This window comes from Roseofilum sp. SBFL, from assembly GCF_017746885.1.
Taxonomy (GTDB): Bacteria; Cyanobacteriota; Cyanobacteriia; order Cyanobacteriales; family Desertifilaceae; genus Roseofilum.
The window spans coordinates 1-42167 of the sequence record NZ_JAGHZH010000131.1; the positions used below are offsets into that span (position 1 = coordinate 1).

30 protein-coding genes are annotated in these 42167 nt (G+C 45.0%); 14 read left to right on the top strand and 16 right to left on the bottom strand.

Annotated features, from left to right (window positions below):
- The 3 genes from J7545_RS13950 to J7545_RS13960 form a co-directional block, all read left to right on the top strand.
- A partial coding sequence (locus J7545_RS13950) for a hypothetical protein (RefSeq protein WP_318719716.1) occupies nucleotides 1-204 on the top strand: 204 nt, incomplete at its 5' end.
- Nucleotides 205-229: 25 nt separating this feature from the next.
- Nucleotides 230-475: a hypothetical protein gene (locus J7545_RS13955; RefSeq protein WP_318702029.1), complete on the top strand. Its 246-nt coding sequence runs from the start codon at nucleotides 230-232 to the stop codon at nucleotides 473-475.
- A gap of 4 nt (nucleotides 476-479) precedes the next feature.
- Entirely contained in the window at nucleotides 480-890 is a 411-nt protein-coding gene (locus J7545_RS13960) for a putative toxin-antitoxin system toxin component, PIN family (protein WP_318702030.1), read from the top strand.
- Between the two features lie 359 nt (nucleotides 891-1249).
- Here J7545_RS13960 and J7545_RS13965 read toward each other — a convergent pair whose 3' ends face one another.
- Nucleotides 1250-3175 (bottom strand): bifunctional serine/threonine-protein kinase/formylglycine-generating enzyme family protein, encoded by a 1926-nt coding sequence (locus tag J7545_RS13965; protein WP_318702031.1) that lies wholly within the window; start codon nucleotides 3173-3175, stop codon nucleotides 1250-1252.
- A 59-nt stretch (nucleotides 3176-3234) separates the two neighbouring features.
- Between J7545_RS13965 and J7545_RS13970 the strand changes: the two genes are divergently transcribed.
- A complete protein-coding gene (locus J7545_RS13970) occupies nucleotides 3235-3366 on the top strand; it encodes a hypothetical protein (protein ID WP_318719717.1) in 132 nt (43 codons plus the stop codon).
- Here J7545_RS13970 and J7545_RS13975 read toward each other — a convergent pair.
- The 3 genes from J7545_RS13975 to J7545_RS13985 all read right to left on the bottom strand — a co-directional run bounded on the left by J7545_RS13975 (nucleotide 3346) and on the right by J7545_RS13985 (nucleotide 4494).
- Nucleotides 3346-3741, bottom strand: a complete 396-nt coding sequence (locus J7545_RS13975) for a putative toxin-antitoxin system toxin component, PIN family (protein WP_318702049.1) — start codon at nucleotides 3739-3741, stop codon at nucleotides 3346-3348. The two genes, J7545_RS13970 and J7545_RS13975, sit on opposite strands and share 21 nt — an antisense overlap.
- A gap of 4 nt (nucleotides 3742-3745) precedes the next feature.
- Nucleotides 3746-3982: a type II toxin-antitoxin system VapB15 family antitoxin gene (gene vap15, locus J7545_RS13980; protein WP_318702032.1), complete on the bottom strand. Its 237-nt coding sequence runs from the start codon at nucleotides 3980-3982 to the stop codon at nucleotides 3746-3748.
- Nucleotides 3983-4077: 95 nt separating this feature from the next.
- Nucleotides 4078-4494, bottom strand: a complete 417-nt coding sequence (locus tag J7545_RS13985) for a class I SAM-dependent methyltransferase (protein ID WP_318702033.1) — start codon at nucleotides 4492-4494, stop codon at nucleotides 4078-4080.
- A gap of 178 nt (nucleotides 4495-4672) precedes the next feature.
- Here J7545_RS13985 and J7545_RS13990 point away from each other — a divergent pair, with 178 nt between their 5' ends.
- Nucleotides 4673-5437: a HEAT repeat domain-containing protein gene (locus J7545_RS13990; protein WP_318702034.1), complete on the top strand. Its 765-nt coding sequence runs from the start codon at nucleotides 4673-4675 to the stop codon at nucleotides 5435-5437.
- A gap of 59 nt (nucleotides 5438-5496) precedes the next feature.
- Here the strand turns inward: J7545_RS13990 and J7545_RS13995 are convergent, their stop codons facing one another.
- Nucleotides 5497-6081, bottom strand: coding sequence for a DUF3611 family protein (locus J7545_RS13995; RefSeq protein WP_318702035.1), 585 nt, complete (start codon nucleotides 6079-6081; stop codon nucleotides 5497-5499).
- Between the two features lie 490 nt (nucleotides 6082-6571).
- Here J7545_RS13995 and J7545_RS14000 point away from each other — a divergent pair, with 490 nt between their 5' ends.
- A complete protein-coding gene (locus J7545_RS14000; RefSeq protein ID WP_271939416.1) occupies nucleotides 6572-6967 on the top strand; it encodes a PadR family transcriptional regulator in 396 nt (131 codons plus the stop codon).
- Between the two features lie 187 nt (nucleotides 6968-7154).
- Here the strand turns inward: J7545_RS14000 and accD are convergent, their stop codons facing one another.
- Genes accD through J7545_RS14025 form a run of 5 tightly spaced genes read right to left on the bottom strand, consistent with a single transcriptional unit; the run spans nucleotide 7155 to nucleotide 11659 of the window.
- On the bottom strand, nucleotides 7155-8120 hold the full coding sequence (gene accD / locus J7545_RS14005) for an acetyl-CoA carboxylase, carboxyltransferase subunit beta (RefSeq protein WP_318702037.1): 966 nt from the start codon (nucleotides 8118-8120) through the stop codon (nucleotides 7155-7157).
- Nucleotides 8121-8155: 35 nt separating this feature from the next.
- Entirely contained in the window at nucleotides 8156-8371 is a 216-nt protein-coding gene (locus tag J7545_RS14010) for a hypothetical protein (protein ID WP_271939410.1), read from the bottom strand.
- Nucleotides 8372-8375: 4 nt separating this feature from the next.
- A complete protein-coding gene (locus J7545_RS14015) occupies nucleotides 8376-9158 on the bottom strand; it encodes a prepilin peptidase (RefSeq protein ID WP_413038680.1) in 783 nt (260 codons plus the stop codon).
- Between the two features lie 33 nt (nucleotides 9159-9191).
- A complete protein-coding gene (locus J7545_RS14020) occupies nucleotides 9192-9485 on the bottom strand; it encodes a hypothetical protein (RefSeq protein WP_318702039.1) in 294 nt (97 codons plus the stop codon).
- A 29-nt stretch (nucleotides 9486-9514) separates the two neighbouring features.
- Nucleotides 9515-11659 (bottom strand): IMS domain-containing protein, encoded by a 2145-nt coding sequence (locus tag J7545_RS14025; protein ID WP_318702040.1) that lies wholly within the window; start codon nucleotides 11657-11659, stop codon nucleotides 9515-9517.
- 220 nt (nucleotides 11660-11879) lie between these two features.
- Between J7545_RS14025 and pdhA the strand changes: the two genes are divergently transcribed.
- A complete protein-coding gene (pdhA, locus tag J7545_RS14030) occupies nucleotides 11880-12911 on the top strand; it encodes a pyruvate dehydrogenase (acetyl-transferring) E1 component subunit alpha (protein WP_318702041.1) in 1032 nt (343 codons plus the stop codon).
- A 207-nt stretch (nucleotides 12912-13118) separates the two neighbouring features.
- Here the strand turns inward: pdhA and J7545_RS14035 are convergent, their stop codons facing one another.
- Nucleotides 13119-13505: a hypothetical protein gene (locus tag J7545_RS14035; protein WP_271939398.1), complete on the bottom strand. Its 387-nt coding sequence runs from the start codon at nucleotides 13503-13505 to the stop codon at nucleotides 13119-13121.
- A gap of 181 nt (nucleotides 13506-13686) precedes the next feature.
- A complete protein-coding gene (locus J7545_RS14040; protein ID WP_318702043.1) occupies nucleotides 13687-13962 on the bottom strand; it encodes a hypothetical protein in 276 nt (91 codons plus the stop codon).
- A gap of 151 nt (nucleotides 13963-14113) precedes the next feature.
- Between J7545_RS14040 and J7545_RS14045 the strand changes: the two genes are divergently transcribed.
- The 7 genes from J7545_RS14045 to J7545_RS14075 all read left to right on the top strand — a co-directional run bounded on the left by J7545_RS14045 (nucleotide 14114) and on the right by J7545_RS14075 (nucleotide 25973).
- Complete coding sequence (locus tag J7545_RS14045; protein WP_318702044.1) at nucleotides 14114-14686, top strand: hypothetical protein; 573 nt, start codon at nucleotides 14114-14116, stop codon at nucleotides 14684-14686.
- Nucleotides 14687-14837: 151 nt separating this feature from the next.
- Nucleotides 14838-15305 (top strand): SRPBCC family protein, encoded by a 468-nt coding sequence (locus tag J7545_RS14050; protein ID WP_318719718.1) that lies wholly within the window; start codon nucleotides 14838-14840, stop codon nucleotides 15303-15305.
- Between the two features lie 21 nt (nucleotides 15306-15326).
- Nucleotides 15327-16061, top strand: coding sequence for a Uma2 family endonuclease (locus J7545_RS14055; RefSeq protein ID WP_318719719.1), 735 nt, complete (start codon nucleotides 15327-15329; stop codon nucleotides 16059-16061).
- A gap of 413 nt (nucleotides 16062-16474) precedes the next feature.
- On the top strand, nucleotides 16475-21109 hold the full coding sequence (gene gltB / locus J7545_RS14060; protein ID WP_318702047.1) for a glutamate synthase large subunit: 4635 nt from the start codon (nucleotides 16475-16477) through the stop codon (nucleotides 21107-21109).
- A gap of 99 nt (nucleotides 21110-21208) precedes the next feature.
- Nucleotides 21209-22693, top strand: coding sequence for a glutamate synthase small subunit (gene gltD, locus J7545_RS14065; protein WP_318719720.1), 1485 nt, complete (start codon nucleotides 21209-21211; stop codon nucleotides 22691-22693).
- Between the two features lie 448 nt (nucleotides 22694-23141).
- Nucleotides 23142-24290, top strand: a complete 1149-nt coding sequence (locus J7545_RS14070) for a linear amide C-N hydrolase (RefSeq protein ID WP_318719721.1) — start codon at nucleotides 23142-23144, stop codon at nucleotides 24288-24290.
- Between the two features lie 369 nt (nucleotides 24291-24659).
- A complete protein-coding gene (locus J7545_RS14075; protein WP_318719722.1) occupies nucleotides 24660-25973 on the top strand; it encodes a phthiocerol/phthiodiolone dimycocerosyl transferase family protein in 1314 nt (437 codons plus the stop codon).
- Between the two features lie 347 nt (nucleotides 25974-26320).
- On the opposite strand, the gene J7545_RS14080 is transcribed toward J7545_RS14075, so the two are convergent.
- The 4 genes from J7545_RS14080 to J7545_RS14095 form a co-directional block, all read right to left on the bottom strand.
- The gene (locus J7545_RS14080; RefSeq protein ID WP_318719723.1) at nucleotides 26321-26797 is read right to left on the bottom strand and encodes a lipocalin-like domain-containing protein; all 477 of its coding nucleotides are present in this window, start codon (nucleotides 26795-26797) and stop codon (nucleotides 26321-26323) included.
- Nucleotides 26798-26866: 69 nt separating this feature from the next.
- A complete protein-coding gene (locus J7545_RS14085) occupies nucleotides 26867-34576 on the bottom strand; it encodes a polyketide synthase (protein WP_318719724.1) in 7710 nt (2569 codons plus the stop codon).
- A 49-nt stretch (nucleotides 34577-34625) separates the two neighbouring features.
- Nucleotides 34626-41429, bottom strand: coding sequence for a type I polyketide synthase (locus tag J7545_RS14090; protein ID WP_318719725.1), 6804 nt, complete (start codon nucleotides 41427-41429; stop codon nucleotides 34626-34628).
- Nucleotides 41430-41434: 5 nt separating this feature from the next.
- On the bottom strand, nucleotides 41435-42167 hold a 733-nt coding region (locus tag J7545_RS14095; protein WP_318719726.1), incomplete at its 5' end, for a beta-ketoacyl reductase.

Sequence of the window (42167 nt, forward strand, 5' to 3'; positions counted from 1 at the left end):
AGTTGGAGTTGTGGTAAACAACAACTGTACTATAGAAGCGCCCCACCGGGTTTTGGCACGAGCACTCTAGCTTCCTACCGTTTCGCGATCGCCACCCATTCGCGTTCAACAGTCCTGTCCCGTTTTGGCGAAGGTATTGTTGAAGAAACCGGGTTTCTTAATCGCTGCCGAAGCTGCATAATTGAGAGCCTACGGTATAATTAATCCAAAAACCTGACACCTAACTGCCATGATGCCTCTAGAAGAAATTACGATTAAAGTTCCGGCCAATATTGCCCAACGCTACCGCAGTGCCAACGCTAAAACCAAGAGAGAAATAGAAAGCCAAATCCTCTTTTTTCTCCAACAGGAAACCCTTTCTCCACCAGCCGCAATCTCGAAATTGCGGCACACTATGAGAGAAATTGGTCAAAAAGCAGTCGCTCAAGGATTAACCTCGGAGATTTTAGACAATCTTCTCAGTGAGGAGGACTAATCTTTTGCGTTTTGTTTTTGATGTCAATATCATTATCAGTGCGACATTAATTCCTGAAAGTAATCCCGATTTAGCTATCCGCAAAGCCCAGGATTTAGGCTCAATTTTGATGTCCCCAAGCATTTGGTCTGAATTAGAGCAAGTGCTAAACCGACCTAAATTCGATCGCTATATCTCCTCTGAGGACAGAGTAAGATTCCTACAGGATTTTTATCCTACAGTCACTTTAGTCACTGAGCCAATCGAAGAGATTCAAGAATGCCGCGACCCGAAAGATAATAAATATTTAGAATTGGCAGTTAGCGGTAGCGCGGACACGATCATCACAGGCGATCGCGATTTACTGGTGTTGCATCCCTTCCGAGATAAGCCAATCCTCTCTGTCGCTAACTTTCTCAATGCCTACAAAAGTTGAGGACACATCGGATAAATCGGATAAATCGTAGGGGCAGGTTCACCCATATCTCCAATTCCCACCAACAACTTTTGTGAACCTGCCCCCCAACCCTTTGCGGGGGTGGGCGGGTTTAGAGAATTGATTCTTGGGTATCCTAAATTTGGGTAAAACCCGCCCCTACCAATCATTTTTAATTTTTAATTGTTCATTGACTTCTCCCCCATTTTCTGCTAACCTGTAAGGTATATTAGCAATAAGTATGTCCCTATAGGGTATAAGTCAGAATCCCTATTTTTTCAAAAGATCTTCCCGCCGAAGGCGGGAGAAGAGAAAAAAGAAAAGAAGGGTAGAGGGAAAAAGGAATAAAGAGTAAAGGGCTACGGAGTCATCGCCAAGGGACACACCACGCGAAAACCGGTGTCCCCGAGCCCAGAGTCCGCCGCACCCGAGACGCGATACCGAGAGCGACAACCATCAGAATTGAAGTTCCAAGAACCCCCACGAACCGGCCGGTTGCTCTCTTCACCACTAGATAGCCATATACTCCCATCGGTGGGAGCGCCATTATAATTTTCGTGCCAATGGTCAGCACACCATTCCCACAAGTTACCATGCATATCGTAGAGTCCAAACCCATTAGGCATAAACCTTCCTACCGGCGTGGTTTTTTGACGATACTCACCCTTGGGGGCATCAGCATAAGGATAATTCCCGTCATAATTGGCTAAGTCAGTCGTCAGGGTTTCGCCAAAATGAAACGGGGTACTTGTTCGAGCACGACAGCCATATTCCCATTGTGCCTCCGAGGGCAAACCATAGGATTTTCCCATATATCGGGACAGCCGGGCACAGAATTCTTCGCAAGAATACCATGAAACTCCTTCTACAGGCAAGTTATCTCCCTTAAAATAAGACGGATTAGACTCTAAGTCCCGCTTCACTTTCGCCAACGACGCTACCCTGCGCCATTGCGCCTGAGTAATCAAGAATTTTCCCATATAAAACGGCTGCACCGTCACCGAATGCTGCGGTCTTTCATCATCATATCCTTCTCCTGGTGGCGAACCCATGAGGAACCTTCCCCCCGGAATTGCCACCATATCTAACCGTATCCCTTCCCCCAAATTCTCCTGAAAATAGGGCGCTTGCTGATTTTCCCGGGCAATAATTTCTCCCCGACGGTTCACCGTCATCACTTCAAACCGAAATATCGGCAGTTGCGGTTCCTCTGGTTCGGGTACGGGTTCGGGTTCGGGCGGCGCTTCCACTATCGGTTGCAGTTCGGGACTCGGTTCCACCTCTGGCGATATTTCTGGTTCAAAACCCGTTTCCCCTCCCCACCCATCCATCACCGAACGAGCCAACAAACTCCCCACAACTCCCATCCCCACTAAACTCACGCCTTGAATGACGCGCCGTCGCGTGGGGTTATTCGGAGGAGGTGGCGGAGGTAGCGGAGGTGGTGGAGGTGGTAGCGTACTTCCTCGCAGTTCTTTCACCTCTCGTAAGGCTTCTGTCGCCGAACTGTAGCGGTGGCGAAAGTCATAATAGACCATCTTCTGCAACACCCGCCTCAGTCCCGTGCTGGCGTTGGGGGCAAGGTTTTGCAACATTATTTCTCCGGTATTGGAGTCTGGTTTTAAATCATGGGATGGTTTTCCCGTTAAAGCCTCTATCCCTGTTATTCCCACCGCATAGATATCGCTGGCAAATTTGGGGGTTCCTGCCGCTTGTTCGCTCGGCTGATATCCTGGCGTGCCAATACCCACGGTGAAACTTGTGTGTCCTCCTTGCTGGTTTAACTGGGAGAGGACTTGCTTAACTGGCCCAAAGTCAATTAATACAATCTGGTTATCGCTACTGCGCCGCATCAAGTTAGCCGGTTTAATATCCCGATGAATCACCCCATTTTGATGCACAAATTCCAAGGGAGTCAGAATTCCTTCAAGCAGTCTCAGTACCTGCTCCTCTGACCAACACTTGCCCGGTTGTATCTCCTGGGTCAAATCATAACCTTTAATATATTCCTGAACCAGATAAAATTCTCCGCTTTCCGTAAAATAAGCCAATAATCGCGGGATTTGTTCATGACTTCCCAATTGTTGCAGCGTCTGGGCTTCCGTCTCAAACAAGCGCTTTGCCAGTTTCAAGCTTTTGGGGTCGTTATACTTGGGCTGGAGTCGCTTAACGACACAGAACGGATGTCCGGGAAGGTGCAGGTCTTGCGCCTGGTACGTGATCCCAAACCCTCCTCGACCGAGTTGTTTCGCTATCTGGTAATGACTTGCAAGCGGTTGTGACATGGTTCAATTGACAATTAGCAATTTGAGTAGGTAGCTCCAGATCGAGTATAGCCTAGCCCGTGGGAAGAAACCCGGTTTCTGCCCAAGTTCAGGACACCAACAAAAAAGATACGCGAGAAACCCGGTTTCTAGGACATTATAAGGCGATCGCCACCAGAGCTAGGATTATTTTACAGATTCATCTGTTCTAAAAAATTCTGGTAAGTTATAATTTTTGTACCGACAAATTCTCCTAAAGTTAATAAATCGGCATCTCCTGTAATTAGGAAATCAGCTTGACTATCTTGAGCTAATCCTAACAAAAAATCATCTTTGGCATCCCGACAAACAGAAACCTCTGATACCATTTCTATAGATAGACCAATAATATCTAAAAACTCTAGCAGTTCTTGCACTTTCTCTACTGAAAAGTATTTTTGGAGTTTTGGTCTTTGCGTCACGCGATTAATTTCTTCTTGGATTTGCTCACACCACACCACTTCAATGCTCTGACTGACGATTAATTCTTTAAGATGCGCTAATTCCTTACCAATCAGGAAACTAATCCAAAGATTAGTATCGATAATTACTTTAACGGGCTAATTGTTGAGCATAAATTTCACTTCTAACAGATTCAACCTCTTGAGTAATTGTCTCTAGCGATAGTTCATCCGTTTTGAAAGACTCTAAAAGAGCGATTAATTTACTGTCTAACAATTCTCTAGCCAGTTCTTGACTTAGTTGTAGTTTTTCGGGTTCGGGGAGTTGTTTGACCAAGGTTAAAACTTGCTCAAAGCTGAGAGAGAGTTGATACTGAATTGGAGTCATGGTTATTGTAGTATTTCCAAATCACATCAATGTCCACAAAACCCATCTCTTGGAGCCACTCTAATTGACTCATAAGCCTGGACGGACGGTCTTCATCATAATGAAGCATAAATTTGTTTATAAAACTTGATTTTGTCACTATCATTAACCAGATGATGCAAGGCAAGTGAAGAGACAGCTACATCATAAACAGAATCAAATTCATACTCTTCAAAATTAGCCAGTTGATATCGTATATCTTCACCTTGACCCAGTTTAGTTTGCGCGATTTGCAACATTTTCTCGGCAATATCAACACAAGTAATCTGAGCGTGAGGATAAGCGTCTTTAATTCGTTTGGCGATCGTCCCGGTTCCACATCCAAGATCGATAACCCGAATCACCTGAGATGGACTAAAAGGAATTGCCGTCACGATCGCCTCAAGCATTTGTTCGTAGTAAGGAATGAGACGACGTATAATCCCATCAAATTCTTGAGCTTCGTTTTCAAAGTGTTGCTTGACGTGTTCCATTACTCGTTCTTCAATTTAGGTAAGAAATAGTAGCTAATATAATGTAACATCCTCTATGACGAGCGTCCGAATAGATGTTGAGAAACGATACTATATCAAAGTCACAGATATCGGTACAGGAAAAATCTTCGATATTCCCTGTTGAGTCTGACCCCCAAGATTGAGTACACTGCAAGTTATGCAAATCAATGATAATGACCAATCTGTACTCAACGACAACGTTGACTTGAGTAGTCCCCTGGATAACCTAGGGCCCATCGAAGGTACTCCAGAGAGCGCCCCCCCTCCCGATCCAGAGGAAATGTTGCCTTTGCTAGAATCCCCAGTCACCCAAGAGCGGATGTTGGCAGCGAGGGCATTTTGTGAAATCCAAGACCATCGAGCGATTCCCCATTTAATTCGTCTATTGGGCGATCGCTGTCCTTTGGTGCGCGTCAGTGCCGCCTATGCTTTGGGGCGGAATCCCTCCCCAGAGGCGATCGAACCCATGATTGACCAACTACAACGGGATTGGAATGGCTATGTCCGCAAGGGATTAGTCTGGTCTTTAGGCAATAATCGCGATCGCCGCAGTTTAACCCCTCTCATTGACTCCCTGCGTACTGATATCCCAGCCGTGCGTCTCTGGGCTGCTAGCGCTTTAGCCCAAATGGCCCAAGTCAGTTATGAAGCGATCATTAGCACAATTCCTCCCCTAATTCAAGGCCTGCGCCGAGACCCTATTCCCGCTATTCGCAGTAACTGCGCCTGGTCGTTAGGCCAATTAGCCCGCGAATTGCCCTCCAATGTGGTTTATGCTGGGGCGATCGACGGTCTGATTGAATCTTTTGTAGAAGATGAAGATCTAGGAGTGCGCGAAGATGCGAGATCGGCTCTGCTGAAAGTTGGAGACCCCAGAGCCTTACAACTGATTGAAGAGTTAGAACAAGAAGGATGGTTTTAATTGGGGTTGAGCAAACAGGAAACAGACTATATTCTAACTTCCCTGGCGGTTGTTATCGTTTAGGACTTAGGCCGATTGATGGCATTCAATAGCCAGAGACTGCCCACAATAGAGACAAAATGAGAGACTGTTGTATGAGTATTGCCGAGCAAGACAAATAAATCAATGGGTTCGATAAATCTTCCTAGATCCGCTGCTGTGGGAAGTATGCCCTGGGGTTGAAAGAGGGATTTACTCAGTAAAATACCCGTGATCGCTTCGGCAGCCAAGAGGGATAAGCTCATGCCCACAATATTACAGACCAAGCCAAATTTAATCATCTGGATGGTCGCAGCCTTAGTGGGACGCACGCTGCTATCGGGCGATCGCAATTGTCGTGCTAACCGAGTGTAGCGAAAGGCTTGCACAATGCTGAAATAGAGGACGAGGAGACCACAAATGGCAAAAAATGCCCCTCCTCCACGACCGGGATCTTGAATTCCCGCCCGGGTCTCTTGACCAATCAAGGCAAACAGAAAGATGATAGAGGCGATCGCCCCTAATACCACCTGAGTCCAAAAGCTAATCCAAGCGGTCAGACGCAAGTTCCCCGAAAATTTCTCTACAGCGGGAGGAAGGGCATAGAATTGGTCGTTCTCAGGCATAGTGATTCGCTACAGCTCCATCCCTTAATCTAGCAGGAAACTCGAAGCGGCGATCGCCTCTCGATTCAGAATTATTTGTAGCTTCAAGAATAATTATGTTATCCTGCATGGTTGATAGGGATTGAGCGTATATCTTAGTGCCTCCAGCTCTGGATTCTAAGGGAAGCGCCTGTATCTATTAATGTAAGGAGTCAAGTGACTCACCGTCCTGTCTTCATACAGGGCTTTAGACTTTAGCTCAAAGGATTTCACCTGCCAATCGGGGTAACCATCAACTACTAAACCCAAAACACTGGCATTTGGGGCAACATATTTAGGCTTTTAGGCTCAATCGGGTGTGCATCTCAAAATGACCCAATATTTCTTTTCAAGTTAACCTGAGCCAGTCTTTAACGTTTTGTAAGGGAATTTTCATAACCAGGGCTGCATTTACTCAAGTCCAGTTCATTGGCCTGATTTGAGTTCATTCATGCTTGTGCAGAGAAAAGCTATGACCTTTGATGAAATTTATCGTTTTTTTCAAGACCCACCACCGATTCACCTGAATACAGAATTAACAGTCTGTTATGTCTTGTCCATCTTGCTCAATAAAGACTCCTATGGAACTGAACTAATTCGAGTCCTAAAAAAACAGTATCCCCAATACCGCCTATCGGATACAGTCCTCTACAGCGCCCTCAAATTCTTGGAAGAGGAAGAGATGATCACTGGATATTGGAAGAAACTCGCTCGACGGGGACGGCCTCGCAGAATGTATCAGATCCAATATCGCGGACGCTCCCAAGCTCAAGAATTGGCGCTCTTGTGGCAAGACTATACCCGTAATGGGGCCCTGGAACTTGCTACTCCTGCCTTCAATCTTCGTCAAACTGTCTCCCAATCCTAGGCACTCCATGCCATTTAGAGAAGTTATAGCGCTTCTGATTGGTCTAGTGAAACGAAGCTAATTGAATCAATCGCTGAACAGACCAGATGTAGGGGCAAAAAATTTTTCGCCCCTATATATACTGACTACATATACCGACGTTGTAGATAAATCCTACTGTCTCAACCTTGTTAGAGGCGATCATATATCAATTATCAACGGCCAAGTGATGGGTGTTGAGGGTAGGATCGGGGAGGGGATAGCTGGGAGAATCTCCATTGTGCTGTACCTTATCTATCGGTGGATGAACCTGTTCTACTCCTCCATGAAGGCGCACCAACTGAGCTAAGGTTTTCTTCAGTTGGGTACGGGAAATAATTAAATCGACAAAGCCATGTTGCAGCAAATATTCCGAGGTTTGGAAATCATCTGGGAGCTTCTCCCGTAGGGTTTGCTCAATCACTCGTCGTCCAGCAAAACCAATGGTAGCTTTTGGTTCAGCCAGAATCAGATCGCCCAGCATGGCAAAACTGGCAATTACGCCGCCAGTGGTGGGATGGGTAAGGACAGGAATATATAATAAACCGGCTTCTTGATGGCGCTCTAAGGCTCCTGAAATTTTGGCCATTTGCATTAAACTGAGCATCCCTTCTTGCATTCTTGCGCCTCCAGAGGCACAAATGACGATCGCAGGGATTCGCTCTGAAGTCGCTTTTTCGAGCAGTCGGGTAATCTTTTCCCCTACGACTGATCCCATGCTGCCTCCCATAAAGCCAAAGTCCATGACAGCTAGAGCGACTCGCAAGCCATCCAACTGACCTAAACCACTTTGTACGGCATCATTGAGATCGGTTTTAGCTTGATATTCTTTGAGGCGATCGCTATACCGCTTACGGTCTTTAAACTTTAAGGGATCATCGGGTTGCAAATGGGCATCCAAAGGAGTCCAGGTATTACGATCGATCAATTGAACAATGCGTTCATTACTATCAACCCGAAAATGGTGTTCGCATTCTAAACACACCATTTGATTTCCCTGTAAATCTTTTGTATAGGTTAAAACTCCACACATGGGGCATTTAGTCCATAACCCATCAGCAATTTCCCGTTCTTGACGTTCTGGGCTGATGGGAGAGTTTTTTTGTCTGTTGGCAAACCAATCAAATAAGGACATGAAAAATAAAGAGATTATCTAAAGTAAAAGGGACATTATTCGTCCGATATCTCCTCGATTTCGCTTAGAAGTAACAAAGCACTCCAACGATGTTCAAGGGCAACTTGTACGGCAGTGGGAGATCCCATACCGAAATAGGAGACTACTCCACAATCAACTAGGCGAGTGGGAATTTCCTGGGCACTGAGTAACTGTTCCATCAGTTCTGCCTCCCAGCGAGTTGAGGTCGTGCGAATCGTAATCCAAGACACTCGATTATCCTATCAGGTTAGGCGAGAAAAAGAACTGTATATAAGCTGATATCATCCGATCGCCCCAGAAAATCGTCAGGGCCCCGCCGAGGGCAAGAAAAGGCCCAAAGGGCATTTTTTGACGGCGTTTGAGTTGGCCAGAGGCGATCGCCACCACCCCGACAACAGCACCGATCGAACAGGCAAGAAATCCTGATAATAACAGAAGTTTCCACCCCAACCAAGCCCCGATCGCCGCCGCAAGTTTAGCATCTCCCGCTCCCATGGCCGCTTGACCGAGCAGAAAAGACCCTAAAATAATAATGATTTCAAATAACCACAAACCTAAGATCGCGCCAAATATGCCATCAAGAAACGGAGCTGCCTCTCCTGCCCCTCGAAGCAGTTGATAGAGCAAACCCATCACTAGCCCAAACTGAGTGAGGCTATTGGGCAAAGTGAAGGTATCCCAGTCAATCATGGCTAATACCAACAACCAACTCAAGCAGAAGCAATATCCCACTGTTTCCCAAGAGAGGCCAAACTGGAGATATACTCCTAGAAACAGTAAACCGGCGATCGCTTCAATGGTGGGATAGCGCCAAGAAATGGGACTGTGGCAATAGCGACATTTTCCCCCCAACGCCAACCAACCAAATACCGGAATATTATCCGCCATACTCAAGCGATGGGAACAGAGGGGACAATGGGACGGAGGGAAGAGAATCGATAAACCGGCTGGAATGCGATAGATCGCCACATTTAAGAAACTACCGATCGCCAATCCTAATAATACGGCGATCGCCATACTGGGAATTTCAATCCACACCCGACTCCTCCATCAATACAATTTAGTTTCTAAGTGATTCAACGGAATAAATACCTCTGTCGGCAATAAAACTAACCCTTCTTTAAACACCAAAACCGCCCGATAGCTCACTTGATTCACCACTACTCCCAGGGGCCGTTTAAAGGTTGCTGTATGTTTAGCGGCTGCACCATCGGCCACAATCCGATAGACCCCATAGGTATCGCGCGCAATCCTTACTAAGGCTGGATCGAAGACATCCAGACCATTAGGGACATGAATCGGATAATCGGGATAACTTGGAGATTCTAAAAGGACTTGTACCACAGATTAACTTTCCTAACCTTACGGGCTATCTACACTGACCAATCTTGAATTCGCCATTGGCCATCTTCACGAATCAACTCATACTCAACTCGAATTTCATCATTATAGGAAGCCCCCCGATCTACCTCTCCATTACGGTAAAACTCTACTGACTCATTCACTGTTGCATCGACCGTTGCTCGATCTTCATCATCGAGATTTATCGTCACGTCGTTAATCGTCAGATCATGCTCATACTCACCATAGAAATTATCTTGCCGATCTTGCGTCGCCCGTTGTCTTTGAGTGGATAAAGCTGGATCGACCAAAATTGAGGACAACTCATCTACTTGATGATTAGAACCAAAGGCATTTGCCTTCGTACTCAACCAAGTTTCAATCACTACTTTTGCCCTTTCTTCGGTCAACGGCCCCGTATCGGCCGTCGGTTGGGCTGGTGGCTCAGGAATCTCTATGGGGGGTTGATTGAGCATCAATTGTAACTGTTCCCCTTCTAAGCCAGGAGTAGTATTGAATAGGGAACCCACCAAACCGACCACTTGGCCGATGAGCCAAATCAAAAGCCATAATCCCAATAATCCACCCGCCGCCAGTAGAGCCAACCGTCCCCAATGAATGGAAGACTTGCCCGTTTTAGAACTGCCTCGGCGACTGGGTACCCGCCTTTGACTGCTAGGGACTGGATGCTGGTTCGCTGGGCGATCGCCAGGGACAACTGGAGAACGGCTAGTTTTCGCGTTCGGCGGCTCGGAGCGCGTTAACATAGCGGTAGTTGCTGGTACTCTCCTGCCCTGATTCTCTCCCGGTTCTCTCACCGCAGCCGAAGAGATAGAAGCAATCTCTTCTGTTTTCTTCAGACTGACATTCCCTTGCCTCTCGCGCTTTGAAAGGGTTTCTGGTTTGGACTCCACCACACTCCATTGATTTTGCTCAGTGCGATCTAAAGGCAAAGCTTCTAAATAGGCTTGTACTTGGTCATCGGCAAAATACTCTTTCAACGTCTGCTCACAACCGGCCAGATCCTGAAAATGGGGAAATACCTCTTCCTGTAGCCAACGCTCACTATACAAACACAAGCCCGGTAACAAATCGGGAGCACCCTGAGAATTTTCTCGAATAAAGCCTAATTGTTCGTATTCCCGACTTAATTCAAGCGCTCTGGTCGCTTCTTCCGTTTGCCCCAAGAGCAAACAACACACCGCCTGCTCTAAATGTACATCCTGCCGAGACCCCAACCGCATCAGCATTCGTTTAGCTCGGTTAATCAGGGCAGGTTGTTTGTAGGCAAATCCACGTACCAATAGGGCATAAACCGCTAAATAGGTCGCCACAGCCGAAGGGCGCTGGGCTTCGGTTTCAAACAGGGTTTGTTGTTCTAGGGATGTTAGATAACTGCGTAATTGTTGGATAAAGCGCAGGAAATCATCAATACTGAGTCCGGACCGATCGTCGCCTGTTCCATCAAGTCCACCTCGTTCTTGTAGCATATCCCGCAACATTTGAATCCCGTGGCGATGGGCGATCGCATCATCGGAATTTTCGGATAATAATTCTAGAATGCGGTAGGGACGCAGTTTATATAAGTCAGCTTGTAATTCTCCACGCAGGCTCGGAAATACGCCTTCTTTCAACAGCAGTTTTTCGGCATTTTCTAAGGATAGGGCGGCTTGCTCATAGGTTCCCTGTTGCCATTGTTCTCGCCCCAATTCCAAACCAGAGAGTGCTAAAGTTAAAACCACATCAGCCCGAGATAATTGAGGAATGGTAGTGATCTGCGATCCTTCAGGATGCTCAGAAGAGAGATTTTCGAGATACTCTTTCCCCAGATTTAAAACCAATTCATATTCTCCCAATTCTAGGAGAATTAATAGGGCCCCCAAAACTTGAGAGTCTTCGACTTCCAGTGAGGGCAAGGTTTCTTTAATTTGTGTCTCTTCTTGTCCTTGTCCTGGGAGCTTGTGAAAGGTTTTTTGGTCGTAAGCTGTTTTTGCTTCCGGATTGGATAAAATATTGTAGGCGCGATCGAGCAGGGATTTTCGAGAGCCGATCGCCGTTTCCGAATATTCCCGCCGAGGCAATTGCATCGTGCGATCGCGGTGGGCCTGTTGCAACTGTTCGGCAGTTGCCTGTAGTGGGACACCTAAAATTCGGTAATAATCCAGCGGAATACGCACAGTCTACTCCCTCAGCAGCGATGCTTACAGTTTAGGGTCTGGAAAACCTGCCCCCCTTGTAACCCTTAGAATTATACTTCGGACAACGATTCTTGTCTTGCCCTCCTTTAGATTTTTTCATCAAGTTCCCATCTCCCTATCTCCCCATCTCCCCATTGACGTATACTAAGTCTTTGCACAACAATAACATCAGCTTGTAGTGGTAGTAAGGGACGCATTCATGGCTCAAGAGAGGATCGTACCAGAATTTGATTCATCTTCCGTGAAAATGAGTCAAGAGGAAGGACTCAGACTCTATGAAGATATGGTATTAGGGCGGATATTTGAAGATAAGTGTGCAGAAATGTATTACCGGGGCAAAATGTTCGGTTTTGTCCATCTTTACAATGGTCAAGAGGCAGTGGCTTCTGGCGTAATTAAATCCATGCGCCAAGATGAGGATTTTGTCTGTAGTACCTATCGAGATCACGTTCACGCTCTAAGTGCTGGAGTTCCGGCGCGGGAGGTGATGGCTGAGTTGTTTGGGAAAGCGACTGGATGCTCTAAAGGTCGGGGTGGCTCGATGCATATGTTTTCTGCCGAACATAAGCTCTTGGGGGGTTATGCATTTGTGGCTGAAGGCATTCCTGTGGCGACAGGTGCAGCATTTCAGAGTAAGTATCGTCGGGAAACCATGGGAGATGAAAGTGCCGATCAAGTAACGGCTTGCTTTTTTGGAGATGGTGCTTGTAATAATGGCCAGTTTTTTGAATGCTTGAATATGGCGGCTTTGTGGAAGTTGCCAGTTCTGTATGTGGTCGAAAATAATAAGTGGGCAATTGGTATGGCTCACGATCGAGCCACTTCAGTACCAGAAATCTACAAAAAGGCCCATGCCTTTGGAATGCATGGGGTTGAAGTTGATGGCATGGATGTTTTAGCGGTTCGCGAAGTGGCTAAAGAGGCGATCGCCCGCGCCAGAGCTGGAGAAGGACCAACCGTAATTGAAGCCTTAACCTATCGTTTTCGGGGTCATTCCTTAGCCGATCCCGATGAACTGCGCTCTAAAGATGAGAAAGAGTTTTGGTTCCCCAGAGATCCGATCAAACGGTTTGCTGGCTATTTAACCCGTAAAGAATTAGCGACTGAGGCACAGTTAAAAGACATCGATCGCAAAATTCAAGCCCTGGTGGATGATGCTGTTAAATTTGCCCTCGAAAGCCCTGAACCCGATCCAAGCGAACTCTACAAATATGTGTTTGTAGATGATTAATAGATGGCTTGCAGAAGTTAGGTAATCAGCAATGGTTCTAAATAATCCAGGATTATTGTATTGCTATTGATTTTCTTACTACTTATGCAAGACATCTAACGATCGTTAATGAAGTAGGGGCAAACCATTGTTCGCCCCTACTCTTGGCGCTTCATGCAATCAGTCACCGACTGATTACTTGAAATTACCCATTACCAGTGCCAAGCCCTACTCACGAATCGGCCCGTTATAGTCTACTCTCACCCAAGAACCATCTTTCGCAACTGTGACCACACTTTCGACTGTGGGAACAGAGAAACCCGGTTCTCCCCCATAGAATTTAAACATCCAACTACCATCCTCGTTATCCACAAATGGAGAGGAGGTGGCATCTCCATGCATGGAGCTTTCTGCACGATATTTGCTCAATCCTCCATTGGCTTGTTCTGCTGCTTGACGAGCCAAATTTTTAGCCCGACTTAAGCTGAAAATATCTTCAACTTCGACTCTAACTTCTGGATCGATGGGTAAAAGAGTTGGTGTTTGGGCAAAAGCACCCAGAGGAATTAAGGTTAAACCAGTAAGCGCTAACACACTAATCAACGTATTAGACATTTTTACATGACCTCATATTGACAATCAATCTATCCTAACTTTACATTCTAAAGACCATTAAGTGGGGTTTTAAGTTCCCAACTTAGGGAATAGTTTAGAATGAATTAATCCATATAAAGTGAAGATTAAATGAGCGTGCCTCCGGAACTGGAAATAGAAAAAACCAGCTCTCCTTTATTGCCTAATCCGAAGCACTACATTTACTTCTCAATTCTTTTTTTAAAGTATAAACCAAACAATATCCTTCCGCAAATTCCAGGGAATAGTTACTTACAAGTTCCCAACCGCTTTTACCATATATATTTAAGATTTTGACGACCATCTTGGGTTTACACAGGAGACCTTTTTGGCGACGAAAATGAGTGATTTGACCCTGGGGATAGAGCGATCGCACAGCGGTGATTTTCCCAGTGCGATCGCACATGACCAGTAGTTCTAAATAGCGCCAAATACTCATCAATCTTTCGGGAACTCCATCTCTCACCCTCCGTTAAAAAGTTCACCCTTTTTCCTGGCGATCCGGAACTTCCCCGATCTGAGCAATTGTTGATTGACCGCTATACCGTTACCATAGTTTAGAGTAACCCCATCGTTGCTTTATCTGCGCTATGGTTAAGCTCCGTTCCACCTTATCTCTGCTTCTCGGATACGCCCTTACTCTGACGATCGTTTCAGGGGACTCTCAACCCGCACAGGGACAACATCAATATCAAAATCCGGATGTTCCTTTTCCTTCGATTGTGCCATTGGACACTGAGCTATTGGAAGGAATTGAGGAAGGAAAACCTGTCTCTATCAGTGAAGGTGCAATTGTTACAGAAAATACGATTAAAGAGGGTCGCTTGACCCTACCAAGTTTATGGTGGGCTAGCAAGCAATATGGGAAGAATTTGCTGGTCACCTGGTTTGCCTATCCTAGTGGCGATCAAAACACCCCTGGACGAGTCGATGTAGTGGTCAATCGTCAAGCTTGGCGCGAGACTTGTTATTTGAACCGCTATGAGTTCGTGACCAAAATGGGAGCGATCGCCCGCGACTATGGCTATAATACTCGTCTGTTTAACCGTCAAGGGGAAGGTTTAGCCAGTTATACTTGTAATTTTGCCACTCCTAACTTCTGCAATGTTCAAGGCCTGATTGTTAATCAAGGAGTTAACCAAGATTGTGTAGTGAGTCAGTAGAACGTTCGCTAAACTAATATGATAGACTAGGGAAATCTTATATTTTCACTTCCTCTTGCCCTAATAGCATTTCTCTATCAAGAGGTAAAAAATAAGAAACTTAAGACCCTTGGATTCCCCAAAAGACGATCGCTCATTCAAAAATACTTTTATGAAAAACTGGTTAGAACATAGCGTACAAGTCGAAGTCGAAGCACCGATTGAGTTCGTTTGGGAATTATGGTCAGATCTCGAACAAATGCCCCAATGGATGAAATGGATTGAATCGGTTCACGTATTAGAAGAAAATCCCAAATTGTCTCGATGGAAATTGGCTTCAGGGAACTTTGAATTTAGTTGGCTCTCACGCATCTTAAAACAAAGTCCCAATCAAATTATTCAATGGGAATCAGTTGATGGCTTGCCGAACCGGGGGGCAATTCGCTTTTACGATCGCCATGAAACCAGTATCGTTAAATTAACCGTCGCCTATGCCATTCCTGGAATTGTCGGCAGACTGATGGATAAATTGCTTGGCCCCACAGTAGAATCAACCATTCAAGCAGACTTAGACCGCTTTCGAGCCTACGCACTCCAGAAAATGAGCGAGCGATCGCTAATGGGTAATGCAATCAAGTAAACAGATACTCCTCATCCACCTATGCACCTCGAATACCATCCTCGAAATTCCTTACCCTCGGCGGAGGATTTACCTGACTCAGATGAGACTCCTGTGGATAACGAACTGCAAGATTTAATTCCCACCCTACTTAAAGCCATGTTGGCTTCTATTTGGTCAGAGCGTATGGATTGTTTTTTTGGAGTGGATATGGGACTATACACTGAACCTAACCAACAAGCCATTGTCCCTGATGGTTTTTTAAGTATTGGTGTTCCCAGAATTATTGATGAGGGTTTACGCTTATCTTATGTTCTTTGGGAAGAGAGAAAAGTGCCGACTTTAGTGTTAGAAGTTGTATCAAAAACCCAAAGGGGAGAATATGCTCAGAAAAAGCAAAAGTATGCTCAACTCGGAGTTCTCTACTATGTCATTTATAATCCCCTGCGGAAAAAGGAACAGAGATTAGAAGTGCATCAACTGAAGGGTGGGCAATATCAATTACTATCTGGGGGAACGGTATGGTTATCAGAATTGAATTTAGGTATCGGTAGCGATCGCGGAACGTATAAAGGAATCGAGAGAGAATGGCTCTATTGGTATGATGAAAACGGCGATCGCTATCCGACTCCAGAGGAAAGAGCTGAGTGCCAACAAGACAGGGCAGAGAGTGCTGAAACTAGAGCGCGATCGCCAAAAACAGCGAGCCGATCGCGCCGAATCAGATTTACAACAGCTACGCGAGAAATTACGACAATTAAATATCGATCTGGATGATCTATCGTAATTTATTCGGGGCTAGGTAAGTTTGATCTAATTAGAGTCAAATTGCCTAGCAAACGCTCTGCTGGATTTCTGCTAAATTAGCTACAAATTTTCAGACTGACTCTTGGGTTAAGGAAATGCTAAGAAATATTTCAGAAACCTTGGGGCAGATCTGATCATTTTATTAAGAAAAAGGCGATCGCTCTTTTTTGCCGTCAAAATCAATCCTACACTTAAAGGTAACGGCTTCCAATTTCAGGAGATCGAGGTTTCAGAAGAAATAGGGATTTAAACCCAATCACCCATCAGCAGTCCGTTTTTGGCACTGCATCGGCAATGAACCCATCAAGTTCATTCCCTATTTTCTGCACCCAATTCCCTCCTTCAAAGGACATTGAGGATTGAAAAGCAACTATATCAAGACCATGAACAGAACCACATCACCCCAAAAACAGGGTCTATACGATCCCCAATTTGAACATGATGCCTGCGGAGTTGGCTTTATTGTACACATGAAGGGGGAGAAATCTCACTCAATTGTTGAGCAAGCTCTCACTATCCTGGTTAACCTTGAACATCGTGGTGCAGTCGGTGCAGAACCCAACACTGGAGATGGAGCGGGTATCCTACTGCAAATGCCCCATAAATTTATGGCAAAAGTTGCCCAAGAGCAAGGCATAAACTTACCGGAGGCAGGGCAATATGCGGTAGGCATGATTTTTTCATCTCCTGATCGCGAAGCCAGAAGCAAAGGACGAGAAATTTTTGAGCAGATTGTCGCTGAAGAAGGGCAAAAAGTCATCGGCTGGCGGGATGTGCCCACCGATAACAGCAGTTTAGGGGCAACCGCTCAAGCGAGCGAACCCTTCATGCAGCAAGTGTTTATTGCCCGAAATCCAGATATAGTTGAAGATCTCGCCTTCGAGCGCAAACTCTACGTGATCCGCAAGCGCTCCCATACAGCTATTCGGACTCCAGGAATCGATCGCTATTGGTATCCCAGCAGTATTTCTTGCCGTACCTTAGTGTACAAAGGCATGTTAATGCCCCCCCAGGTAAAAGCCTACTTCCGGGACTTAAGCGATCCAGACTTAGAAAGCGCCCTCGGCTTAGTCCATTCCCGGTTCAGCACCAACACCTTCCCCAGTTGGGAGCGATCGCACCCCTATCGCTACGTCGCCCATAACGGCGAAATCAACACCCTGCGCGGTAACATTAACTGGATGCACGCTCGCCAATCCCTATTTGGCTCATCCTCCCAAGAATTTGGCTCCGATCTAGACCGCATTCAACCGATTATCAACATCGACGGTAGTGACTCCGGGATCTTCGACAATACCCTAGAACTGATGACCTTGGCTGGGCGAAGCCTTCCCCATGCGGTAATGATGATGATCCCCGAACCCTGGGCGGCTCATGAGTCCATGAGTGATGAGCGCAAAGCCTTCTACGAATATCACGCTTCCTTAATGGAACCCTGGGATGGTCCTGCATCCATCGCCTTTACTGATGGCACCATGATGGGAGCGGTCTTAGACCGGAATGGTCTGCGTCCTTCTCGCTACTACGTCACCAAAGACGACCTAGTCATCATGGCCTCAGAAGCTGGCGTTCTACCGGTTGAACCAGAGAACGTAGCCAAAAAAGGTCGCTTAGAACCCGGTCGTATGTTCCTCGTGAATATGGACGAAGGACGCATTGTGGCGGATGAAGAAATTAAACATCAAATCGCCAGCGAGCATCCTTATCGAGAATGGCTGGATCGATACCAAGTCAAACTCTCCGATCTGCCAGAAGGGTCTGTAGGGACGGGTTCACTAGGCTCTCCCCTGGAAAACCCAAAGATGGGTGAACCCGCCCCTACACCCTTAGTTCAGAGACAACGGGCGTTTGGCTATACTTTTGAAGAATTACGGATGCTAATCGCCCCCATGGCCCAAAATGGGGTAGAAGCAGTGGGAGCGATGGGAACTGATACCCCCCTGGCGGTACTCTCCAACCGGCCAAAATTGCTCTATGAGTATTTCAAGCAACTGTTTGCCCAAGTTACGAATCCCCCCATTGACTCGATTCGGGAAGCGATTATTACCTCGCCAATCACGACCATTGGTTCAGAACGTAACCTACTCAAGCCTGAACCGGAAAGCTGTCACCTGATCCAGTTGCCAACCCCGATTTTGAGTAATGCGCAGTTGGCGAAACTGAAGCAGCTCAGTGAAGGTAAAACCGGGGGTTTTCGTTCCCTAACGCTGCCAATTCTCTTTGACCCCAAAACTGGGGTAGAAGGACTAGAGGGCACATTAGAAGGTATATTTGCCAAGGTAGATGGGGCGATCGCCGAGGGGATTAACCTAATTATCCTCTCTGACCGAGATCTCGATGGCGATCGCGCCCCCATTCCGGCTCTGTTGGCTGTTTCGGGACTTCATCACCATCTGATCCGCGCCGGAACCCGTACCCGTGTGGGCATTATCCTGGAATCTGGAGAACCCCGCGAAGTCCATCACTTTGCCGTTCTGATTGGCTATGGGTGTGGGGCGATTAATCCCTATTTGGCCTTTGAAACCATCGGCTCGATGATCGAGCAGAACAATATACCACCGATGGATTATGAAAAAGCCTGCAAGAACTACATTAAGGCGGTCACAAAAGGGGTCATTAAGATTGGTTCCAAAATTGGGATTTCTACGATTCAGAGCTATCGTGGAGCGCAGATTTTTGAGAGTATTGGCTTAAGTTCTGAGGTGATTAACAAGTATTTCACTTGGACAGCGTCGCGCTTGGAAGGGATTGGCGTGGAGGCGATCGCTCAGGAGGCGATCGCCCGTCACCATCAAGGGTTCTTCAGCGAAATCCCCACTTTAGACGCGGGGGGCGAATATCAATGGCGCAAAGATGGAGAAGCTCACCTTTTGTCTCCGGAAACGATTCATCTGTTGCAGCGGGCAACTCGAGAAGGGGACTACGAGCTGTACAAACAATACAGCGCCAAAATGAATCAACAGGGGAAAGAGTTCTTCCGGTTGCGGGATCTGCTGGAGTTCAAGTCCCGCGATCCAATTCCCCTAGAAGAGGTCGAATCGGTTGAAGCTATTATGAAACGCTTTAAAACCGGAGCGATGAGCTATGGATCGATTTCCAAGGAAACCCATGAGAGTTTGGCGATCGCCATGAACCGGATTGGAGGTAAATCCAATACCGGGGAAGGCGGTGAAGATCCGGAGCGCTATACCTGGACAAACGAGCGCGGAGACTCGAAAAATAGCGCCATTAAACAGGTGGCTTCCGGGCGCTTTGGGGTGACAAGTTTGTACCTCAGCCAAGCCAAGGAAATCCAAATCAAAATGGCTCAGGGGGCAAAACCTGGAGAAGGGGGACAATTGCCTGGACGGAAGGTATATCCTTGGATTGCCAAAGTGCGCCATTCAACCCCTGGCGTAGGTTTGATTTCTCCTCCTCCCCACCACGATATTTACTCCATTGAAGACTTAGCCGAGTTAATTCACGACTTGAAAAATGCGAATCGCCAAGCGCGGATTAACGTCAAACTGGTTTCAGAAGTGGGCGTAGGGACGATCGCCGCTGGAGTTGCCAAAGCTCACGCCGATGTGGTTCTCATCTCTGGGTTTGACGGGGGAACAGGAGCAAGTCCGCAGACCTCGATTAAACATGCAGGTCTACCTTGGGAATTGGGTGTCGCAGAAACTCACCAAACTTTGGTGCTGAATAATCTGCGATCGCGCATCGTTGTGGAAACCGACGGACAAATGAAAACCGGTCGCGATTTGGCGATCGCCGCCCTCCTCGGTGCGGAAGAATATGGCTTCTCCACAATGCCCCTCGTTAGCCTGGGCTGTATCATGATGCGGGTCTGTCATAAAAACACCTGTCCCGTCGGTATTGCCACTCAAAACCCCGAACTGCGCAGCAAGTTTAATGGCGACCCCCAATACACCGTTAACTTCATGACCTTTATCGCCCAGGAATTGAGGGAAATCATGGCAGAGCTAGGTTTCCGCACCGTCAACGAAATGATCGGGCGCACGGATGTTCTAGAGCCAAGGAAAGCGGTCGAGCATTGGAAAGCCAAAGGTATTGACCTCTCCAAAGTTCTCTATCAACCCGAAGTCGGCGAAGACGTGGGGCGCTATTGCCAGATTCCCCAAGACCATGGATTAGAGAAATCCCTCGATATGACGGTACTGCTCGATCTGTGCAAAGAGGCGATCGAAAATGGCACCCCCATTCGCAAAACCCTACCGATCCAAAATACCAACCGCGTCGTCGGTACAATCCTAGGCAACGAAATCATTAAACGCCATTGGGACGGACTCCCCGAAGACACCATTCATCTCCACTTCCAAGGCAGCGCCGGTCAAAGTTTTGGGGCATTTGTACCCAAAGGAGTCACCCTAGAATTAGAAGGGGATGCCAATGACTACTTTGGCAAAGGCTTAAGCGGCGGTAAGGTGATTCTTTATCCCCATAAATCCTCCACCTTTGTCCCGGCTGATAATATTGTCGTTGGAAATGTGGCCTTCTACGGTGCAACCAGCGGCGAAGCCTATATTCGCGGCATGGCGGGCGAGCGGTTCTGCGTCCGCAACTCTGGCGTGCAAGCCGTCGTTGAAGCTGTAGGAGACCATGCCTGTGAATACATGACTGGCGGTAAAGTTGTCATTCTGGGCAAAACCGGACGCAACTTTGCTGCTGGAATGAGTGGCGGTGTTGCTTATGTTTTAGATGAAGCTGGTGACTTCTCCAGCCGTTGTAACCGGGAAATGGTGGATCTCGAGAACCTAGAAGATCCAGAAGAGATCCGCGAGATTCATGAAATGATTACCAAACATGGCCAATATACGGAAAGCAAACGGGCTGAGTTGGTGCTGGCATCTTGGGAGTCCATGAGCCGGAAGTTTGTGAAGGTGATGCCTCGCGACTACAAGCGGGTTCTCCAGCATATTCAGAATGCTTTAGCCAATGGCTTAAGCGGTGATGATGCCCTGTCAGCCGCATTTGAAGAGAATGCCCGCGACATTGCTCGCATCGGCGGAAGTTAGGGAGATGGGGAGATAGGGGGATAGGGAGATGTCCAAATTACTCCCCACTCCCCCACTCCTATTGAAGCGTTTTTTGTATTTAGAGTAGAGAGAGGGATTATGGGAAAAGCAACGGGTTTTATGGAGTACCTCCGTGAGGTAGCGCAAGAGGTATCGCCCCAGAAACGTATAGAAAATTGGGATGAATTTCATCTGCATATGGAGGACGATCGCCTGCAAACCCAAGGCGCTCGCTGTATGGATTGTGGTACGCCCTTTTGTCATACGGGATTAGAAATTAGCCGCATGGCAAGCGGTTGTCCGATTAATAACTTGATTCCAGAATGGAACGATCTGGTCTATCGGGGATTATGGCAAGAAGCCCTCGATCGCCTGCACAAGACGAATAATTTCCCGGAATTCACCGGCCGGGTTTGCCCCGCACCTTGTGAAGGGGCATGTGTTTTGGGCATTACCAACCCTCCAGTAACGATTAAGAATATTGAATATTCCATCGCTGAAAAAGGCTGGGATGAAGGCTGGATCGCTCCCACTCTGCCCCCACAACGAACGGGGAAAAAAGTGGCTGTTGTCGGTTCCGGACCGGCTGGTTTAGCCGCAGCATCCCAACTCAACCATGCTGGTCATTGGGTAACGGTCTACGAACGGGAAGATCGGCCAGGGGGATTGTTAATGTATGGTATCCCCAATATGAAGTTGGATAAAAAAGAGGTAGTGTTGCGCCGCTTGGATGTGTTGCAAGCGGAAGGGGTGACATTTGTTTGCAATACGGAAATTGGTAAGGATCTGCCGGTAGAAAACCTGCTCAATGACTTTGATGCGGTGGTGTTGTGTACGGGAGCGACGAAACCGCGCAATTTAGAAATTGAAGGGCGGGATCTCAAGGGCATTCATTTTGCCATGGAGTTTTTAACTGGCAATACCCGCACGGTACTCGACGGAAATCCCACAGAGGATTATATTTCTGCAGCCGGTAAGGATGTGATTATTATCGGTGGGGGCGATACCGGGACAGACTGTGTGGGGACTTCGATGCGCCATGGCTGCAAGAGTGTCACCCAGTTAGAAATTATGCCCAAACCGCCAGAGAGCCGAGCTGCCAATAATCCCTGGCCGGAGTGGCCGAAAATTTACCGCATGGACTACGGTCAAGAAGAGGCAGCAGCGGTGTTTGGAGACGATCCGCGCGTTTATACCACCACGGCGACCCGATTTGAGGGGGATGAGCAAGGCCAGGTGAAGACCGTGCATACGGTGCAGGTGGAATGGACGAAAAATGAGCAAGGGCGCTTTATTCCCCAACCCATCGAAGGCACAGAGAAGGTTGTACCCGCACAACTGGTGCTGTTAGCCATGGGATTTTTGGGGCCGGAACAACCCCTATTAGATGCTCTCGGTTTGGAACGGGACGGCCGCAGCAATGTGAAAGCCGATCATGGTGATTTTGTCACCAGTATCCCCGGTGTTTTTGCTGCGGGTGATTGTCGTCGCGGTCAAAGTTTGGTGGTTTGGGCGATCAATGAAGGTCGCGGTGCGGCGCGGGAGTGCGATCGCTACCTAATGGGAGCGACTAATTTACCTTAAGTTCTGTTCTCCACAAGCCAATTTCTGTAGGAGTCAACATCCGTTGACTCCTACAGAAATTCACCCCTACTTCTGTCACTTTCCGAGAGTTAAGATAGAATAATCTCAGTCAGTTTTCCCAAGTTCTTATTTATAGAGGGGATTTAATAAATTGATAAACACTGTCAATCAATTTCCATCGTTTTATCCTTCCTTCTGGGAATTAGCACGGGAGGTGAGAGAACAGGCAGAAATTAATATAAAAAGCAACGATATATAACGATATATTCTGTTAAGTGTTGATGCTTTAGTAGACAGAGTTTTGTCCTGTCTGGTTGATGTTAGTAGATAAATAGGGATTTTAACGGATCGTCAAACTCGTCGAATCTGGAACTATACTCAATAGATTGCGACCCCCCTAAAGGTATGATATTCTCCAAGAGAAAAATCTTATCATCAGAATCACTTAATGATGAAGAAGCATATTTTTATCTTCAAGAAGGTAGCAACGATATTTGTTGTGCTGATTACTATCTTGTCCATGGCAATAGTTCCACCGGCTCAGGCTTGTAGCCGGTTAGTCTACCAAGGTAGTTCAAACGGACCAATTACTGCACGTAGTATGGATTGGTTTCAAGACCCTGATGCTAAACTCTGGTTCTTTCCAAAAGGCATGAAGCGTGATGGTGGAGCGGGTACAAACTCCATCACATGGACTTCAAAATATGCCAGCATCATTACCTCAAGCTATGACATTGCCACCGTTGACGGTATTAACGAGAAGGGTTTGGTTGCCAATCTCCTCTTTTTGGAAGCGACGGACTACGGTGATATTGAACCTACTGAGAAAACCTTATCTCTTGGAGGTTGGGGTCAATATGTCCTTGATAATTATGCAACTGTTGAAGAAGCAGTCCAAGGACTAGAAAGCAAACCCTTCCAACTAGCCACAGCTACTTTTGATCAGCTTGTGTCGGCGGGGCTTATCTCCCCCTTACCACTGCCGCTTCAAGCAGCTCTAGGAGGACTGGAGTTTGCACTTCACCTGTCGCTCTCAGATCCAAGTGGGGATTCAGCAATCTTTGAATACATTGATGGCGAACTAACAATCCATCATGATAAGGAATACAATGTGCTGACCAATGACCCGATCTTCGACCAACAGCTTGCCCTAAGTACCTATTGGGATCAGGTGGGAGCTGGATCATTTCTGCCAGGCACTAACAATCCCTCAGACCGGTTCGTTCGGGCTAGCTATTACTTGCATAAAATGAATGAGCAGTTGATAACTAAAGTGAAGAAAGATCGGCGCAATGAGTTAGCCGCAGCGCTTGGCATCATTCGCAACGTCTCCGATCCACTTGGCTTGGCTAGTTTCAGCCTTGGTACTACCCAATGGCGAACTGTTGCGGATCAAAATAACATCAACCCCGCCTACTTTTTTGAATACACTAAGAGTCCGAATCTTTTCTGGGTGGTGATGAATAACCTAAACCTTGAAGAGGGTGCAGAGGTGATGTCCCTTGAAGATCTTACTGCTCTGAGCTTAGTAGGTGAGGTGTCCCAACAATTCCAGAAAACAGACCCCTTTTCCTGGGATATCTCCTCCACCTTGTAGGAGAAGCAGAAGAAAATGTCTATTTTATTAGTCAGACAGTCCTTTATCGGCTTTGGTCAATGACTAATAACTTTTGTGAGACACCATTAGGGAGTAAAAATTAATACTCAATATCGAAAATAGTTGTGGAATTAATTGCTCTAAATACTTCCTAAATTTAGACGGACAGGACTTACACAAAATCATCCTACTCAGTGGGGGCAATATCTATTCGCCCCTGCTGCCAAAATTGGTATATTAGATCTCTTGCATAAGTGGATAGAAAATCAATAGCAATAAAGTAATCCTGTATTCTTATCCTTATTCTCTATCCTCTGACTTCTGCAAGAAGTCTATTCAAAGTAGATTCTAACTCCAGAGGAGAGATTTATGATTGATAACAGAAAACTCTGTGGAGCTGAACAAGTGATGGAAATACTAAATCGCTTGACTAGCTCATCCAATATAGTGGTTATCGGGCGAATTTTAGGTCCCCTAAGTGCAGAAATTGTTGAAAAGGCACTCGCTCTTGTCCAAACTCATCACTCTCGGCTTAATTCTCGGATCGTTGGTGACATCGATAATCTCCGTTTTGAAACGGGGGCTAAAAATATTCCTTTGCGAGTTGTCGATCAGCAGCACGAGGAACAATGGCAAGAAACTGTTCTTGAAGAACTCAACACCAAAATTGAGAGTAGTGAAGTTCTCTTGCGAGCTGTACTTGTGCAAGGGCATAAGCAAAGCGAAAACACGACCAGCCATCTGATTATTACAATAAACCATGCTATCTCTGATGGCTTATCGAGTATCGAGTTATATTCAGAAATCTTGACCTACTGCTCGAAAATTGCTTCTGATGAACCTGTCGAGCCAGCGCCCAGCTTACCATCACTTCCCTCTATAGATGAGTTATTTCCCCCATCAGCAAAAGGTGTCAGAGGTAATATCAACAGTGTGTTGTTTCTGTTGCGACTTCTGTTCAAAAGGATTTGGCACCGACCAAAAGGCTTAAGTTTTGAAAAGGCTGTACCTGTTGAGTTACGCCGTACTGGCAATGTTTATAGACAGTTAGATGCTGAGGTTACCGAGGAGCTGATTCTACGTTGTCGCCAAGAAAAGACAACAGTAAATGCTGCTTTGTCTGCGGCGTTGATATTCGCTGCAGCAAGAAAGATCGGAGCAGGGCAGAAAAAGTCTATGTCCTGTTTGTCTTCTGCCGATCTACGCAGACATTTGAAGCCTGCGATCGGCAATGAAAAACTAGGTCAACTAGGTAGCGCCATAACGTCATTTCACACTTTCAGTGCAAATACCTCCTTCTGGGAATTAGCACGGGAAGTGAGAGAGCAGCAGGAATCTGCCTTAAAGCGTAATGAGAGCTTTTATCAAGCATTGATGTTTAGGACGATAGTTGATTCAGCGCTCACCAGCCTAGATATCCCCCCTTATACAGCAGTTAATATTACCAATGTTGGTCGAGTCAATATTCCCAAAGTTTATGGTCAATTTGAACTCTCAGAAATTAGCTTTTCTGTAGCACAGGCCACATTTGGAGGGATTTTTATCGGTGCTGTTACAACTTTTGAGGGCAAAATGTTTTTGCATTTCCCCTTTTCTGAGCCTATAACTAGCCAGGAGACAATAGAGACTTTAGCAGATAGTGTTCTGTCCTGTCTAGTTGATGTTAGCAATCGAAAAATATAGCATAGCCGATTCGATTAACAGTGAGATATAGTGGAGGTGCGAACGTGAGTTTGCGCTTCCATTATGCCATTTGTTCTTGTCTTATTCTTATTTGGATCGACTATAAACCGCTTCTGTCACTCTTGGCAATTCTGAGGAATTGCCAAGAGTGACAGCCTGCGATCACTAAGGCAAGAATCAGGGTTTCACTCCCCTTTTTAGGAAAGTGACAGAAAAGGGATAAGTCATTGCGAATGGAGTGGAGCGGAGCTAAGTAATCTCAGCTATCTTCCTAAGCTTAGTGACTGTTTGCCTTCCGTTTCAATGACTGACTACTATTTCAACAGACTTGATATCACACAATGAGGCTAGGTGACACGTTTAAGAGTGGCGCGAATACCACTTTCCCTTGTTAATACAAACGTATTTTCCGAAATCTCAACCGTCTGTTTTATGTCTGCACCAATTACATCTGGAATTATATGAACTTCAAGATGGTGAATAACTTGATTATCTATAATTTCATATTTACCAATATAGGCAGCATAATTTTGCCCTGCCTGAAAATATCGAAAAAACGCTTTGATATACTTAAATACACCTGTCGTCCAGTTGATTTTGGCACCATACCCCAGATTAAAGATTTCTGCTACAGGTAATCCAAGTTTCAAGCGATCGCTCTTTGCAAGTGAGGCTGCCATATACCCCTCCTGAGTATACATGAGGTAGCCTATGGGATTTTTTCCATAGGGATAACTGATTTTCTGTTCCTTGTCTACAAGTTTTACCTCAACAAATTTCCACGTTCCGATAAGAGCATCTTTTAAGACCATACTATCTGTCATAATTTTTGTTCCTTAATTACTTTTTTTAGAGGACTCATATCATGTCCCTCTATCTAATCTAATAGTTACTTATATCATATCATAAGATGAGTTGATGAAGCCACTTTTGTTCAAATATGAAAGCATTGTTTCTATGTATGCCTTGTCTATACTGCTAAAAGTAATTTCACTGCCGAGCAACCCATTCTGAGTATCGCGATCGTCAATAGTAACGCCTGAAAGTATACCCGCCTCTTTTTCTGTTAATTTTTCCACTCCAGACTGCACACCAAAAAAGTAAGGATAGAGCGGATTATCAGGATGATTTGATAAAGCCATCTCCCAATCAGTTGATGAAACTTTTTTCACGGAGGGAACCAAAGAGCAAATTAAATCAAATATATGATTCCAAGATGTGGATTTAGGATTGACTATATTAAATGTTTTGCCCAAGGAGGTCTCTTGCTGAGACAAGTAAACAATTGCTTGACTTGTTTCATTTATAGGAACCCAGTTCTCTCCTAACTTACTTCCTAAAATGGGCACCATTCCTAATTCAATACAACCCATAACATAGCGACAAATTCTATCATCAATCCTGCTAGCACCAGTATTAGCATCTGATGTTATTGTTGCTAACCGATATATAGACGTAGGAATCCCTATCTCCCTCCCTGTGGCTACTAATTTTTCCGCTACCCATTTACTTTGGGAGTAACCAGTTGTCAGATTATTAACTTCCTCACTTTCATTATTACTAGATGACAATAACGTTACATAACTAGATAGAAAATGAACGGGTTTTACATGAATTTGACTAGCTAATCTCAAAACTTCTTGAGTTCCTAAAACATTAGTTGGTTTGAGTATAGTGTAAGGATAAAGATGATTAGTCCAAGCTCCACTATGATAAATAATATCAATCTGGTTGGCAAGAAACTTGAATTCTTCCGTTGATAATGCGAAAAACTTGCTAGATAAATCTCCTACTACAGGGATAACTCTGGAGCTAAATTTCTCTTCATCCCAGAGCCAATAAGATTCCAGTTTATCTTTGAGTTTCTGTTTAGCTAAATCCCGATCATTAGCCCGAATTAGGCAATATATATTTGCTGAAGTTTTTTGCAATAACTCATCAAGCAAATAAGCTCCAATAAAACCGGTTGCTCCGGTCAAGAAAATATTCTGAGGTTCAATAATATTTCGGGCTACTGTAGTATTAACAATAATGGTCGGGTCTAAGGTTGCTTCTGCATTAAAATCAATTTCTTCAGTAGGCAATTCATGACTGGATTTATCTGAGCTATTTGTAACAGAAAATTCCAGAGGAATTACATTGGCTAAATGCTCTACTAATGCCTCAACAGTCGGATAGTCAAATAACAATTTAGAACTCAAATTTGTCTGTAAACTTGACTCCAATCTGTTTTTCAATTCCACTGTCATCAGGGAATCTAATCCTAAGTCAAATAAAGGTTGACGAATTCCTATTTGTTGCGGATCTTTCCAGCCCAATGTTTTTGCGATCAAAGAGCGGATCTGATTCGCCAATAATTCCTGACGTTCTGAAACGGGTACTGATTCGAGTTGTTCCCTAAATGCTGAATTTTGGGTTAATGATGGCTCACTTGAAATCAAATTCTCTAGGAATGATATCTTTCGCCCACCAGGGAGCTGCTTGACAAATTTTGACCAATTAATCGGCCACACTATAACTTGACTTGAAGAGCTGGAGAGCAATGAACCTAATGCCTGCATTCCCCGTTCTGGTTCTATAGCAATTACCCCACTACTATCGAGCCGCTTTTGATTGAGACTATCTAAACGAGCTGCCATTCCTACCGATCCCCAAGCTCCCCAGTTGATACTTAACCCTGGTAATCCCAGACCCCGACGATAGTGAGCTAATCCATCCATAAAAGAATTGGCCGCAGCATAATTTCCCTGCCCTGGTCCTCCCAAAATCGAAGCTACAGAGGAAAAACAGACAAAGAAATCTAAGGGTAAGTCTTTAGTGAATTGATGTAAATTCCAAGTTCCTTGAACCTTGGGTGCCATCACTTTGGTAAAGCGTTCCCAACTCATCTGTTGTAGTACGCCATCATCCAATACTCCAGCGGCATGAATCACTCCTTTGAGTGGGGGGAATGATGTTGATATTGCCTCTAAAGTGTTGGCGACATCTTCTTGACGGGAAATATCCCCTAATAAGATATCCACAGAAGCTCCATCTGTTTGTAAGTTGCCTATGATTTGTTGTGCAGTTTCACTGGGAGCGCGACGGCTGCTCAAGACAAGATGCTTGGCTCCTTGTTTTACCAACCATTGGGCTACTTCCAATCCTAATGCTCCTAATCCTCCTGTAATCAAATAACTTGCTTCTGGTTGGATGGACTTTGGCTCGATAGAAACTTGTGGCATCTGCACGACTATCTTGCCGATGTTCTTAGCTTGTTGCATATACCGGAAGGCTTCTGTAATTTGTGTACTGGCAAATACCTTGTGAGGTAGGGCAACAAGTTCTCCTTTGCTCGATCTGTGGATTACTTCTTCTGACAACTGAGTGACTACCTTGGGTTGTTGTCGGAATACTTCGCCTAAATCAAAGGGGAAATAGCTGATATCTGGTCGTTTTTCTTTGACTTGCTGCTGCTCCCAAATCCCAATTTTTCCGATTTCCACAAATCTTCCTTGAGGGGCTAATATTTCCAAATTCTTGGGAATGTACTCTCCGTTGAGGCTATTGAGGACTATATCTACTCCCCCTCCTCCAGTAAGCTCCATAACTTGGTCCGCAAAATCTAGGGTGCGGGAGTTCATAATATGTTTGATGCCTAGGGACTTGAGAAACTCCCATTTGGGCGGACTAGCTGTGGCGAAAATTTCGGCTCCTGCCCGTTGAGCTATTTGTACTGCGGCTTGCCCTACTCCTCCGGCTGCCGCATGAATTAATACTCGCTCTCCAGGTTGAATTTTGGCTAACTTCTCCAATGCGTAGTAAGCCGTAGAAAATGTTACTGGTAAGGTGGCTGCTTCGCTGAAACTCATTTGTTTGGGCTTGGGGATGAGATATTCAGCTAGGGTAATGGTGAAGCTGCTGAAGCCATCGTGAACCATATTTGTGATGACTTCGTCTCCTACTTGCCATTGTGAGACTTCTGCTCCGACAGCAGAGATTGTTCCTGTACATTCCAAGCCAAAGGTGAGTTGTTTGGAACTGGTAATGCCCAGATGTTCGGCATAGTAATCTTGGAGTAATCCCAGGGCATTAAGCACATCTCGGAAGTTTAGTCCTACTGCCGCTACCTCAATTTCTACTTCGTTGGCTTCAGGAAGACGACGCTGCATTGGCTGCCAACTGAGGTTGTCTATCACTCCGTATTCTGCCAGTTTTAATTGCACCGGTTGCCCTGGCGAATTTATTGATTGTTGCTGTGGTTTTTGTTCGAGTCTGGCGACATAGCGACTTCCTTGACGTATTGCTATTTGCTCTTCTACATCTTCTGATAATAGTTCATGGACTAGGGAGTCTAAGTTTTCATGAATACTTGCTTCTGGGTCACAGTCGAACCGTTTACACCTTAACTCTAAGTGTTCTTGGGCAATTACTCCTCCTAGTCCCCATAAACTTCCATACTCAGGGTTAATGACTTCGGAGTCTGTTTTGACACTCTGGGTTCCTTGAGTTACTAACCATAGCTGTGGTATGGTTTCGTCTTTGCTCTTGAGGATTGCTTGCACCAAATGCAGTGCTGCGGCACAGCTATTTTCTTGGATTTTCTCTAATTCTAAGTTATCTTTGTTTGCTGATGGCTGCACTCCCCACAAATGCACAATGCCTGTAATCCCTGGATTTTCCTCTAGCAGTTGCTGAAATTGCTCTTCGCTGGTGGGATTGATTTGATAGTGTTGTAGACTTAGCTGCTTATAGGTCTGTCCTGGTGATACTCTGATGGACTCATGACCTTTGTGTTGGAGTGTTTCTAGTAGTTGAGTCTCTTCTGTCAAGACTAACCATTTGCTGCTTGCTGTTGATGGGTTTGTTGAGGATAGGGCTTGGGCTTGCCAGTTGATTTGATAATACCAATGGCTGATATCTGGTTGCAGACTTTTGAGGAGGGTATCGGTTGTTGTAACCATTATCCTTAATCCCTCCAGCTCGGCTACCACAGTTCCCTGGTTATCTACGAGGAAAATATCGGCTGTTAAGCTGTTTTCTGGTATTTCGGCGATCGCCCATGCTTGACTTATTGCCTGACGATACAGCTTCAATTTCTCTACCCCTACTGGTAGATAGGTTTTATCGCCTGTTTCTATTTTGCCCAGAGCATGACCCGTGATTTGTATCGCTACATCTAATAAGGCTGGATGTATCTGATAGTCTGTTACCTCTCCTATTAACTCCTCCGGTAAGGCTATTTCTGCGAGGGCTTTACCTTCACCTTTCCACAACTGTTTGAGTCCTTGGAAACTTCTCCCGTGCTTTAAACCGGTTGAGCCACAGAGTTGATAATGTTCTTGAACTTCTATGGCTTGACTACAGTCTCTTTTGTATTGTTCGAGGTCAATTTTAGCTGGACTTTTAGCAATGGGCTGGGGATATATTGTTCCTTCACTGTGCAATTTCCATTGTCGCACCTGTTGATTCCCAGTTTCTGATGCGCTAAATATTTCAAACTTGTAACTATTATTGTCTAAAAGACTGACGACTGTCTGTACCTTCTTAAGTTCTGTTTCTGGTAGGATCAACCCTTGCGCGATCGCCACATCAGAAACGACGACTTGTTCTTGGGAGCTGAAGAGATTTTTTCCCACTGCTATTGCCATTTCTAGATAGCCTGTACCCGGAAATAGAGACCGATCAAAGACTTGGTGGTGATTCAAGTAGTCTGGAGATTGAGCGCCTAGGTAGGATTGAAAACGATGTTGATCTTCTATTCCTGCTAGTTCTAGCTTTTCTCCTAGTAATGGGTGCAAATATTGTGTTGTCGATAAACGCAGGCTTGGCTGGTATTTATTATTGCTTTCTATCCAGTATTTTTCTCTTTGGAATGGATAGGTCGGCAAAACTACTTTCTCCCGGTTATAGTTTTGGTCAAATCCTAACCAATCTACTTTGGCTCCCTGTACATACAACTTTCCTAAACTTGAAAGCATCTGTTGCCATTCATCCACTCCTGGACGCAATGATGGTAGCCACACACCTACCTCTTCGGGTAAACATTGTCTTCCCATTCCCAACAAAATTGGTTTGGGGCCAATTTCTAGGAAAGTTGTACAGCCTTGTTGGTTTAACTCCTTCATTCCTCGATCAAACCTTACGGGTTGGCGCACGTGACTTACCCAATATTGTGCTGAGGCAATCGCGTTGTCTGCCTTGGTTCCTGTAAGGTTAGATATTACTGGTATCGTGGGTTGATGGTAGGTCAGTTGATTGGCGATCGCTTCAAATTCTGCCAACATTGGTTCCATCAATGATGAATGGAAGGCATGGGAGACTTGCAGTTGTTTGGTTTTGATTCCGGCTGATTCTAGGCTGCTGACAATGGCTTTGATGGCCATAGAGTCACCCGAAATAACGATACTTTCTGGTCCGTTGATAGCTGCTATCGATAGTTCTGGATGGGCAGCGATCGCCGCTTTCACCACCGACTCTGATGCCATTACTGAAACCATCTCCCCGCCAGTTGGTAATTTTTGCATCAACCTTCCCCGGGCAGCAATTAATTTCAAACCATCCTCTAAACTAAATACTCCCGCTACCGTTGCGGCTACATATTCACCCACACTATGACCCATGACGACATCCGGTTTAATTCCCCAGGATTGCCACAGTTGATACAAAGCGTATTCTATAGCAAACAAAGCCGGCTGGGTATAGGCGGTTTGGTCTAGTCGGAATGCATTCGACTCATCTATATTTTCTGGATAGAGAAGGTCTCGTAATGAAGTGTCCTGGAAGTTTTCGACACAACTCAGAATGTCTTCACATTGGTGAATTGCTTCACGAAAAGGGAGGGCTGTTTGATACAACTGCCTTCCCATATTCACATATTGAGAACCTTGTCCTGTGAAAAGGAAGGCGACTTGGGGGATCGTGGTATTATTAATCAGTTCTCCCGAGTAAATTCCGGGGACTTCTTCTCCATCTTTGTACTGTCGGAATTTCTCCACTAATTCTGATTGGTTATGTGCCAGGACTGCTAGTCTGTGGTGGAAGTGGGCCCGTCCTATATTAGCGGTATAGCAGATATCAGCCACCTCTAATTCCGGATAAATAGTTATATGATTTTGATAATTATTGACTAAATCACTAAGAGCAGTTTTAGTTTTGGCGGAGAGAGTTAATAGATGAGCTTCCCGTTCTAAATCATCTTCACTGTTGCCAGTTACCTGTTGCCTATTATCTTCTCTTGGTGCTTCTTCTAAGATTATATGAGTATTCGTCCCGCTAAAACCAAAGGCACTTACTCCTGCTATACGAGTTTTTCCATTGGTTTCCCAAGGGGTGAGTTGAGTTGAAACTTTTACGGGTAATTGAGACCAATTAATATAAGGATTAGGTTGATTAAAATGTAGAGATGGTGCGATTTGTTGATGTTGCAGTTGCAGGACTAATTTCATCAAGCCTGCAACTCCTGCTGCTCCTTCAGTATGACCAATATTCGTTTTAGCTGAACCCAGGATTAAAGGGTGCTCTTGAGAGTGGGTTTTGCCAAATACCGCTCCTAAAGCTTCCACTTCCATAGGATCTCCTAAAGAAGTTCCTGTACCATGAGCTTCAATATAACTAACCTCTGCTGGGTCTACTCCTCCATTGGCCAAAGCTTGACGGATAACAGCAACTTGAGATGGACCATTAGGTACTGTCAAGCCACTACTCGGTCCGTCTTGATTCATAGCAGTTCCACGAATTACTGCCAGAATATTATCCCGATTGGCCACTGCATCACTGAGGCGCTTTAATACAACAATCCCACATCCATCTCCACGCACATAACCATTGGCTGAAGCATCAAAGGTCTTGCACCGACCATCCACCGATAGCATACGCCCCTGAGACAGGGCGATGCTAACCTCTGGAGATAGTAATAGATTCACCCCTCCTGCTAGAGCTAGATTGCATTCTTGATTCCTTAAACTCGAACAAGCTAAATGGATACTGACTAATGAAGAGGAACAGGCAGTGTCTACGACTAAGTTAGGCCCAACTAGCCCCAGAATATAGGAAATTCGCCCTGATGCTGTACTGTGAGAATTGCCCGAACTTATGTAAGCATCAATTTGTTCTAGACCATGACTCAATATGCGGTGGCTATAATCACTGCTACAAAGACCAACAAATACACCGGTTTGACTCCCTTTAAGTTGTTGCGGATTCTCTCCTGAATACTCTAGAGCTTCCCAACTGACTTCTAAGAGTAATCTATGTTGAGGGTCTAGATGGATAGTTTCTTTAGGAGAAATACCAAAGAAGTTGGCATCAAATTCTTGTACTCGATCGATAAACCCTCCATGACAAGTAGACATTTTGCCAGGAGCGTCTGGATCTGGGTCGTAATAATCATCAAGATGCCATCGGTCTTTTGGGACTTCCGCGATCGCATCTACTCCATTTTGTAAAATATCCCAGAAGGCTTCTGGAGTAGATGCACCTCCAGGGAACCGACAACTCATGCCAATAATGGCTATTGGCTCTGTAGCGGCTGCTCTAATTTCTTGTATTTTTGCAGTTGCTTGTTTAAGTTTTAGCAGTAGACGCTGCTCATTTGAGAGCTTTTGGGATGCGTTAAGTTCCATCTTTATTTCTCCTAATACTATTAATTAAAAGTAAGCAACTTTATCTGATTTACTGTAAAAGTTGATCGAGTTCACCAATCGCTTCCTCAACCGCCATATCAATTTCATCTTCAGAAAGATGATTAATTTCAGCCAGCATATTTTCTGAAGTTTCTAGCTCCAAGTGATTCTGATTTTTGTCTAATGGGGTTTCAGATTGCGATCCTGCCTCATCTAATGGTAAAATTATTGTCTCTTCCAGATGGTCGGTTAGTGCCTGAAGATTCGGATAATCAAAAGCTAGAGAAGACGGCAGTGAACACTCTAAACTGGTCTGCAACTTATTCCTTAATTCAACAGAAGTCAAAGAATCCATACCTAAATCAAAAAATCCAGTCTCTAATGAAATAGATTCAGGATGATTGATCCCTAACACTAGAGCAAATTGACGGTGCACATGAGCGACTAATAACGAGCGACGTTCGTTAGGTGCGGTTGCCTTCAACTTTAACAGAAACTCTGACTGAGATACTTCAGAAGTTGTTGGGTTGGTTTCCTGCCAATCTGCCAAAAAAGGCCATTGGGCTACTCTTTCCTGCCAAGCTGACCACTGAATCGGTAGAACTCCTACTTCTATCTCTGAACCACTCATCAGTAGCTCTAGTGACTCTAGTACCTGAGTGGGAGATATCACACCCATTCCCTGCTTCTGTAGATTGACTTCCAAACCGGGTTCTTCCACCTCTTCCACTTGAGCAAAAGAACCCCAATGAATGCTTAATCCTGGTAATCCCATCGCACGGCGATAATGGGCTAAACCATCAAGAAATCCACTGGCTACAGCCTGATTTCCTTGACCTGGTGAACCCAACAACGATGCAACGGAAGAAAACAATATAAAAAAGTCCAACTGTTGGTTTTGAGTCAATTGATGCAAATGCCAAGCACCTTTGACTTTGGATGCCATCACTTGCTTAAAGCTGGATTCACTCTGGTGTTGTAGAACGTCATCCGACAACAGTTCAGCCGAATGAATTACTCCTGTTAGTGGTCTGTTTGACTGCTCAATTTTGTGCAGCACTCTGCTCATTGATTCGACATCAGACACATCAGCTTTCTCCAGTACTACAGAAACTCCAGCCCTTTCTAACTCCGTTATTTTTTGACGGTTAGCATCATCTAGTGAACCGCATCCCAGCAACACCAAATGCTTTGCTCCTTTCTCTACCATCCAACGAGCCACCAATAAACCTACATCTCCTATACCTTCTGTAATCAAATAGGTAGCATTCTGATGGAAACATAAAGGCTTTTGAATAGTAGCATCAGTTTGCTGACGACGACTAGCCACCAATCGAGGCGCATAACGCTCACCTGCGCGCCATGCTACCTGGTCTTCCGTGTCCTCCGACCAGATTTCCTGGAATAGTGCCTCAGCTTGAGTTTCTATTGTCTGCTGTGGGTCTAAATCTATGCACACACACTTTAGATCGGGATATTCTAAGCGAATCACTTTTCCCATACCCCACAGTGAAGATTGGGCTACTCCTGGTATGACTGGATTATTGGACGGTACGGGTTGAGAACCATTGGTCACTAACCATAACCGGGGCGATCGAGATAATTTGACTTTGACTAAGGCTTGTACCAAAGATAAGGTCGTGCCACACCCTAGCTTCGATAAATTTTCTAATTCCTCAGCACTCAGATTTTTACCTACCCCGGTTTCCGTTGTCCAACATTGTACGACTCCCGATAACGATGGTGATTTGGCCGCAACAGCTTCTATCAGTTGCTCAAATTCTTCTGGATTATGAGGATTAATAATAAATTCTTCCGGGGCAAGCTGTCGGTAATGCTCTCCTGCAAATACTAACGTACAAACCTCTCCTGCTTCGTGGAGTTGACTAGCCACCTGTTGAGCAATTCCTTTTTGATCTGCTAATATCAACCAGCCCTTCGGTGTCAATGATGTTGACTCTAAGGGGATTGGAGCTGCTTGAGCAACAATCACCCCTTGTTGAGCAAATACTTCTGCCATATTCTCAACTTCTGGTAGCGTCACAACTTGAGTAAAACCGGTTTCACTCAAAACCTTTTTCCACTGCTGGCGACTCAATAGAGGGTAGTCGGATCGCAAGTCATAATCAGTGAACTTCCACCATCCTTCTAATAGTCCAAAGATTAAATCCGAAAATCGAGATCGTGTTGTTGTTTCATACAAGACCAACATTCCCCCTGGTGCTAACAGTTGTCGCACATGGGATAAGGTCTGCTTCATATTGGTGGTAGCATGAAGGACATTAGCCGCAATAATGACATCATACTGATGAGGTGTAAATCCTTGGCTGGTTGGGTCTACCTCAATATCTAAAGTTTGATAGCTGATGAATCGATAATCCTTGAATTGCTCTTGAGCTTTAGTGGTGAATAAAGCCCCAATATCCGTGAATATATATTCCGTTTGGTTAGGATTGAGATGGGGCAAAATATAACTTGTAGTCCCTCCTGTTCCCGCTCCGATTTCCAACAACCGTATACCTCGGCTCGGTGGTAACTTCTCAATGGCTTGAGTGATATTTTTTTGCACTATCGTATTCATCACCTTCGTTACTTGTGACTCTTGATAGAATTGGGTTGCTGTGGTCAAATCCCCTTGAGGGAACACCAGTTCTACCGGATCTATTGCTCCTCGTAGTGCGATCGCTAGTTGAGATGCACAACGGTCTAATAGAGTTAATCCAGCTACTTCTTCTGGATATTGATTCAGTAAACTTTGGCTTTTTTGGGTCGGGTCAACTCTCTCTAAGGTTTGTTGTACCTCCCACTGTTGTTGATTCGGCTGGAGTATTCCTACTTCTGCTAGGATTTGTAGCAAACGCTCGAATAATCGTCGCTGACTCGGAACTATACCTAAACGTTGGACTGCTGCCTCTAAGTTGAAGCTCTCTGTTGGTTTATATGACCAACCCATTGATAGCAAGGCTTGCACGATATAATCTACACTTAATGCTTCTACCTTCCTTTGTATTTCTGAGGTAGAAGCATTATCTATCTGGGTGACTAATTCTTGTAGGTTGGGAGTTAATTTTTGGGAAACTTCTACAGGAGCAAGCAAAAAGTCAGGAGGTAACAACCGGCCTAAAAGACCTTTAGTTCTCCATTCTACTTCATACAACCAATTGGTGATTGATTCTCCTTCTGTGCCTAGTAAAGTCTGTTTATTGGCCACTTTTACTTGTAAGCCTTTGACTGTGGCAATTATTTCCCCTTCTGGACTCAGTAGTGTCACTTGAGTGGTCATATTTTCTTGACCTTCTACTCCAGTCGCGATCGCTGATGCGTATGCCCAAAGAGAAAGCCCTGGACGACTATAGACCTTGAACTGCTCTACCCCTACCGTCAGATAAGTTTTATCGCTCTCTACTTCTGGCCATATATGACCGATTAACTGCAAAGCTGCATCTAATAATGCGGGATGGAAGTGATAATCTATTGTTTCTGCTATTAATTCTTCAGGTAACTTAATCTGAGCCAATGCTTTGTTTTCACCCGACCATAACTCGCAGATACCTTGGAAACTGCTGCCATAATCAAGCCCAAATTGCCGAGATTGTTGATAATGTTCTTTGACTTCTATGGGTTGACGACACTCTGCTTTATATTTTTCTAGATCGACTTGGCTTGGAGTTATATTAGTTTGGGCAGTTCGGACTTTTCCTGTCGCATGGAGCGTCCACTTCTGTTCCTCTGTTTTTTGTTGTGGTTGAGAAAATATTTGAAATTGATAGCTTTGGTTGTCTAATGCAGTGAGTATGGTTTGGGCATTAATTAATTCTCCTTCTGGTAGCGTCCAGCCCTTACTGATGGTTAGATCTTCGATTACTATATGAGGTGTTTTAAATTTCTGATTTCCTGCTGCACTTGCCATCTCCAAGTAGCCTGTTGTAGGAAAAACGACTTGGTTGAAGATGCGGTGGTGGCTCAGATAATTGGGTGATTTTTCTCCTATTTGTGAGGCAAATATATGTTGTTCGCTTGCACAATTTAGCTTCTGACCTAATAGTGGATGGAAGTTTGGGTCTGTTGAAAATTCTTGTTTAGGCCAGAAGTTGACGTTAGGGTTGGTTTCTATCCAACATCTTTCTCGTTGAAATGGATATGTAGGTAAGGATACTTTCTGACGACTATAGTCTGAGTCAAATCCTGACCAATCTATTTTTACTCCTTTGACATACAATTGTCCTAGACTCGATAGCATTTGTTGCCATTCATCTAGTCCTGGACGCAATGAGGGCAACCATTCTCCTACCTCTTCTGTTACACATTTCCTTCCCATGCCTAACAATATCGGTTTAGGCCCGATTTCCAGAAACGTTTCATATCCTTGCTCTTCTAGCGTTTTCATACTCTGGGCAAACCTTACGGGTTGACGCACATGAGCTACCCAATACTGAGCCGTGCATATTTCTGTCCCTACTTCAGTACCCGTTACGTTTGATATCAGTGGTATTTTGGGTGGGTTATAGCTGATTTCTTTGGCTACTGCTTCAAATTCTGTTAACATCGGTTCCATCAATGGAGAATGGAAAGCATGGGAGACTTGTAGTTGCTTGGTCTTGATTCCCGCTCCTTCAAAGACACTACAAATCTTAGCTATCGCTGCACTCTCACCTGAGATGACTGTACTTTCTGGCCCATTAATTGCTGCTATAGTTACTTGGGAAGTATATTCTTTTATCGCTTCTGTTACCTGAGATTCTGATGCCATTACGGATACCATCTGACCACCAGAGGGTAACTGTTGCATTAGTTTCCCTCTGGTGGCTATTAGTTTGAGACCGTCTTCTAGGCTTAAGGCTCCTGCTACTGTTGCAGCTACATATTCTCCTACACTGTGACCCATAACTACATCAGGTTGGACTCCCCAGGATTCCCATAGTTTAAAGAGGGCGTATTCTATGGCAAATAGGGCGGGTTGGGTATAAGCGGTTTGGTCTAATAGATGAGAACTTGACTTTTGTGCATCTTGAGGATAGATAACTTCTAATAGAGGTACTTCTAGATAAGGTTGTAAAATTCGAGCGCATTCCTCTAAAGCTTCACGGAAAGTCGGTGCTTGTTCGTATAGTTGCCTTCCCATATTCACATACTGGGAACCTTGGCCTGTGAATAGGAATGCTATTTTGGGTTCTTCACTATTGGGTTGTCCTGAAAATACCCCTACTAATTGTTTCTGAGTTTTCCACCCCAGCAGCTTCTCTGTTAATTCTGTCAGCTCAGAAGCAAGAACCCCTAATCGATAATTAAAATGCGCTCTGCCTGTAGAGGCGGTATAACAGACCTCTGCTAGTACTAGCTTAGGATTAGTTTCTAGGTGATTTTGATAGCTACTGACCAGCTCATCTAGAGCCTTTTCTGTTTTAGCTGAGAGAGTTAATAGATGAATTGGACGTTCAATAACATTTTGAGTTTTGATTTGAGAAAGTGCTTCTTCTATAATTACATGAGCATTCGTTCCACCCATGCCAAAGGAACTCACTCCTGCTATTCTGGGTTTTCCCTCATCAGACCACAACATTAACGAAGTCGGAATTTTTATGGGTAATTTATCCCAATCTACATGGGGATTCGGTTCTTTTAAATGCAAATGAGGCGGAATTTCCTGATGCTGAAGGGCTAAAATCACCTTCATCAAGGATGAGACACCGGCTGCTGCTTCCAAATGCCCAATATTCGTCTTGACTGACCCCACAATCAGAGGGTCATCTGCTGGACGATTTTTGCCGTATACTTCTGCCAGAGCTTCTATCTCAATGGGGTCTCCTAAAGATGTTCCTGTCCCGTGAGCCTCCAAATAGCTAATTTGATGAGCTTCTAATTTTGCATTGCTCAAAGCTTGTTGAATGACCTGTTTCTGAGCCATTTTATTAGGAACGGTCATCCCACTACTTGGCCCATCGTGATTAACAGCAGAACCTCGAATAAGGGCTAAGATGGAGTCTCCATCAGAAATAGCATCGGACAAACGTTTTAAAACTAGGACCCCACATCCTTCTCCTTGACCATAACCATTAGCAGCAGCATCAAAAGTTTTGCAACGACCATCTGGAGATAGGGCTTTCAGTTGGCAACGACCAATGGTACTGATGGGTGATAATATTAAATTGACTCCACCGACTAAGGCTAAGTTGGATTCTCCTAAACGTAAGTTCTGACAAGCCAGATGGGTCGCAACTAAAGAACTTGAACAAGCTGTATCGACCTGTATATTAGCCCCCTGCAAACCCAAGAGATGAGAAATACGACCTACACCAACACTTCTATTATTGCCAACACTTGTATTATTGCCAATTTGATTTTGGTTCATTAGACTTACAGCAGAATAGTCATCTGTAGAGATTCCCATGAACACACTGGTCTGGCTATTCTTAAGGTTCTCCCATATTTGTCCAGCATTTTCTAATGCTTCCCACGTTACTTCTAAGAGTAGTCTATATTGAGGATCTAAAATAACTGCCTCTTTAGGAGCAATGCCAAAAAATAAAGGGTCAAATTGGTCGACTTGCTCAATAAAACCACCTTCCTTAGTATAGGCTTTCCCTGAAACTTCGGGGTCGGAATCATAATAAGCATTCACATTCCAACGCTCAGGAGGAACGGGTGTAATGGCATCTATACCATTATGCAATATGTTCAAGTATGTTGATGGGTCGTTAGCTCCTCCAGGAAATCGACAGGCCATCCCAACAATTGCGATCGGTTCCGTTTGGGCTTTGTTTACGGCATCTAGCCTACTCCGCATTTCTTGGAGAGCTTTTAGGACTTGTTTAGATGAGAACTTTTGTTCAGTTGTTTGAGGATTTTTGTTCATTTTAATTAGTTCCCTTCATCTAGAATAGTGAAAATCTCTTTTAACTCTTGTGCTATTGTGTCCTCAATTTCAATTTCTGATTGAGTTTCTTGAGATTCAACTATGTTTAGAGGCTGTATCTTTTTCTTCTCATTGCTCTCTGTTTTTGTGTTTTGCCGATCTGGGAACAGCTCATTGATTAGGTATTTAGCCAAGTTTTGAATATTGGAAGCCTCAAATAATGTAGCCGCACTAATTGAACTTCCCAGACTATGACTCAAAATACTTCTCAGTTCAACTGCCATCAGTGAATCCATACCCATATCAAAGAATCCTGATTGTGTATTGGGAAGTTGGGATGGAGAAAATCTTAGTAATTCACCAATTTTAATTTGAAGGTAATCAACCATCCGCTGATAGCGTTTCTTTTCTGGAACTAATGCTAGTTCTCCTAAAAATTCCGCGCTCGTGTTTTTGACCTCTGTTGCTTCTGAATCTAGGGAGATTTGGGTCAAAAATGATCCTTTTCCTCCTAGCTCATAGAGTTGCTTAAATAAATCCCAATTGATATCTGCTACTACCGTTTGAGCGCTAGGGCTAGCTAATACCTTCTCCAAAGCCGCGATCGCTTTTTCTGGCTCTAGAGCTCTTACCCCCGTTTGCTTTAACCACTCCATCGCTTCTTCTGTTGCCATTCCACCTCCTGACCAAGGCCCCCAATTTATGCTATACGTTGCTAATCCCATCGATTGCCGATAA

Coding starts and splice junctions, on each gene's coding strand:
- J7545_RS13955 (WP_318702029.1), top strand. CDS start 230: ATGATGCCTCTAGAAGAAATTACGATTAAAGTTCCGGCCAATATTGCC.
- J7545_RS13965 (WP_318702031.1), bottom strand. CDS start 3,175: ATGTCACAACCGCTTGCAAGTCATTACCAGATAGCGAAACAACTCGGT.
- vap15 (WP_318702032.1), bottom strand. CDS start 3,982: ATGACTCCAATTCAGTATCAACTCTCTCTCAGCTTTGAGCAAGTTTTA.
- J7545_RS13985 (WP_318702033.1), bottom strand. CDS start 4,494: ATGGAACACGTCAAGCAACACTTTGAAAACGAAGCTCAAGAATTTGAT.
- J7545_RS13990 (WP_318702034.1), top strand. CDS start 4,673: ATGCAAATCAATGATAATGACCAATCTGTACTCAACGACAACGTTGAC.
- J7545_RS13995 (WP_318702035.1), bottom strand. CDS start 6,081: ATGCCTGAGAACGACCAATTCTATGCCCTTCCTCCCGCTGTAGAGAAA.
- J7545_RS14000 (WP_271939416.1), top strand. CDS start 6,572: ATGACCTTTGATGAAATTTATCGTTTTTTTCAAGACCCACCACCGATT.
- accD (WP_318702037.1), bottom strand. CDS start 8,120: ATGTCCTTATTTGATTGGTTTGCCAACAGACAAAAAAACTCTCCCATC.
- J7545_RS14015 (WP_413038680.1), bottom strand. CDS start 9,158: ATGGCGATCGCCGTATTATTAGGATTGGCGATCGGTAGTTTCTTAAAT.
- pdhA (WP_318702041.1), top strand. CDS start 11,880: ATGGCTCAAGAGAGGATCGTACCAGAATTTGATTCATCTTCCGTGAAA.
- J7545_RS14035 (WP_271939398.1), bottom strand. CDS start 13,505: ATGTCTAATACGTTGATTAGTGTGTTAGCGCTTACTGGTTTAACCTTA.
- J7545_RS14040 (WP_318702043.1), bottom strand. CDS start 13,962: ATGAGTATTTGGCGCTATTTAGAACTACTGGTCATGTGCGATCGCACT.
- J7545_RS14045 (WP_318702044.1), top strand. CDS start 14,114: ATGGTTAAGCTCCGTTCCACCTTATCTCTGCTTCTCGGATACGCCCTT.
- J7545_RS14050 (WP_318719718.1), top strand. CDS start 14,838: ATGAAAAACTGGTTAGAACATAGCGTACAAGTCGAAGTCGAAGCACCG.
- J7545_RS14055 (WP_318719719.1), top strand. CDS start 15,327: ATGCACCTCGAATACCATCCTCGAAATTCCTTACCCTCGGCGGAGGAT.
- gltB (WP_318702047.1), top strand. CDS start 16,475: ATGAACAGAACCACATCACCCCAAAAACAGGGTCTATACGATCCCCAA.
- gltD (WP_318719720.1), top strand. CDS start 21,209: ATGGGAAAAGCAACGGGTTTTATGGAGTACCTCCGTGAGGTAGCGCAA.
- J7545_RS14070 (WP_318719721.1), top strand. CDS start 23,142: ATGATGAAGAAGCATATTTTTATCTTCAAGAAGGTAGCAACGATATTT.
- J7545_RS14075 (WP_318719722.1), top strand. CDS start 24,660: ATGATTGATAACAGAAAACTCTGTGGAGCTGAACAAGTGATGGAAATA.
- J7545_RS14080 (WP_318719723.1), bottom strand. CDS start 26,797: ATGACAGATAGTATGGTCTTAAAAGATGCTCTTATCGGAACGTGGAAA.
- J7545_RS14085 (WP_318719724.1), bottom strand. CDS start 34,576: ATGGAACTTAACGCATCCCAAAAGCTCTCAAATGAGCAGCGTCTACTG.
- J7545_RS14090 (WP_318719725.1), bottom strand. CDS start 41,429: ATGAACAAAAATCCTCAAACAACTGAACAAAAGTTCTCATCTAAACAA.